This window comes from Rhodovulum sp. YNF3179, assembly GCF_050586465.1.
GTDB lineage: Bacteria > Pseudomonadota > Alphaproteobacteria > Rhodobacterales > Rhodobacteraceae > CAJXYS01.
In genome coordinates this window covers 104,356-160,814 of the sequence record NZ_JBOCEG010000004.1, presented here as the reverse complement: position 1 = coordinate 160,814, position 56,459 = coordinate 104,356, and the positions used below count along the sequence as shown (strand labels likewise).

Genomic DNA, 56,459 nt, shown 5'->3' with positions numbered 1-56,459 from the left:
GCCCGGAGAGCCCGGCAGCGTCTCCGACGCGGTCACGGGGAACTGGGTCGACCGGCACGCCCCGGCCTGGACGCGGCCCTATCTGCGGCTTTCCCGCGCCGACCGGCCGATCGGCAGCTGGCTTCTGCTGCTGCCCTGCTGGTGGGGCGTGCTGCTGGCCGCGAATGCCGACCCGGCCGGCCCCCGCTGGGAGGATGCCTGGATCTTCGCCGGCTGCTGGGCAGGCGCGTTCCTGATGCGGGCGGCGGGCTGCACCTGGAACGACATCACCGACCGCGACATCGACGCCGGCGTGGCGCGGACGCGGTCGCGGCCATTGCCGTCGGGGCAGGTCACGGTCAGGCAGGCGCTGGCCTGGATGGCGATCCAGTCGTTGATCGCGCTCGGCATCCTGCTGACCTTCCATCCCGTGGCGATCCTGCTGGGCGTGATCTCGCTGGCGCCGGTCGCGGTCTATCCCTTCGCCAAGCGCTTCACCTGGTGGCCGCAGATCTTCCTCGGCATCGCGTTCAACTGGGGCGCGCTGCTGGCCTGGGCGGCCCATGCCGGATCGCTGTCGCTGCCCCCGGTGCTGCTCTATTTCGCGGGCATGGCCTGGACGCTGTTCTACGACACGATCTACGCCCACCAGGACAAGGAGGACGACGCGCTGATCGGCGTCAAATCCACCGCGCGACTCTTCGGCGACCGGACCGGAACCTGGCTGAGGCTCTTCATGGTGGCCTCGGTGGTGCTGATGACGGCGGCCGTGATCACCGCGATGGTGCCGGCCGGGGCGAATGTGCTGGCGCTGACCCTGGCGCTCGCGGGGTGCTGGGCGTTCGGCTGGCACATGGTCTGGCAGTTGCGCCGGCTGGATATCGACGACCCCGACATCTGCCTTCGGCTCTTTCGTTCGAACCGCGATGCGGGGCTGATTCCTGCGCTGTTTCTTGCCGCCGCGCTGATCGCCTGATTGCACGCCCCGGCGCACGACCGTAGAGATGTTCTGCCGGGGACCGGAGCCTTCTTGAGCCTATGAAAAGAACCCATCTCTTCACGATCATCGCCTTCGCCCTGGCAGCGGCCGTCAGTCTCGGGGTGGCGGTGACCGCGGTGAACGCCATCGAAACCCGCTCCGCAGAGGCGGTCGAACGGGCGCTCTCGCTCAAGGGTCACGACTGGGCCAGCGTCGCGACCGACGGCCTGCAGGTGCGCATCGCCGGCACCGCGCCGACCGAGGCCGGGCGCTTCGAGGCGCTCAGCGTGGCGGGCGAGACGGTGAACCCCGACCGGATCGTGGACATGACCGATGTCCGCCCGTCCGAAGACCTGGCACCGCCGCGCTTCAGCATAGAGATCCTGCGCAACGGCGACCGGATTTCGCTGATCGGACTCGTGCCCGGCCAGGAGAGCCGCGCATACGTGCTCTCGGGCGCGGAGGCCCTGTCCGAGGCGGCCTGGGTCACCGACATGCTGGAGACCGCGGACCATCCCGCACCCGACGGCTGGCGTGGTGCCGTCGAGTTCGCGCTGACGGCGCTCCGGACCCTGCCGCAGTCGAAGATATCGGTCAGCGCCGGCGCGGTGACCGTTGCGGCCATTTCCGACAGCCCGGACGAGAAGCGGCGGCTCGAGTCGACGCTGCGGCGCGCGGCCCCCGAAGAGCTGGTCCTGGCGCTGGAGATCAGCGCCCCCCGGCCGGTCATCACCCCCTTCACGCTGCGCTTCATTCTCGACGGGGACGGCGCCCGCTTCGACAGTTGTTCGGCCGATACCACGGAGGCCCGCGACCGCATCCTCAGGGCCGCCCACGCGGCCGGGCTCGACGGCAAGGCGGACTGTCCGATCGGGCTGGGCGCGCCGACGCCGCGCTGGGCCGGCGCCGTCGCGGCCGCGATCGAGACCGTCGCGGCGCTTGGCGGCGGCAGCGTCACCTTCGCCGATGCCGATATCAGCCTCGTGGCGCCGCAGGGGCTGAACCAGGAGCGTTTCGACACCGTGGTGCACGCCTTCGAAAAGGATCTCCCCGAGGTTTTCTCGCTCGATGCGATCCTGCCCCCGGCCCCGGCCGAGGAGGACGGCGAGGGCGGCGAGATCGCGCGGGAATTCATCGCGACGCGCAGCCCCGAGGGGCTCGTGCAACTGCGCGGGCGTCTCGGAACCGCGCGCGTCAAGGCCGCCGTCCAGAGCGTGGCGCATGCCCGCTTCGGCGCCGGCAATGTCGACGATGCGACCCGCATCGCCGAGAACCTGCCCGAAGGCTGGGCCAACCGCGTGCTGGCCGGGATCGAAGGGCTGGGACAGCTCAACCACGGCAGCCTGCGGGTAACGCCGGACCGCGTCACGCTGCGCGGCGTGACCGGCAAGACCGAAACCCGCGCGCGGGTGACCCAGCTTTTCTCGGAACGGCTGGGCGACGGCGGCGGCTTCCAGATCGACATTCGCTACGACGAATCGCTCGATCCCCTGGCAAACCTGCCGACACCCGAGGAATGCGTCGCCGACATCCAGTCGGTGCTTGAGGAGCAGCAGATCACCTTTGCCCCCGGATCGGGCAATATCGACGCCGAGGCGCAGCAGGTGGTGGACGAGATCGCCGGCATCCTTCAGGCCTGCGAAGACGTCGAGATGGAAATCGAGATCGGCGGCCACACCGACAGCCAGGGGCGCGAAAGCATGAACCTGGCCCTCAGCCAGGCCCGTGCCGAGGCCGTGCTCGACGGGCTGCTACAGCGTGGCGTCCTGACCGCGAACCTCACCGCCCAGGGCTATGGCGAGGCCGAGCCTATCGCCGACAACGATACCGAGGAAGGCCGCGAGGCCAACCGCAGGATCGCGTTCAAGCTGATCGTCCCGGCCCTCGAAGAGGTGGAATCCGACGCCGATACGGCGCAGAGTGACGCGGCCCCGGAGGCCCCGGCCGATCCGCCAGCGGCGCCGGCCGATCCGCCGAGGGTCATCGACGCCGACACGGCGACGGACGTGCCGGAACCGGCGCCGCGGCCGGCGCCGGAGGACAGGGAAGAGACGGAGACGGGCGATGGACAGGACTGAGTTCATACTGGTGACGGCGATCATCCTGTTCGTCGCCTTCGGCCTCGGCTGGCTCGGCTCCTGGCTCTTTCACCGGCTGACACGGGTGACCGGCGCCGACATGGCCGAGCTGGACCGCATGGCCTCGGCCCTGCACGAGGCCGAGGAAGCCCGCGACGAGGCGATCACCTATCTGCAGCAACGCGAAGCCGAACTGACCAGCCAGCTCGGCCAGACCGAGGCCGAGTTGCGCGCGACGATGGACGGGCTGCGCGAGGCTCGCCACGAGGCCGAGGAGCTGCGCGGCTATATCGAGAAGCTGAACGCGGGCTGACCCTGCGTCACCAGCGCGAAAGCGCGTCCTCGTCCTCGTCCCTGGCCGCGACCCAGGCGGCGCCGTCGGCGGTGACTTCCTTTTTCCAGAAGGGCGCGCGGGATTTCAGGTAGTCCATCAGGAACTCGGCCGCCTGGAAGGCATCCGCGCGGTGCGGCGCGGCGGTGGCCACCATCATGATCGTCTCGCCCGCGGCCAGCGCGCCGTAGCGATGGATCACCAGGCTGTCGGCCAGGCGCCAGCGGCGGACGGCCTCGGTCTCGATCTTGGCAATCGCGGACTCGGTCATGCCGGGGTAATGCTCGATCTCCATCCGATCGAGCCCGCCCGTATCGAGATCGCGCACCACGCCCGTGAAACTGACGATCGCCCCGGCGCCCGCGGCGGCCGCGGTGAACGCGTTCAGTTCGCCCCCCGGGTCGAAGCCCGCTTCCTGCACGCGCACCGCCATCTCAGCCCCCCGTCATCGGCGGGAAGAAGGCGACCTCGCGCGCGCCGTCGAGCGGCGCGTCGAAACCGGTCAGTTCCTGGTCGACCGCGACCCGCAATGCCGAGAGATCGGCGAAAGCGGCGGCGTAGCGATCCTCGCGCGCGCGCAGCTCCTCGACCAGCTCAGCCACCGTTTCCGCACCGGTTTCGACCCGCTCCCTGGGCAGACCGATCCGCTCGCGCACCCACGCGAAGTAGAGAACGTCTATCATCGGGGCTCCTCGTTCTCTTTCAGGTAAGGCAAGGATTTCACGAAATACTCGTAGCCGGTCACCAGCGTCAGCGCCGCCGCGACCCAGAGCAGCACGATGCCGCCGTAATGTGTCGCCATGGCCCCGTTGTATTTCCAGCCGAGGCCGACGGCATCCTCTTCCTCGCCGGCGAGGATGCGGCCGACAAGCTCGGCATCCATGCCGATGGTCTGCATACCGAAATAATGCTCGAAGAGCCCGCGCGCAAACAGCACCGCGATCGCGACCATCTGCACCGTGGTCTTCCACTTGGCCAGCTGCGTGACCTGCAAGAGCCCGGCCTTGGCGCCCAGGAACTCGCGCAGGCCCGACACGAAAACCTCGCGGAACAGGATGGCGGTGGCCGGCAGCAGGATCCACGGGTTCATCCCGGAAAGCCCGGTTACGATCAGCAGCGCGATCACCACCATGGCCTTGTCCGCGATCGGGTCCAGCATGCGGCCGAACTTCGTTTCCTGTTTCCAGGCGCGGGCAAGGTAGCCGTCCACGAAATCCGTCACCGAGGCGCCGACGAAAAGCATCAGCGCGAACCAGTCCGCCCAGGGCCGCGCGAAATACAGGAACATGACGGCCACCGCCGGGGCGGCCAGCAGGCGCAGCACTGTCAGGATGTTGGGCAGCGTCCAGATCATGGCCCCGTTCCTACCGCGTCAGCCGCGGTCATGGAAGAAGTCATAGATGGTCTGGGCCAGCGATTCCGATATCCCGTCGACCGCCTTCAGATCGGCGAGCCCGGCGCGGCTGACGGCCTTGGCCGATCCGAAATGCGCCAGCAGCGCACGCTTGCGCGTCGCCCCCACGCCCGGCACCTCGTCGAGCGGCGTGGCGCCGACGGCCTTGGCGCGTTTCTGGCGGTGCGCGCCGATCGCGAAGCGGTGCGCCTCGTCGCGCAGGCGCTGAACGAAGTAGAGCACCGGATCGTTGTGGCGGAGCGCGAAAGGCCGCTGGCCGGGGCGGTGGAATTCCTCCTTGCCGGCGTCGCGGTCCACGCCCTTGGCGACCCCGACCATCGCGATGTCGTCCACGCCGAGATCGGCCATGATCCCGGCCACCGCGCTGACCTGTCCCTGCCCGCCATCGATCAGCAGAAGATCCGGCCAGGCGTCGCTCTCGCGGTCGGGATCCTCCTTGAGCAGGCGCTTGAAACGGCGCGTCAGCACCTCTTTCATCATCCCGAAATCGTCGCCCGGGGTCAGGGCGTCGCCGCGGATGTTGAACTTGCGGTACTGGTTCTTGAGATAGCCCTCGGGGCCCGCGACGATCATCGCGCCCACCGCGTTCGCGCCCTGGATATGCGAGTTGTCGTAGACCTCGATCCGCTGCGGCGGCGTCTCCAGCCCGAAGGCCTCGGCCAGGCCCTTCAGCAGCCTGCCCTGGGTGGCGGTCTCGGCCATCCGGCGGCCGAGGCTCTCGCGCGCGTTGCGGGTGGCGTGGGCGATCAGTTCCGCCTTCTCGCCACGGCGGGGCACGGCGATCTCGACCTTGTGGCCGGCGCGTTCGGCCAGGAGGTCCGCCATCAGGTCCGCGTCCTCGATCGGATGCGACAGGAGCAGCAGCCGCGGCGGCGCCTTGTCGGCATAGAACTGGCCGAGGAACGCCTCGAGCACTTCGGGAGCCTCGGCGCCCGCGCCGGTGCGGGGATAGAAATCGCGGTTGCCCCAGTTCTGGTTCGCCCGGACGAAAAAGACCTGGACGCAGGCCTGCCCGCCTTCCATGTGGACGGCGATGACGTCCGCCTCGGCCACGCCGCGGGGGTTGATGCCCTGGGCCGACTGCACCTGGGTCAGCGCCCGAATGCGGTCGCGCAGCGCCGCCGCGCGCTCGAACTCGAGCCCTTGCGAAGCCGCGTCCATTTCGGCGGCGAGTTTTTCCTGGATACGGGTGGATTTGCCCGACAGGAACCGCTCGGCATCCGCCACCAGGGCGGCATACGCTTCTTCGCCGATATAGCCGACGCAGGGGGCGCTGCAGCGCTTGATCTGGTAGAGCAGGCAGGGCCGGGTCCGCGAGTCGAAGGTGGAGTCGGTGCAGTTGCGCAGCAGGAACGCCTTTTGCAGCTGGTTGAGCGTCCGGTTCACCGCGCCGGCACTGGCGAAGGGGCCGTAATAGTGCCCCTTCTCGGCCTTTCGTCCGCGATGCTTGCGGATCTGTGGATAGGCGTGGTCGGTGACGAGGATGTTCGGGAAGCTCTTGTCGTCGCGCAGAAGCACGTTGAAGCGCGGCTTCAGCTGCTTGATCAGGTTCTGCTCAAGCAGCAGCGCCTCGGTCTCGGTCTCGGTCGTGAGAAACATCATCGACGCGGTTTCCGAGATCATCCGCGCGATGCGGGCGCTGTGCCCGCCGGGCTTGGCATAATTCGCGACGCGCTTCTTCAGGTTCCGCGCCTTGCCGACGTAAAGCACCTGGCCCCGCGCATCGAGCATCCGGTAGACGCCCGGGCTGCCCGGCAGCGTCCGCAGATAGGCCTGGATGCAGGCATGCCCGCGCACCGCATCGCCGGACAGGACGGTGTCATCGGGGGGCAGGTTCGAGGGCGCGTGCGGGTCTGTCATGGGCGTCGGTCTGATTCCTCACTCGGCTGCATCTTCATGCAAGTGTTTTCAAGGGAAAAGCTTTCCACGGAAACTGTGGATAAACCTGCGGATAACAATCCGCCTCTCGGAAAATCGTGTTGAATCCAAAGCGGTTCATCGGAATGCCCAATTTTTGGGCACAAAAACAACCCCTTGATATTACGTCAAAATTTTATGCGACCCGGGCAAACGACTGAAAACACTGCAAAAATCGTAACGGATTTGTGACGTCTTCGGTGCGGGTGGACAAGTGCCCGGTCGAAAGCCCGTCCCGACGCCGGCGCGCGGTTTATTCGGCGCCCAGCACATCCGGGGTCTGCCACGCCAGGTGCTGCCCCCCGTCGATGCAGAGAAGCTGGCCGGTCAGGGACTTCGATTCGAGGATGTAGCCCATCGCGGCGACGATATCCTCAGGGTCCGCGCCACGGCCCAGGACCGTGGCCGCGCGCTGGCGCGCGAAATGCTCGGTGGTCTGACGCGCACCCTGCATGGTCGGGCCGGGGCCGATCGCGTTGACGCGGATCCCGGGGGCCAGCGCCTGCGCCGCTGTCTGGGTAAAGGCCCAGAGCCCGGCCTTGGCGATCGTGTAGGTCATGAATTCGGGCGTCAGCTTGCGCACCCGCTGGTCGATCAGGTTGATCACCGCCGCCTGCGCGACCGGTTCGCCCGCAGCGTCCGTCGCGGCCGGGGGCGCCTGGTGCGCGAAATCCTGGGTCAGCCGGAACGGCGCCCGAAGGTTGGATTCCAGGTGGCGGTCCCAGCTTTCACGGGTTGCGGTCTCGATGTTGTCGTACTCGAAAATCGAGGCGTTGTTCACGAGGATCGACAGCGGTCCGCCCAGCGCCTCGGCCGCGCGGCCGACCAGCGTGGCGGCCTGCGACTCGTCCAGCAGATCGGCCTGCAGGACAGCGACCTCGACGCCGAGCGCCTCGATCTCGCGGGCGGTCTCGCGGGCACCGGTATCCGAACTCGCGTAGTGTATCGCCACCGGGCAGCCGCGCTGCGCCAGGCCCAGCGCCATCGCGCGGCCCAGCCGCTTGCCCGCCCCCGTCACGAGTGCCTTGCCCTGGATCATCGTCTCACACTCCCGTCAGCAGAACGTAGACATAGGCCAAGTAGAGCCCGGTCAAGACGACACCCCAGATCCGCGTGATGTCCCGGCGCATCAGCACGAAGGGGAAGATCAGCAGCGATGCGCCCGCCATGACCCAGAGATCGAAGCGCAGGAATTCGGGATCGACGGGAATGTCGCCGAACAGCGACGCGACGCCCACGATGGCGATCAGGTTGAAGATGTTGGAGCCGATCACGTTGCCGAGCGCCACGTCGGCCTGGCGCCGGATGGCCGCCATGACGGTGGTCGCCAGCTCCGGCAGAGACGTGCCGAGCGCGATCAGCGTCAGGCCGATCACCGTGTCGCTGACCCCGAAATCCTCGGCGAGGTTCACGGCGGCGTCGACCAACAGGTCGGCGCCCAGCGGCAGGCCGATCAGCCCCAGCAGGATGAAGATGCCGATCCGCCACCACGGCATTTCCGGGTCGGCCTCTTCCAGCACCTCGACGTCTTCCATCGCGGCCGCCTGGCCGTTGTCGCGAAACCGCTTGGCGGTGATGAAGGCATCGGCCAGCACCAGGGACAGCACCGCCAGCAGGATGAGCCCGTGCCACCACAGGATCGGCCCGACGAAGCACAACCCGATGAAGAGCGCGGTGACCGCCAGCATGATCAGATAGGTCCGGCTGGAGTCGCAGCGGCTGGTATGCAGGCCGGACACCATCGCCGGCACCCCGAGCACGAGCAGGATATTGGCCGTGTTCGACCCCACGACATTGCCAAGCGCGATGCCCGGCGCATCCTCGAGCACCGCCTTGACACCGATCAGCAGCTCGGGCGCCGAGGTGCCGAAGGCCACGATCGTCAGGCTGACGATCAGCGCCGGAATGCCAAGCCGGAGGCTCAGGTTGACCGTGCCCCGCACGAGCGAGTCGCCGGCCAGCAGCAGGATCACGAGCCCGAGAACGAGATAGAGTAAATCCATGACGGTATCGGGGCCTCGCCTTTGCTGCCGTCAGGTCTTGTCTTCGCAGATGCAACGTCCGCCGCCCGGGATCGGGCTGCCGCATCTGCGGCATTTCTTGACCCGCGAGAGGCGGAGTTTCTCCGCCGTTCGGCGGATCGACCTGGGCGCGCGAAGCTTGCCGAACATGGCCAGCACGAGGACGCCGATCAGGAAAAGGGTGACGATCTTGACCAAGGTTACAGCCCGTATTGCGCCCAGAGGGCGCGTTCCTCGACGAGGCCCGCCGCATCCTCCATCGCGCGCATGCCCAGCCGCGCGAAGAATGACCGGCGCCGGCCATGGGTGGTGAAGCGGGTCTTGGGGCCGAAGCGTTCCTTCATGCGCGGCACCAGGTGCCCCAGCCCATCGGCGAGGCCCAGCGCGACCGCCTCTTCGCCAACCCAGACGTCACCGCTGAAGAGATCCGCCGCCGTGTCGAGCTTGTCGCCCCGCCGGGCCTTGACCTGTGCGATGAAGCCGTCATGCACCTTGGCCTGGAGCCGCTTCAGCCGCTCGACGTCTTCTTCGCGCTCGGGGCGGAAAGGGTCGAGCAGGCTCTTGTCCTTGCCCGCGGTGTGGACGCGGCGCTCGATTCCGTAGCGCTTCATCAGGCTGTTGAACCCGAAGCCGGCATAGATCACGCCGATCGAGCCGACGATCGAGGCGCGGTCGACATAGATCTCGTCCGCGGCGCTTGCCAGCCAGTACCCGCCGGAGGCCGCGAGATCCTCGACGAAGGCGAAGACCGGCACCTCCTTCTCCTCTGACAGGCGGCGGATCCGCGCCGCGATCAGCGACGATTGCACGGGCGACCCGCCGGGCGAATTGATGGCCAGGGCCACCGCCGCGGGCTTGCCCTTGGAAAACGCCTTCTCGATGAGGGGTTCGAGGGCCGCGTCGTTCAGCCCGCCGGAGCCGAAGCGCCCGCCCGATCCGATCATGCCGTTGAGCGGCAGGATGGCGACCAGCGGGGGGCGTTTGATGAAGGGCAGAGAAAGGTTCATGGGCGTGGATGTAGAGGCTGGCCGCGTTCAGAACAAGGCACGCCGCGCCGATTGCCCCGCGTTTTGCCCGCAAACCGCCTCGGGACCGAAAACGGGGCGGCCGAGGCCGCCCCAGGGATGTGCACTGCGCCGGGCGCAGCCGTGTCAGTTGCTGACGCTCTCCAGGTAGGCGAAGAGGTCTTCGGGGTTCTGCACCCGCTGCGCGGCCATCTTGGCCTGCGCGGATCCGCCGAGATATTCGGCCAGGAATCCGCGCGGGTCCTGGATATAGGCCGAGAAACTCTCGACGTCCCAGGTGAGCCCCTGCGCGCCGGCCTCGACGATGCTGTCGCCGTAGTTGAAGCCCTCGACCGCGCCCGCCTGGGCCCCGGGAATGCCATAGAGGTTCGGGCCGACCTTGCCGCCGCGAACGATGGCGTTGCCGTCGTTATCCACGATCTCGTGGCAGGCACGGCATTTGCGGAATTCCTTTTCACCGGCGGCGGGGTCCCCCTCGGCCAGGGCCGGGCCGCTGACGATCATTGCTGCGGCAAGTGCGAAAAACGGTTTCATTCTTTCCTCTCCTCACGGCGCGTTGCGCTTTTGGTCCTACGACAGGCGGAACCTGGCCGGCAGGCAAACCCACGCCGTCCGGGCAAACCAAGGCTCTGCCTTGGGGGAATTCTCGGCATCCAGCCGCGATGCGCAACGATGAATCCGCCGGGGCGGCAGAATGCAGCGGTTCGCCCCTTCGTTCGGGGCACCGCCCCCCGGTCAAGCCCTCCGAAAGGCGTGGTCACCCTGTCAGTTCGCGCGTTTGCCGCGCGGTGTTCTGGCCTGTTGACAATCCCCGGCGCATCCCCACCGAGGGCCGAGTCACGCGCCACCAGCCGTCTCTCCGCCCGGCAGCCGGCCCGGCGGCATCTCTTTTCACATCCCGGCGGCGCCGCAGCCGGCAGCGCCGCCCCGGCCAAGCCAGAGCGGCGTTTGGCGAGGGTGGCAAAGCGCCCGAAGCTCCCCCGAAAGACCGGTTTCCCGTGCGTTTACCGTCCGTTCCGGCCCCCTGGCCGCCGTCGCCGACGGGTCGGTCCTGCGCGACGCCATGTGGATAACACTGTGGGCGAAAGCGCAGGACCCCGGCCGCCGCGCACCGCGCGCCTGCAACCGGCGGAGCGCGGGTATCACATGGATAGCCCGGAAAGGATTTTTATCGGCTAGCCGATTCGCGTTAGCTTAATCAGGTTTAAGCATTGATATATGTCATGCCGCCCACGGGTGACTGGCGTAGAGTGCAATCACGTATCAAAGCCAATAATCGAACGGAGGTAGTTACATGTCGCGGAAGTTTCTGACCATTGCTCTCGGAATCGCCCTTTCGGCCGGCGCGGCCAGCGCCCAGGACGCCGATGTCGGTGAGCGGTCCTACATGCAGTTTTGCGCGACCTGTCACGGCGCCGACGGGGCTGGCGAAGGGCCGCTGACCCAGATCATCTCCGACAAGGTGCCCGATCTGACCCAGCTGTCGGCGAATAACGACGGCGAATTCCCGATGCTGGACGTGATCCACGTGATCGACGGGCGCACCGGCCTGCGCGGCCATGGCGGGCCGATGCCGGTCTATGGCGCGCTCTTCGACGAGGAGGTCGAGAACCCCGGCCCCTTCGGCGCCGTGCTCTATACCCGCGGGCGGATCCTGTCGCTCGCCTATTACCTCGAGTCGCTGCAGCAGTAACCGCCTACACCCTGCCCGGGCGCGTCCGGGCAGGCGTTCCGCCAACGCATCATGCGCCCGCGGCCAGGCCGGGCCGGCCGGCCTGGCCCGCGCGCAGCCCTTCGGCCGCGTCGCGGACGACCTCCGAGATCTGTGCGAGCTGCCCCGCGAGCGGGCTGGACTTTCGCCAGATCATGCCGACGGTGCGCGTCGGCTGCGGGTCCGCGAAGCGGGCAACGGAAACAGGCGCGGAACGCGTTTCGACCGGCACCGCCATGTCCGGGATCAGCGTCACGCCGATTCCCGCACCGACCATCTGCACCAGCGTCGAGAGCGAGCTGCCCTCGAGCCCCTCGCGGGGCAGGGACGACTGGATATTGCAGAACGACAGCGCCTGGTCGCGGAAACAGTGCCCCTCTTCGAGCAGCAGAAGCCGCATCTCGCGCAGGGTCTCGCGGCAGGGCACGGGGGTGCCCGCCTCGGCCTCGGGCCTGACCAGCACGAAGGATTCGGTGAACAGGGCGGCCTCTTCCAGCGACGGCTCCGACACCGGCAGCGCGACGATCGCCGCGTCGAGCCGCCCCTCCGTCAACTCGCGGATCAGCGTCGGGGTCAGCGTCTCGCGCACGTGAACGTCGAGCCCGGCATTCATCCGCGTGAGGCTGCGGATGACCGCGGGAAGCAGGTAGGGCGCGATGGTCGGGATCACCCCGATCCGCAGCCGTCCGGCCAGGTGATCCTGCGCCGCCCGCGCCAGGTCCCCGAGTTCGTCCACCGACCGCAGGATCCCGCGGACCCGGGCCGCGAAGGCCTCGCCGAAACCGGTCAGCCGCACCTGCCGGGTGCTCCGCTCGAACAGCGCCGTTCCGAGCGACGCCTCGAGTTCCCGGATCTGCATGGACAGCGCCGGCTGCGAGATCGCGCAGGCATCGGCCGCGCGCCCGAAATGGCCGTGTCGCGCCAGGGCATCGACATAGCGAAGCTGCTTGAGGGTCAGGTTCATCATAAGCGTGTCTTATATCTGAAATCAGAAATTTCAACTTATTCTAATGAAGGGTTTTTGGTAGGACTCACCCCGGAAGCGGGTTCGGCGGCAGGTCCCCTGCAGCCGGCGCCCGCCGGGAACGCATTTCATACCTAACCAGGATCGGAGAGAATTATGGACGGAAACGACATGGGCAAAGTCGGCAAGTGCCCCGTGATGCACGGTGGCATGACCTCGACCGCCAGCTCGGTGACCGATTGGTGGCCGAACTCGCTGAACCTCGACATCCTGCACCAGCACGACACCAAGACGGACCCGATGGGCAAGGATTTCGACTATCGCGAAGAGCTGAAGAAGCTCGACGTCGCCGCGCTGAAGAAAGATCTCACCGACCTGATGACCGACAGCCAGGAGTGGTGGCCGGCCGACTGGGGTCACTATGGCGGCCTGATGATCCGCATGGCCTGGCATGCCGCGGGCTCTTACCGTCTGGCCGACGGCCGCGGCGGCGGCGGCACCGGCAACCAGCGTTTCGCGCCGCTGAACTCCTGGCCGGACAACACCAATCTCGACAAGGCGCGGCGCCTGCTGTGGCCGGTCAAGAAGAAGTACGGCAACAAGGTCAGCTGGGCCGACCTGTTCATCCTCGCCGGCAACATCGCCTACGAGTCGATGGGGTTCAAAACCTTCGGCTTCTCCTTCGGCCGCGCGGATATCTGGCACCCCGAGAAAGACACCTACTGGGGCGCCGAGAAGGAATGGCTGGCGCCGTCCGACAGCCGCTATGACGACGTCGCGAACCCGTCGACGATGGAAAACCCGCTGGCCGCCGTGCAGATGGGTCTGATCTACGTGAACCCCGAGGGCGTGAACGGCACCCCCGATCCCCTGAAGACTGCCGGCCAGGTGCGCGAGACCTTCGCCCGGATGGCCATGAACGACGAGGAAACCGTCGCGCTGACCGCCGGCGGCCACACCGTCGGCAAGACCCACGGCAACGGCGACGCGGCCAATCTCGGCCCGGACCCGGAAGCCGCCGACGTCCACGAACAGGGTCTTGGCTGGAACAACCACGTCACCCGCGGCGTGGGCCGCGACACCGTGACCAGCGGCATCGAGGGCGCCTGGACCACCAATCCGACCAAGTGGGACAACGGCTACTTCCACCTTCTGCTGAACTACGAGTGGGAGCTGAAAAAGAGCCCCGCCGGCGCCTGGCAGTGGGAACCCGTCGACATCAAGGAAGAGGACATGCCGGTCGACGTCGAGGATCCCTCGATCAAGGTCAAGCCGATCATGACCGACGCCGACATGGCAATGAAGATGGATCCGGACTACCGCAAGATCTCCGAGCGGTTCTACAACAACCCCGAGCAGCTGGACGACGCCTTCGCCCGCGCCTGGTTCAAGCTGACCCATCGCGACATGGGGCCCAAGGCACGCTATTTCGGTCCGGAAGTGCCCGAGGAGGACCTGATCTGGCAGGATCCGGTGCCCGCGGGCGCGACCGACTACGACGTCGAGGCGGTCAAGGCCAGGATCGCCGATAGCGGCCTGTCGGTCGCCGAGATGGTCGCCACCGCCTGGGACAGCGCGCGGACCTTCCGCGGCTCTGACATGCGCGGCGGTGCGAACGGTGCGCGCATCCGGCTCGCCCCGCAGAAGGACTGGGAGGGCAACGAGCCCGACCGCCTGCAGAAGGTTCTCTCCGTGCTCGAGCCGATCGCGGCCGAGACCGGTGCCAGCATCGCCGACGTGATCGTGCTGGCCGGCAATGTCGGCATCGAGAAAGCCGCCAAGGCCGCGGGACACGACATCACCGTGCCCTTCGCGCCGGGACGTGGCGACGCCACCGACGAGATGACCGACGCCGAGTCCTTCGAGCCGCTGGAGCCGATCGCGGACGGCTACCGCAACTGGCTCAAGAAGGACTACGCCGTGAGCGCCGAGGAGCTGATGCTCGACCGGACCCAGCTCATGGGGCTGACCGCGCCCGAGATGACCGCCCTCGTCGGCGGCATGCGCGTGCTCGGCACCAACCACGGCGGCACCAGCCACGGGGTCTTCACCGATCGCGAGGGCGCGCTGACGAACGACTTCTTCGTCAACCTGACCGACATGGCCTACAGCTGGGAACCCGCGGGCAACGGCATCTACGAGGTGCGCGACCGAAAGTCCGGCGACACCAAGTGGACGGCCACCCGCATCGACCTGGTCTTCGGGTCGAACTCCATCCTGCGGGCCTATGCCGAGCTCTACGCCCAGGACGATTCGGAAGAGAAGTTCGTCGATGACTTCGTTGCGGCCTGGACCAAGGTGATGAACGCCGACCGCTTCGACATCGCCTGATCACGGGCATCGGCCCCGGGCCTGCCCCGGGGCCGCGATAAGTCCCAGAGGCGGCGTGCCTATCGCGGCACGCCGCGCCCCCTGACGCGGTATCGGGCATCGCGCTGCGATCGGTCAGGGCAAAACGAATTGTGGCATGTGGCGACTGACGCAGCCCGTGGCGATCTCGCTTTCGGGCGCCGAGACGAAGGCGACCCCGATATCCCGGGCGCAATCGGAAAAGCCGATCACGCCGTGACCGACATCCGGGAACCGGATCAACCTTGCGCCCGAGAGGTATCCTGCAGCGTCGACGCCCCAGGACGGCGCGGTTTGGGTGTCGTTCAGGCCGACAAGCACGAGGGTCGGAATATCGCTGCGGACCGGCGCATGGTAGCCGGCGCGCGGCGCGGGCGGCACCAGGTCGCACAGATCGAACAGGCGATCGGATGCGAGCGAAGAGCGCCGCAGGAAATCGAAGCGCAGGCCGGCATTGAATGCGGCCATGCCTTCGCGGCTGTTGAAGGGCACGTGTTCCTGGCAGGCGACGAGGGCATGATCGAGCGTCCGAAGCACCGGGTGCACCAGCCCGTCCACCTTCGACCGGAGGTCGCCGTAGAAGCCCCGCACCTCCCGTGGCGTCATCAGGTCGACGATCTCCAGCGCCCGGATCCGGCTGCGCGCCGTGAGATGTGTTTCCGCGAACCTGCGGAGCGTCCCTTTCGACGGGTCGGCCGTGGCGAGGCCGGCATAGGCGGACAGCAGGCGCATTGCCGCCTCGGGCTGTGATCTCAGGGCGAGGTTCCCGGTGATCTGCCGGTCAAGCAGATGCACAAGGTCGGATCGCCCGGCGGCCACGCGATCAAGCGACATCTCCAGATCCTGCAGGACATCGGCGAGGGCGGCACGATCCCGTTCGCCGATCTCCGCCATGCCGAGCGCGGCACGTGCCAGCGCCGCCTGCTCGGGCGTGATCTGATCGCGATGGGCGCCAAGCGCCCCGTCAGAAAATGTCCGTGGCACGGTTCCGCCCGCGCTCAACATGTCCCAGGTGTCGGTGATGCCCAGGTCCCATTCGGTCAGGATGATCGGAATATGGGCCGTCGCCTCTGGCCAGTAGCTGCGGTCGTTCCGCCCCTCGAAAAGATCGAGGAGCGTATCGATCGTGATCGGCGGGCGCCCCCGCGCCGATGGAATGGGGTCCGCCGCGAGCTTGCCGGCCACGCGGTGCAGAAGCGCCTCGAGATCCGGGTAGGCCGCGCGGCACGCGCCGTCGCCCGCACAGAGATCGAGCACCGCCTGCGTCGCTTCGGCCAGTGGTTCGACATTGCGCTGGTAGCCCGGAACATGCGGTGGCAACACGCTGTCGAGAACGACGCTCCGCAAGCCGACCGGCGCGGTGCGCATGATCTCGAGCGCAAGTTGCGTGCCGTAGGAGATGCCGTAGATATTGTAGTCGCTGTATCCGAGGGTGGAGACGATCGCGCGCACGTCCCGGGCACTCTGGGTTGTATTGAAGAGCGTGAGATCGACGCCGTTCTCCCGGATCTCTGCCAGGCAGTCGGCCAGGAACTCCAGCCCTATCCCGCGGCCGGTAATGGTCGGGTCGACGAAATCCGCCATCCGCTCCGCCGCGTTGCGCGAGCAGGTCACCACCTCGGCGGATCGCCCGGCCGCCCTCTGATCGAAGAGCACCACGTCCCGATGCTCGCGGAAGCCGGAAAAGAGCGGCAGGATTTCACCCGCCAGGTCGTCCAGCGCGCCTGCCCCGGGGCCGCCATGCAGGTAGACCAGAGGATCGGGCGCGGGCGAGAGGGTCCGCGCGCGCAGCACCGCGAAGGCCAGGTCCAGCGTCTTGCCCTGTGGCAGCTCGTGGTCGCGCGGCACCTTGGTCCGCCCGCAGATCACCGTTTTGCCCTCGACCTCGAAGGCGGGAAGCGGGCGCGGACAAGGGTCGACCACGACCTCGTAGCGAATGTCCGCCCCGCCGGCCTTGATGTGGAAAAAGGCATCGGGGTCCGGCTCGCCGGAGAGAAGAGCGGCCACCACCGCGGCGACTTCGGACGCGTTCATGGGCGGTCAGACCGTAGCCGTGCCATCGTCGCAATGCGTCCGGATCATTCGACGACCGTGAAGGTCACGATGGCGGTGGTCGTGCCCTGCGCCGCGTCCGCAACGGTCACCCGAAGAGCGTGATTGCCGGCTGGCAGGTCTGCATTCTTCGCGATGAGCCGGTTGCCGATGATCCTGGCTTCGCGGGTCAGCCGGCGCGTGACGTTGGTCCAGATCGGGCCGAGTTTGTATTCAATCTTGAGCGAGCCCATGTCCACGCCCGCCTCTCCGCGCGGCTGCAGGGCGACGTCAAAATCGATCGGCGACTTCAACTCGAACCCGACCGGGGAATTCACCGCGATCGTCGGGCCGTCATTCCTTTTGAGCGAAATCGAGTCTTCTTGCATCAACGTCGTGAAATCCAATTCCCCGGATTCCGAGATATGCGCATTCCGGGTCGCCACTTCTTCGGTCGTCAGAAAGGAAAACGTATCTTCCATCGCGGATGCCGGGGATATCACCAACAACTGCAATGTGACGGCCAGCAGCAACACAGCTGAGTGACGGGACAACTTGCGCATGGAATGTCTCCATATTCCGGGCCCGAATAGAAAAGCTTGGAAAAAGACCACCGTCCGTTCCGCGCTCTTTCAACGCGTGCGGCCAGTCAGCTTTTCACCGCACATTCCTGTCCCGGATGGTGCCGTCCGAAACGGGCCTTGGCAACGTTTTTGACTCGGCGCGCATTATTTCCACCCCGCGATCGGCGCTATTGCCCGCGGCGTTTCACCGACAGCAGGCAATGGCCGGCCCGGGGATGACGCGCCGGGATATCGCGGGCCATGGCGTCTACCATTCCGATATGCGCGAGCGATCCGTTATGGCCCGCGTTACCGGCGCCGGCCGCCTGTCGACGTCCGAAACCGCTGGCCACGCATTCCCACCCGGCCGGTGCCGTCCGTTCGTCGAAACGGGCCGGGGCGTGCAGCGGCTGCCGCCCCGGACGCGCCGTTACAAGCTGTCGCCCGACGGGCGGGGTGCCGCTGGAGGCCGTCGCTGTAAGCTGGGCCGGGCGCGTCTTCCGGGACGGGATCGTTTTCCCGGAACGCGGCTTGGGACGCGGCACGACGATCGCATGGCTCGGTGTCAGAGTTTGCGCCTGGGGCGCGCCGGTATTGGCCCCGGTTCCTGCATTTGCCGGCATTTGACCGGGCACTGGAACGATCACGCCCGCGCCACCAGCCGGATATGCGACTTGGGGCACCATCGGCGGCGTCGCCCCGGGCGTGGCCGAAGGCACCTGCCGGGGCACCATCGGCGGGGTCGCGATGGGAGTGGGGGTCGGGGCTTGCGGCGTCACCAGAAGCAGGGTCTGACCCGGGATCGCCGGCCCCTGCGGCCCCGCCGGGGCCAGGATCGGCGTCGGCACGGGCGTGGCCGGAGGCACCCGCCGGGGGACCATCGGCGGGGTCGCCATCGGGGTGGGCGTTGGGGCCTGCGGCGTCACCAGAAGCAGGGTCTGACCCGGGACCGCCGGCCCCTGCGGCCCCGCCGGGGCCAGGATCGGCGTCGCCACGGGCGTGGCCGGAGGCACCCGCCGGGGGACCATCGGCGGGGTCGCTATCGGGGTGGGCGTCGGGGCTTGCGGCGTCACCGGAAGCAGGGTCTGGCCCGGGATCGCCGGCCCCTGCGCCCGCGCCGGGGCAGAGGTCGGCGTCGCCCCTGGCGTCGCCGAAGGCACCTGCCGGGGCACCCGCTGCGGGGTTGCGGTGGGGGTGGGGGTCGGGGTCGCGCGCACGCCGAACGCGACCTGAGGCAAGGTCGGCCTGGTCGCGGCCTGAGGTATCTTCTGATTGGATTGCGGCGGGTTGGGCGTCGCTTGCTGGGTGGCCGCCGGCACGGGCCGTTGCCGCGGGTTTGCAGGGCTGCTGGCCGGGCAGTTGCCGCTGTTTCCATGCCCATTGCAGGATCCATGGGTATGACCATGACTGCCACGCGAATGACCGTTGTTCCCGGCCTCGAGGGGTGCGGCCGGCAAGAAGGCAGCGAGACACGCGGCCGAGAGCAGGGACCCTGCAAGTTTTCTTGTCATATCGATCACCATGAACGTGTGTATCTCAGGTAGACGGCCGGGTCCCCGGCAGCGGTGACAGGCCCATCGGCAAGGGGCACGCCAACATACATGTCGACCTCGTTGACGCGGCCGAAAACGGCCTCGAGCCCCAATCCGACCGAGGCGAGAGACGTGCTGTCCTGTTCGAAAGCGCCCGGATCATTGTTCTCGATGTACCCGAAATCGACGAAGCCGTAGGGGGTAAGCCGATCGATGCCTCCCGACGCGGGGTAAATCGTCTGCGAAACCTCGACGGATCCGCCCAGGCCGCTGTCGCCGTCAGCCTCGTCGAACCTGTAGCCCCTGAGGCTGTCCGCCGAGCCGAGATAGAACTCCTCGACCCCCGGCAGGCGGCTGGTCGTGTATTGAGCGATAAGCTCGGCGCGAAGGGCTGCATTCTCGACCCAGCGGTCCAGGGGCGCCTCGTAGCCGATACCCGCCCGCAGATGCCAGAAGTCCGCGTCACCGTCATCGATGCCGGGCGTCAGCGCCCGGTGCTGGCCGAAAGACAGGTTCACCGCCGCCTCGAGAGAGCCGCCGCGGTCAAAGGAATGCCCATGGACATAGGTTGCGCCGACGACGTCCACGGCGCTTTCGATTTCCTCGCCCGGCACGCGCGAGACGCTGGAGGAGCGGCGTATGTCCAGGATGCCGTAGCCATAGCCATGAATGTTGCGGATGAAGGGATACCCGAACGCCAGCGCGTAGGTTTCGCCGTCGATCTCGGTCTCGGCAAAGCTGCCGGAGGCCCCGCGCCGCGCGGTCAGGTTGCTCGCGTATCCCTCTGCATAGGCCCCGCCGGCGCCGACAGGGGCGCGATACCGCAACGATCCGAAAAGCGTGAAATCGTCTTCGAGCTCGAAATCGGAATTCGCAAAGGCATCGAGCCCGAGGAAGTCACCCGCGACCGCCGAAGAGTAGAACTCCTGGCTCAGATGCAGATCGAGCGTCTTTCCGATACGACGGGGAGAGTGATCGACACTCAGGCTGCCGGACTGCGAGGCGGTCTCGGTCACCACGAGGCGCAGGCGCGCATCCGCGTCCGGTGCCGGATAGTCGATCTCTGCCTCGACACCAGCGCCGGAGAGATCGTCGGACAGCATGAGCGCGCGTTCGAACGTGTCGAGCCGCGCAACGGGTTCGCGGGCAAGCGGCGCGATGTAGCGGCGCACGGCCGCCGCCATCCGTGGTTCCGCGCCTTCTATCGAGATTTCACCGATACGCCCCTCATAGACCGAGAGCCGGACGCCGCCGCCCGGTGCCGGCCGCGCCGTGACCTCCGCCAGGAAATAGCCATCCTCGCGGTAGACTTGCTCCACGATGTCGGCAACCCCGCGGGGCGTCACGCTCGCCCCGCTGGCGATCAACGATCCGGTTGCAAACGACAGCAGCGCAGCCTCGTCGTAAAGCGTCACGCCCTCGAAGCGGTACCCCTCAAGAGTGATCGCGACGGGTTCCTGCGCCGTGGCGGAAAAGGAACCCGGGCCCAAAACCGAAATAGCCAGTGCCGCGGCGGAAATCGAGCGGGTGAGCATTCTGAAATCGGTCCTCGCAATAAATCGGGCGCTGATCCTGTCACGGCCCGGAAAACCATCGATCAGCCAGGGCCGAAGACCTTGGAGTAACACATATTCGGCAATTCAGGAGGAGGGCGAAAATATGCGGTTTCCGGGTATTGGCGCCCCATGTCCAGGGAAAATGCGCGGCAGCCCAATTCTGCGCGGCCTCGTTATTGGACGGGCCGTCCGCGCGACGATGGCACCGAATTCCCGGCTTTTGCCGGGACGTCCAGATCACCCAGTCGGCTGCCTCAATCGATGCCGTAGACGAAGAAACGCGAGTCCTTTCCATCGTCGCTGACGACGAAAAGCCGGTCGCCCGCCGCGTTCAATGTCACACCCTCGGCGTTGTCGATCCGACGGATGTCTTCGCCGTCTTGCCAGAGCAGATCGAACCGATGCGCGGGCCCGCCGCGTCGCGGCCAGAAGAACAGGCACTTCCCGGTATCGCTGGACATCCAGATGCCGCCGCGCCGGCGGTCATGCGCCAGCCCCGAGACATCGAGCCGGGCATCGGCGACATCGCGCGACACGAAACCGAGTTCCGATGTCAAAGCCGTGACCGCGCGTATCTCGTCCAGGCCCGGTGACAGTTCGACGAGCAGCCGCGGCGCGCGTTCGTTGACCACCCAGACGGTCCCGGTCACGGGATCGACCGTGATGCCCTCGGGGCCCAGCCTGCCGGGATCTCCCCCCAGCGCATCACGCAGCATGTCCGAGCCCGGGATTTCGAGCAGGGCGCGGCGCTGTACCGTGTATGGCGGCGCGGCATCCACCGCGAAGATGGCGGCGTCCTCTTCCGCGAGGATCAGCCGGCGTCCCGTCCCGGGCGCGAGCGCGATGCCTTCCGGGTCGGACAACCCGTCGATCTTGGGGAGGACCCCGGTTACCTTCCCCGCGTCATCCGTGCGGAAGACATGCCGGGAATCGTCACTGACGGTCAGGAAACCGCCGGACACGGGATCAAGCGTCAGCCCGGACGGCTCCTTGAGCCCGGCCTTGCCCTGGTGGAACGGATAGCTGCCGATATATGTCAGCTGGCGCGGTGGGTCCGCGCGGCCCGCATCGGTCCGGCCGGGCAAGGGCCAGAGCGTCAAGGTCGCGCCAACCAATCCGGCGAAAGCGCCAATCATCCGGCTCAGCATTCGCATGCTAGTCGATATGCCAGTCCGCAATGTCACTGTCCGGCAGGGCATGAAGCCCCGACATCTCGCGCACGAGAAGATCCTGCGCCTGCGCGCCCCGGCGCGACAGAACAAGATTCACGGTCGGCTTGAACTTCGCTTTCGAAACCGACACGACGGTAAAGCCCTTGTCCACCAGATGCGCCTGCAGGCGCTGCATCGCGTCGGGGTCGACGGTCTTGCCCGCGAACTTCACCTCCAGGACCAGGCGTCTTGATGTTCCGACCGTGTAGATCACGATCCAGGCCGCCAGCGTCGCGATCAGGGCCATCACGGGCAGATCCAACCCGGCGGCGAGCCCGACGAGCGAGACCAGGACCAACTGCCCCGTATCGGAAATGGAGCTCGACTCCATCCGGAACCGGAACAGACCGCCGATTCCGAAGATCACGAAGCCGATGAGGTATCCGTGATGGACCACGAGGAAGCCCGTCAGCATGCCGATCAGCGCGAAGATGAACATGCCCTTGCGCAACTCGACGGCGTCGGGTTGCGCCCGGAACCCGATGTTGACCGGGTGGAAGGCCAGGACAGCGGCCAGCACCGCCGTCTCGATCAGGGCAACCCCGAAATCCAGCATCTCGTCGATGTTCGCGATCTGGCTCCATCCGCGGCCGCGCACGTCGATCCCACCGGGGATGATGAGGGAGCCGTCGGACGTCTGCGCCAGCGCGGCTGAGCCCCAGCCGAACGCGAGCGCGCCCGCCAGGACCGGCAGGGCGCGGAAGCCTCGATCAAGCCTCGTCCAGCGCATCGCGTATCCTTTCCCTCGGTCGCCTAGTTCCCGTCTGCCCGCCGCCAGTGGGCATCGGGCAGGGGCGCGATGTCCAGTCTTTCGATGACCGGGCCGGATGTCCGGAGCCGTTCCGGCAGCGCCCTCAGGTCCAGCGGGTCCGCGAAGCGGGGGCCGGTCCGCGCGGAAACCGCGATCTCGCCATCCGCCGAGATATCGAGGACGGTAATCGCGGCCGGGCTCCTCCGGTCGTCGCCCAGAAGGCGGCGCGCGCCGGATCCGAGACAGGCCTGCGAGATCACGCCAAGCCCGTCGATCACGCCCGGGTAGAAGCCATGGTGATGGCCGGAGAGATGGATGTCGATCTCGAGGGCTGCGAACTGGTCCTGGAGTGCCGGATCACCGATCACGTCGGTCTCGCGCCCCTCGGTAAAGGGCCAGATCGGCAGGTGACTGAAGACGATCCGCGCCGGTCCGGCCCCGTCCATGGATGTTGCCAGCCAGTCCTGCTGTGCGCTGTCCAGCGCCCCGACGGTCGTCGCATCGAGCGACGCGAACCGGGCCGCGCCAAGGTCGAAGGCATAGTGAAACGGCCAGTCGCCGGCGCCGGTAAAGTCCAGATTTGGCCGGCGCGCCGTCCACTCTTCCGCGAAGATGCGGCGCTCGTGGGCGAACCCGGGATAGGCCGAGGCGTCGTGGTTGCCCGGCGTGACGACCAGGGGGATTCCCGCTGCGGCCAGTGGATCGGAGACCTCGGCGTGAAAGGCGTCCCACATCGCGCGGATGGTCTTTTCCGGCAGATGCGGGCGGCGCTGACCGGCCACCATGTCCCCCGTCGAGATCACCAGATCCGGGGCAAGCGCGACGATCGCCGAGACCGCCCGCCCCACGCGCGGGGCATAATCGACCGACCCGTAGGATCCGTTGAGATCCGATATCACCACCACCCTCAGCGGCTCCGCCGGGGCGGACCCGGCGGCCAAGGTGAACAGGGCGGCAAGCAGACTCCTAAGCATCATCGCAGGCCACTTTCTCGGGCTGCACGCTGCCGGTTTCGAAGAAGCGTTTTGGATTGAGATCGAAGATCAGGTCGCCCCGCCGGCAACTCTCGCGCAGGATGCCGGCGGCAAGCGCGGTGTTCTTCACGACCTGGGACACCTGCCCCGCGTCGAGCCCGACGCTCGTCGCCGTCCACTGGTAGATCGGGCCCTGCGCCTGAAGATCCGCGTCGAGCGCCATGAGCTTGCGATACACGTCCGCGTCGAAATGGCGGAGCTTTTCCAGCATCTCGGTGGATTTCGCGAAATTGGCGTATTGGACACGCCCGCCCGCGTCATTGTCGTTGAGGTTGGTGCGCCTGATCAGGATGGCGCCCGGCGGCACGTCGCCGTCGCCGGGCTCGTGATGCTTGGCTTTCTTGTGCTTCGCGTCACCGCCTTCCAGCCAGTAGTAGTAGGGGGTGAAATCGATGTTCCCGATGCGATCTTGCTGGCTGAAAATGTAATCCAGCAGCACGATCTCCGACACTTCCCGCATCCAGTAGGCCATTTGCACCGGCGGCACGTCACCGCCGAGATCCCGGTTGATCTGGCTGTCCTTGCGGGCTTCGCGCAGCCCGTGGGCGATCGCCTGGTCGAGCGGCAGCGACGCGCGCAACGCGAGGAAGGCCGGCGTTTCCTGGAAATCGTAGTTCTGCCCCTTGCCCCAGCCCGAGCGCCGGGTGCCATTGACCTCGGACCCGTAGCGGTGGCCCGGGCTGGACAGCAGCACCCCGTAGATCTGGGTGCGATCCGCGGTGAATATGTCATCCGTCGGGGAATAGGAGGCCGGGTTGCGCTCCGCATCGACGAGATGGCGCCAGCCCGCGTGGTTCATGCGGCCGGTCCGCCCCGAGATCGCCAGCCCGGGGCGGGCCACCTCGCTTGCGTGCATCCCGACGTCCATCGACCGCCAGACCGCCACCGGCACCTTCACCGTCATGTCGAAATACCGCGAGAAATGGTAGTAGAGCAGCGAGGACGGCGCGAAGGTTCCGCTGGTTCCCTTCGCGTTCATCGTGACCTTGAACTTGGCGAGATCATCCTCGGCGAGGTCCTTGGCGGACTTGCCTTCCTTGCAGGCGTTCCGCTCGAATGCGGCACGATCCCGGGCATAGGGCCCCGTGCTGATGTCGTAGACCATCATGCCGGGGCTCGTGCTCCAGGTCTTGGGGCAGACCGCGACGTCCGGCGCGTAGAAGTCGATGGCACAGTAGGCCTTTTCGTCCTCGACATCGCCCTTGTCGTAGGCACCTTCCGGGATCGCGGCGATGCGCACGCAGCGTTCGACCACGCCGTTCGGACTGGTGAAGGTCGTCTCCGATCCGCGCACCGCGTCCGACGCGCGGGCGCCCGGGGCGGTCAGCGCGACTGCCGCGAACAGGAGTGCAACTCGTGAGATCATGGGGCTTCCTTTCATTGCGGGCAGATCGCCGCCTTGTCGGCCTCGGAAATCACCAGGGCCGGATCCTTCGTGAAACGCTCGAACTTGCGGTCGATCCAGGCGTCGCAGCCGCCGCCGCAGGGGGCGCCGTTGCGGGCGTCCTGCCAGTAGGCCTTGGCCCGCGCCTCGGACCAGTCGCAGAACTGCACCAGCGCCATCGCCGACAAGGCCCCCGACGCGTGGACGCCCCACATGCAATGTACCAGAACGGGGCCGCTGTCCGGGGTGGTGATGGCCGAATGGATGGCCTCCATCACGGGTGCCGGACGCGACGAGCGCGCGGCGTCGTAGCCCAGCGCCTGGCTGCCGCACCGGGTCGTTCCGTAATCGGTGTTCTTGCCGAAATCCGCGTAGAAGGCTTGCGAGAACCCCATCTCGCAAAGGCTCTGGCGCTGGGCGGAACTCAGTCCCGTGCGCGCGTCGTCGCCACCCTTGAAACCCGCGCGGTACAGTACGCCGCTCAGCACCGGGCGGAAAAAGGCGAGCCCGTCCGGTGCCCCGTCCATGGTTCTCGCCAGCATGGCGCTTTCCGACGGTCCACCGGAGCGGGCCTTGAAATCCGCCGCGGCGGCCGGACCGAACGCGGCGAGGCAGAACAGGATGGCGAGCGGCAGTTTCATCTTTCTTCTCCGGTCATGGGGCGGCAACGGCCCCCTATGCGAATTGGGCGACACCCCAGAGCAGTCCGATCAGGATCGGCTGATGCACGAGGTAGATCGCCAGGCTGTGCCGGCCGAACCAGGCGGCCCGGCGCGCGAGAGGGCGGGCCGGGCCGGGCCGGCGCAGGGCGCGCCAGAGACCGGCCCGCCCGGCCAGCCGGGCGAAGGCCACGCCCAGGAGACACGGCCCCAACCACGGAAAGAGAGGTTCGAAATCGACACTGCGCGGCGTGCGCTCCGCGAGGCCGGTCCAGACCAGCCACGGCGCGTCGAACACAGGCGAGCTGTAAATCATCGGCAAGGCTAAGACGATCGCGGCCGCGACCAGTGTCAGCATGACGGGTATGCGCAGGAACGCCATGCTGACAAGGCTCGCGACCGCGATCGAATGCAGGATCCCGAAAAAGACGAAGGCGTCCGGTATCGCGATCCAGGTAGCCACGCTGACCGCCGCGGCAGCCAGAGCGATCACGGAAAGGCGGCGGAGAGCCGCGCGCCAGCGGATCTCTTCCGCGTGGGCCAGGGCGAGGCTCACGCCGGCGATGAACAGGAAGCTTCCCGCCACCACCTTGGCGAAGACCGGCCATATACCGCTCGACACGGTGCCTGCCGGCAAATGACCGAAGAACTCCAAGTCCCAGACCAGGTGAAAGAGGATCATCCCGCAGAGCGCCAGCGCGCGGGCGATGTCCAGTTCGATGATGCGGTGCGATGAGGTCACTGCGTTTTCCACGCCGACGCATGCCGGCTGCACGGGGTGCAGCGGCGGGGCCGCGTCCGGGCTGTCTGCCACCGCGCCCATCTCTGGATCACTCGCCGGCTTCGGATCGGAGCCTTTGCATCACGGCATCACATTCGGCGGCACTGCCGACCATCTCCGACCCGTCGGCCACGACCTCGCTGCCCCCCATGTCCTGAGCGGCCCGAAGCAGAACCTGATCGACCTGCTCGGCGGTCAACAGCCCCTCTTCCTGCGCGGCTTGAACGGTCGAGCAGATACCGGCGCTGAGGCCGGTGGCAATGCCGACCCCCGTGGCCGCGCCGCCGATCAGCGCCCCGCCGAAAATCGCGCCGCCCACAAGACCGACCACGAGGCCGAGCAATCCGATAACAAGCTTTCCCATGCGTTCTTACCTTTCTTTCACGCGTTTCCAGAAGAACCTCGGTCGCGGCCCGGCCGGCCCGCGCCCCCGCGGCGCCAGCAGATCAGCGCGAGGATGGCGAGGTTCAGACCCGGCATGGCGGCCGCCACCCATGGCAGCAGCCCCTCCGGGACCCAGTCGATGAACCTGTTCCACGGCAGGCCCAGGGGCATCAGGAACAGGCCGGCGAGCGGGTCGCGCGCCTGGCCGAAGAGTCCGTAGTTGCCGATCAGGAAGAGCCCCAGCGCCAGCAGATAGGCCACGCCAAAGCCCAGTGTAAGGATCCGGCAAATCTTGATCACCACGGCCCGTTCCCTGCCTCGGCCAACACCCATATCAACCCGCCACCTCACCGAAGACCGTCACGCCACCGCAGTCTGCGACATGCCAGCGACAAGGCACCCCATAAGCCGAGAGGGCCAGGACGGTGGTTCGACGCCCGCCACTAGTCGTAGTCCGGCATTACGGTCAGCATCTCGCCAAAGCTCCAGACAACGGCTTCGAAACAAATCTGTGCGCCCGCGCCGCCGCACCATCCGCCATCGCGGGCGACCAGCAGGATCGGTCGCCCGTCCCAGTCGATCATGCGCCAGCCTTCGGCCTGGAAGGTCCATGTCCTGTCCCCGACGACGGCATGGAGCCCGCAGCCACCGGTCCCGCAATACATCGAAGCGGCGGACGAACAGGTGAAGGCGCGCGAGTCGACGAGCCGGTCCATCTCGCCGTCGCCGGTGAGGTCGACGTCGATGACGGCATCGTTCGCGGCGAAGTCCCCGTTCTCGAACCCCTCGCATAACGCCCGCGCCTCGGTAAGCACCGCCGTGACCGGATCGCCGTTCTGCGCGGCAGCCGGCTGCATGCCGAACGTCGCGATGGCAAAGACCATCGGAAGGATCACCGCCACCCACCGTCCGGATGAGTTCCTTCGCATCATCGGGTGCGCCTGTTCCAAACCCCAATCCTGTCGCCGCGGCATGACCTTCTGGTCATGAAATGCAGCGCTGCTCCCCCGCATTTGATGGCATCCCCGCACGGGATGGGAGGGCGTTAATATGCGTTTGACCCAAAATGACGACGTGCCGCGCGGGGCGTGACCGGGGCACGGCCGCGAAGCCTGGTTCAGCCCGCGCGCTGCAGCACCATGTCCCAGCGTTTCGGATCCTCGGGATCTTCCACCTCCAGGAAGAAGTAGTGGGTTTGATTCCAGAGCTGAATCTTGTTCGTAAGGTTGTCGAGCACGAAGTCCCCCGCATGTGTGCGGACAACCAGAACCGCGTGACCCTCGTCATGGGTGTCGAGCACCACGGCCATGAGAAGATGCTCGGACGAAATCCCATGCTCGATCAGCTCCTTCTTCTTCAGAAGGGCTATGTCCTCGCAATCACCCATGGCGTGGGTGGGCAGCGCCCATTTTTCACTGACGTGATATTGGCGTTGGTCGGAGACCTGCCGGATGGTCTTGTTGACCCTGGTGTTAATCTCCTTGACCTTTTGCCAGTCAGCCTCGGTAAGGGCATGCGGTTTCGGGGTCCGGGTGCAGATGACCGGGTGCTTGGCACAGACCGCCTGGAAACCATCCGGGGCTTTCCATGGCTTGCCGAGCCGCAAGAACTCTGCGCTGGCATGAACGCCCCCCGCGAGCGACATGGTCGCGAGCAGAGCGGACAAGGCCGAGAATAGAATCTGTCTCATCTTGGTGATGCCCCCTGCATGACGTTGCGGGATGCCCGAGACCGCGGCCGCGCCGGTCGCGTCTGCCGGTTCATCCTGCGCGACGGCGGCGACCGCGGCAAAAAACAGACTGCCGCCTTTCAAACAAACAGTGGAGAGCGGAAAAATGCGTTTCTTCGTTCATTCCCGCGCCTATTCGGAAATGCTTTTCGAAATTCACATCCAGTGCGGCCTGTTTTCAAATGTCGCCATACGGGGCCCACGATGCAGCTGGGTCACCTCCGAGGGATCCTCGCCCGGCACGAAATCGACCAGCTCAATCGTGAATTCGTCATTGGCCGGAAACGAAAACATCGCGGCGACATAATTGAGAACGCAGACCAATCGGCCGTCCTCGAACACAGGTTCCCACACGGTCGCATTGCCCTTTCCATAGGCATTCACGACAAATCGGAAGAACAGCGCGTCCCCGCGCAGCAAGCCCGACTCGCGCACATGCGCCATCAGGGTCGGGACCCCCATGCGATCGGCGTAGCTTTCGAAGCTGACCCCCATGAGTTGCGACAGCTTCTGGCCGCGATCTCGAAACAGTCTTTCCGCGGATGCAGAGGCCTCGATCAGGCGCAAGTTCTCGTCCAGCAGGGTCGCCGGCAGAAAATCATGACGAACGACGGCGATGCTTTTCTTGACCTGGCGTCGTTCCTCGTCGCGCAACAGAAGCGTATGAAGCTTCGCCATCCTGGCAGGGCGCGGGCGCTCGACACCGCGCTCCCAGCGGCTCACCGTGCCTTGGTCCACGTCGATCCTGCATGCAAGTTCCTGCTGGGTAACACCCAGCCGCCGACGCAGTTCCCGGATCCGTGATCCTTCCAAAGGCCCCTCCTTCGAGGTGATGGCCACGCCGGCCGCGCATGGTCACGGGGCCTGCGGTCGGCGTAACGACGATTGTCACTTGAAACCGATTTTACCAACTTTGGGATAGGGAATCTTTGTTCCTACGTCTCAACATGAACAGGTGCGGCGCCGGGATCGCGGTTTTTTCGGGGTTCGGTTCGGCGCCACGGGTGTGAGGCCCGCGATCAGGACCCCGGCAGCGCCGCGTGACCGGCCCGCACGGCCCGCATCGCGGGTTGCGCGCGCCCGACAAAGTCCTGTTCTTCCCCGGGACCGGTTTCTTGCCTAGAATGATCGCAACACGCCAGTGGAGCTTCGAATCCGTGCCAGACGTGAACCAGAGCGAACCGGCCTTGATCTCGACAATGGATCTCGGCAACGAGGCGTCCTTCGATTTCTGGCGCGAAGCGACCCGCGGAACGTATCGGCTCGGCGTGCCACCGAAGCCCGCCCGGAAATTCCGGATGATCTCCAGAATGTGGGCAGGCGACGGCTGTATCCTGTCGGATTTCAAATGCACAGATAACGTCAAGTTCCGCGAACCCGCGCACGTGGCCAACGACAAACAGGCTTACCTCAAGCTGCGCTACTACTTTTCCGGAGGCAGCCGCGTCATTGCCGGAAATGAAACCTATACCCTGCTGCCCGGCTCGGTTTACCTGATCGACCAATCCCGACCCATCGCGGAAATCTCCAAGGCAAATCACCAAATCAACCTATTCGTGTCCCATGCCGAGATCGGATTCGATCCCGAACGCTGCGGACCCTGCCTGGATTTCTCGGGTGACAGCCTGGAGGGACGCATTCTCAGCACGGCGCTGATACGCAGCGTCGCGGTCGGTACGGATAACGGCGCCCCGCAGGGACCGGCCGGCCTGGACGATCTGATCCACAGGCTCCGGATCATTCTCGAGGGATCGGTTCGGTGCTCCACCGACCGCAGCATGCAAGAGGCCCGGCGACAGGCCATTGGCGAGTGGGTCGAAAACGCGATGGCCGATCCCGAGCTGGACGTCGCACGAATTGTTGCGAAATCCGGGTGTTCCCGGGCAACGCTGTATCGCGATTTCGAAGACTATGGCGGCCTGGCCCGCTTCATCTATCAACGCAGGCTCAATGCCGCATTCCGGCTGTTGATCAGCGAGAAACCCGGTTGGGGGCGGGTCGGCGCGGTCGCGGAGGCGACAGGCTTCTCGTCGATCCACACGTTCAGCAAGATGTTCAGGCGGGAATTCGGATACAACCCGAGCGACGTCCTCGGCATGGGGGCGCCCGCTGACCCGAACGCCGAACAGGTCTCCGCGGTTGAACAGGCCGATCACTGCGACTTGCAGAAAGCCCGGAAGTTTTTCGAGGTTCTTCGCTAGGGTCGACAGCCTCCGGTCCTCGGAGGATCTCGCCTCCGGCGCTGCCGGACGCGCGGCGACGCGGCCCCTCGCCAGCCGGTTTGCCAGCACAAAAGGCTTCTCTCCACCCGATCGCGACGACTGCAACCGGCGGCCGCGGTGCGTGCCCCTGCAGAGAACGCAGAGGCCGCGCTGCGGAAGCTTCGCGCCGGGGTCCGCAGGCGGTCTGCAACGCTCCGGACGATTTTTCGGGGGACCGGCAACTTAAGCCGCCAAACGCATGTTTCCGCCCTTTTGTGGCAAGGCAACGCACGCGAATGTGGAGTGGAGACATAGTTCCAGAGCCATTCTCTGATCTGACTGAAAGCCGCGCGGCGCCTCACCCAATGAAAGTGAGCTACGGACCAGTGAGCATTCCGACAAAGGCCGACGGGATAACGATGGCCAGGGCGACCCCAGACACCGGGTACCGCGCCACCGGGGTCATCGTCGGCGGTTGCGCTGCATTGCTGTCCGCAAAGGCCCACGCCGCCGGGTTGCAGTCTGTTCGACCGAACGATCCAGCGCCGCGCGCCGCCGCCTCGGTGCAGGTCCCAGCCGATGATGCAGTCGCGGGCACGACCGGCTGCAGCCGCTTTCGGGGCAGCGCGCGGGTGCATGGCGGTGATCCCGTGATCGATGGTCTCGTGGCAACGGCGCGGGTGGCGTGCCCCGGTGACGGCCCGGAGTCTCAGGGCGAAGGGATCATCGGGGTCCTCCGCGAAAGCCGCGCGACGAGACTCCAGATCCGGTCAGACCCGCCGGCTGGGCTGCAACATTTATTCAACCCAAAGAGGACGTCCAGACATGAATAGAAAGATCATCCTGTCAGCCGCCTGGGGTGCGGCGATGTCGGTCGCAACCGGCGCCCTGGCGGACATGCCTGTCTTTACCGCGCAATGCCCCACGGGCATCACCATCGGCTCTGACCCCGCCGGGAACGTACGGGTCAACGGGACCCCGGCCAGCGTCGTCATGTTCAACCAGCATTACTTCGAAGCCACGGCGGGCGGCATCACGTTCCCGATCAGCACGGAAGAAGACGGAAGCGGCCTGCACGTCAGGTTCGAACCGCCGGGGAGCGCAGGTGGTTTCTGCACCATTTTGTTCCATGACTCAGGTCCCGCACCGTTCGACAGCATGGCAGGGGCCGGCGGCCCCGACCATTTCGAGGTCAGCGTGACCGGCCGTCTGAACGTGCGGTCTGCGCCGTCGACCGCGGCGGTGATCGTGGGCAAGCTGCCGAGCGGCACCGTCGTTGAAAACCTCGGCTGCCAGCAGAGCGAGGGGCGCACCTGGTGTCACATCGCCGATGGCGATGCTTCCGGATGGGCGGCCAGCGACTTCCTGACCGAGGCGAGCGGCCCGGTCCGCGCCGCGCGCGCGACGCCGGTGGTCGAAAGCGGCATGGCCAGCCATACCGTCGAACGGGTGCAGTTTCCGCGGGGGGAAACGGGGACGGAATTCACCGACAGCCTCGAGGCAGGCGGGTCGCGGCGTTACGTGCTGGGCGCGCGGAGCGGACAGGATCTCTATTTCCGGCTCGCGGCCAACGGTTCGGGCATGACCTACGTGGTCTACAACCCCGATGGGTCGGTCATGCAGGACGAAATCGGGGCCGACACCGAGTTTCGGACCCAGCTCTGGCAATCCGGCGATCACACGATCGAGGTCTACAACACGTCCAACAGCGCCCAGTCCTACAACGTGATCTTCGGGATCAACTGAACGATGCAAGGCTGATCAGAGACGGTAAGTCGTTGAAACCATAGGAAAAGGTACCATGAATTCACTGAAGATAGCCATTGGCCTAGGCGCGCTTGCGTCCTTGGCGGCCTGTGTCGAAACCTCGGGCACGTCATCGGGCGGACAAATGGACGTCGCGGCCGGCGCGCCACCATTCATCGAAGGCGTCTTCGACGCCAGCGACGCGGCAGTGAATGCCTGCCGCAACCTGCTTGCATCGCAAACCACCGGCGGCGTGCGGGTCGTGGGCTCCGAATTCTCGCAGGCCAACAGCGCGGTCTACATGCGGGTCGGGGCGAACGGCGCGCCCTGGCGCTGCCTTGTCTCGGACGACGGCAGAAACCCGTCCGTCATGTTCATGGGCAGCGAGGGCACCCTTTGACGAAACCTTGACCTGCGCCGGGGCCGACAGAGCCTCGGCGCAGGCATCACAGACGGATTTCGATCCAAGGCCACTGGCGGCCAGACCACCGAAAAGGAACAAAGAATGCTTCACCGTTCTGCATATCTCTTGCCCGCGCTCCTGGTTCCGGCCAGCGCGGCCTTCGCACAAGACGAATCGGCACAAGCCGTCGGCGCCGCTGTCGGCGGCATCATCGGCCTGCTTCTCTTGATCATCATCGGTGCAATCGTGGGCTGGCTCGCGGGCCTCATCGTCGCGGGGCACGGGTCGGGACTGCTGGGCAACATCGCCGCCGGGATCGGCGGCTCGATCCTCGCCGGCTATGTCCTGCCGCTCCTCGGCATTTCGATCGGTGGCACGTTCGGCGGCTTCATCGCGGCCCTGATCGGCGCTGTCGCCTTGATCCTGATCGTCCGTCTGATCCGCAAGGCGGCGAACTGAGGGGGCTCGACCGTGGGTGATTTCAGCTTCCTTCGGAAGGTCCTGGTCGTGATCGCGTTTGCCGGCGGCATGCAGGGCGGCATTGCGACCGCACAATCGCAGGAGTTCATGCTGAACGAGTGCTCGAGCACCGGGCAGAGCTACTTCCGCGATTTCAACGCGCGCACGGACATGCAGTACAACGGCCAGCGCGTCGATGGCACGCATGCGATCAACGGCCGGATTTTCCTCGAAACGCGCTTCGAGGATTTCGCCTGTTCTTACGCGCCGGATGGGCGTCGCATGATCCAGTTCTTCGCGGAGGGCCGTGTCCAGAACGCCTACCTGCCGGGCAGCGGGAACCCGGGCCAGGGCAGCATCGTCCAGGTTACCGGCCTGCGCGGCGGCGATACGCTCAACGTCCGCAGCGGACCCGGCACCGGCAACGCGATCGTGGGCGCGCTGACCAACGGCACATCCGTCCGCAATCTCGGATGCCAGATGCAGGGCAACACCCGCTGGTGTCAAATCGAGATGATGACGGACATGCGCGAACGCGGCTGGGTGGCAGGCCGTTACCTGACGCTCGCCGGATCGACCCCGCCGCCCGCGTCCGGCCCGCTGGAAACGGTCATCGGGGTGCCCGAAAACGATGTGCTGAATGTGCGCGCAGGACCCGGCACCAATCATCGCATTGTCGGTGTCCTCGGTAACGGTGCCCAGGTCCGCAACCTCGGCTGCGAGACGCGGGGCAGCGCGCGCTGGTGCCAGATCGAGATGCAGACCGACATGCGCGAACGCGGCTGGGTCAATGCCCGGTTCCTGACGGGCCAGTCCGGACAGGCGACGCAACTGCCCAGCGCATCGCGGATGCAGCGCGTCTCGTTTCCATCCGGAAGCACCGGCACCGAGCTGACCGACCAGCTCGCGGCCGGGACATCGGTGACCTACGTGCTCAACGCGCGCAGCGGCCAGACCCTCTACTTCCGTCTTGCCGCAAGCGGCCCGAACATGTCCTGGCGGATGTACACTCCGACCGGGTCGCTGCTCGATCGCGGCGGGCCGTCCAAGGAATATCGCGGACAACTGTTCCGGTCGGGCGATCACAGGGTCGAAGTGGCAAATGGGAGCAGCCGCCCCGAGGCTTTTGACGTCATTTTCGGTATCGAGTGAGCAGGGATTGTAGCCAGCCAGCCGAGGCAGCAGGGGGCGGGACAGGATGAAGCAGCTGATGAAACCGGCGTTTGGTGCGGCGCCCACGGGGCCGTGGCGGGGTGTGTCGAAACGCGTGGAACCGGAAGCAGCGATGGCCTCGGCGAGACGGACGCATGCCGTGCAGTCGCGGATCGACGGCGCGCCGCGCATTGACCCGGAGGCCTGAGGTGGACGCCGCAAAGGGAACCGCAAGTCGCGAAGGTGCCATCGCACGCTGCCGCGCGGAGCGCCGCGGCCGGTGCCAGGGCCCGAGATCCACGGCCCGGGCTCGAAGCGGAACATTCAAGGGTGGCGCGGTCATGATCACCTCGAAAAAGCCCCAAGAGGTAACTCCATGCTGACACGTCGAACCATGCTCGCAGGTGCCGCCGCGAGCATTTCGAGCATAGCCCTGGCCGATGAGGCGATGATCGATATCGAAAACATGCTGCCGGGCGATTTCACCTGGCATCCGGAACGGTCACCGCAAGGTGCCGTGGCGGTCATCGCCTCGATCCCGGAGCAGCGGGTGCATGTTTACAGGAACGGCGTGCGGATCGCGGTCTCGACCTGTTCCACCGGCAAACCCGGGCACGAGACGCCGACAGGTGTCTTCACGGTTCTGCAAAAGGACGCCGACCACAGATCGTCGACCTATGGCGGTGCCCCGATGCCGAACATGAACCGGCTCACATGGGATGGGATCGCTCTGCATGCCGGAAACCTGCCGGGCTATCCGGCTTCCCACGGCTGCGTTCGTCTCCCGCTCGAGTTTTCGCGTCGACTGTTTACCGTGACCCATGTCGGAACGCCCGTTATCCTGTCCGGTGCCCATAACGATCCGTGGGACCTCATCCATCCCGGTCTCGTCCTGCATGCCTTCGCGGAACAGGAGCTGGAGATCGCCGTTTCGGGTCTTGAAACGCGATCCCACCCCGCCGACTGGACGAACGAACAGCCATATCCCGTCACCACCGTTCTGGCCACGGCAGCGGACCGCCGCATCGTCGTGATGGAGGATGGGCGCGAGGTCATGGAGGACGAGATCGGACTCGTCGAAGATGGCCCGCTCGGCGAACACGTGCTCGTGCTGCAAAGGCGACGGGGCAAAGGGCTGGGATGGATGGGCGTCACACACCATGCGGACCCGCTGCACCCGCTCTGGCCCGAAGAACAGGTTCTCAACCGTCTCCGCCTTTCCAGTGCTGCCAACCGCCATCTTGCCGAACGACTGCACCCCGGTATGACCTTCGTTGTCTCGGATCTTGCGGCCACGCCAGACAGGCGCTCGGGCCACGACTTCGTTATCATGACCGGTGACGACCTCGTTTCTCCCCGTCCGAGGGCGCGGCCATGAGATACGCAGTGCTTGCGACGCTCCTGGCTTCGGCTGCGCCGCTATGGGGGCAGGACACGCCGATATTTCCCGAAACGGATTTCGTGTCGGTGGCAATTGACGGGTCTCTGAACCTCAGAGCGGGGCCCACGACCGGGTCCGAACGGCTCACCCGGCTCAAGGACGGGACCGTGCTCCGCCGCATCGATTGCATGCGCGCGCCTGACGAGGACTGGTGCGAGGTCGAGGCCCTCGATGGATCGATCGAAGGCTGGGCTGCCGCGCGTTTCCTGCGCCCGTGGTACGGTGCCGATCCGGTCGCCTTGGAAAGCCCCGGTTTCGCGGCGAACGAGCGCCTGTCCGTCGCGGCGCCGGGGCGGTTCGCCGGCACCCTTTCGCGCGGTCAGGTCCTTGACCTGATAGTGGATGTGCCCGCCGACCGCGAAATCGCGATGTCCTTCGAGACGGCCGAAAGCATCGGGTTCGCGGTCTTCGCGACGGACGGAAGCGTGATTGACACCGGGCGCGGCACGGCGGAGCTGTCCGTGGTGACGTTGTCCGACGATGACCTCATGATCCGGTTTGCCGACGTGGCCGGGGCAACAGGCGACTGGAGCCTCGATGTCAAAAGCGAATGAACAGATGTCCGGTGCCTGCGCCGTGATCTCCGCCGGGGCTTGTCACGGCTCGCGCCTGCCCTGGCCGGATGTGCCGCGCGACCTGCCGCCCGGCCGGCAAGGATCCCGTACCACCTCGTCCGGGGTCTTGAACCCTGCGGAGCCATCCCGGTCGCCACGACGGCGGCGCGGGTATCTCTCGCGGCCATCCTGCGTCCTGCGCTTTTGGGCAAGCCTCTGCTGCGCAGCAAAACATCCAAACCGTAAGGCCCGGGGAAAAATCGGAGGTCGACCAGGCATGAACAGCAATATTTCCAGAAGTCTTTCAGCTCTCTTCGCCTGCGCGTTGCTGCATCCCATGTCAGCGAGCGCACAGGATGCGACACCGGCCTGCGCCATTCCCGTTCCAGAAGGCGAAATCCTTGGCGAGACCTTCTCCTGCGGCCAGATCGAGGTGCCGGAGAACTGGGACGTACCGGGCGGGCGAACGATCCCGATCTCCTACATCGTCATGAAGAGCGACAGCCTCGCGCCCTTCGAGGACCCTGTCATCTACTTCCAGGGCGGGCCGGGCGGATCGGCTTTGAATTCCCTCGGCCAGATCGCCGGTGGCACGGCGGGCCTGCGCCGGAACCGCGACATCATCGTGTTCGACCAGCGCGGCACGGCCCACAGCAACGAGTTGCTCTGTCCCATCAATGTGCGGATCGCGTCGCCCGACACCTACGAGGAGGATTCCGCGGCCATCGAGGAACGGTTCGAGGCCATGGACATCGGCGCCGACAGTGCCCCCGAGGCGGTCTATGACATCATGGCCGCCGTCGCGGAGGTCACGGATTACCGTAGCTGCGTGCCGTATCTGGAAGCCCAGGGAAACGATATCACGCAATACAGCACGCAAAACACGGTCCGGGACACGATCGCGCTGATGCGGCACCTGGGCTATCCGGCCTACAACCTGTTCGGCGGATCCTACGGAAGCTCGGTGACGCTCGCCATCATGGATCATTACGAGACGACCGCCGGGACCGACCTGCCGCCCCTGCGCACCGCGGTCATCGACGGCGTGGCCCCGCGCAACACCGAATTTTACGAGATGGGGGTCCTGAACGCCTATGTGATCCTGCGTGTCTTCGCCGATTGCGAGGCCGATGCGGACTGTGCCGCGCGCTATCCCGATATCCGCCAGCGCACGGTTGACCTGCTGGCCCGTCTCGAGGCGGAGCCCCTGGTGCGCGAGGACGGGACGCGGGTGACCGCGGACGATCTGGCCGGCATCCTGTTGTCTTCGATTTCGCTTCGGAAGAACATGCTCCCCTTCCTGCCGCGCCTGATCGCCGAGCTGGAACAGGGAGAGTTCGCCGTGTTCGATCTGGCCGGGGCCGCCTCTCGCGGGGACGTGCGCTTGCCGAATGCGCAGATGCAGCCGACGCCGCCGGCGCCGGAAGGCGCCATGGCGGAGGCGCATGCGCGTTTCGAAAGCATCTCCGAGAAATTCGATGCGATCGAGGATGACCTTACCTTCATCCTCGCCGGCGCGGCCATCATCCGCGAGGCCCTTCTGGAGGCCACCAATCGCAGCGAGCTTTTCGTGGCGCTGCTCGAAGGCTATCTGGAAGCGACGGGCGGGTCGACCGCCAATCGCACCATGTCCGAACTCGAACCGCTGCTGATCCATCGCGACCAGCGCACCGCTGACGGCCTGGCAAGCTTCGTGCAGCAAGCGATCGTCATTCCGTCCCTGCAGACCGAGATGTTGGCACTCATCGACATTCTGGCGGAGGACGAACTCGCGGCCGTCTTCAGCCAGCTGACCCGCGACTCGTTTCTGCGCGGCCGGACGATGGTCGATTCGATCACGCACCGTATCGTTCGATGCAACGACATCTCCTACAGCTTCTTCAACGACGTGGCCTTCGACGCCTATGCGGAGTTCGAGGCGCCGCAGCTGATCGGCGAGTCGGCGAAGTGGGTGCCCAGCTATCAGATCAGCTGCGAACAGCTCGGCTTGGCAGCCGAGGCCTACGCGCCGGCGCCCCCTGGTGTCGAAAGCGATCTTCCCACGCTGGTCGTCAACGGCGCCCTCGATACCGCGACGCCGCCGGAATGGGGACTGCGCGCCGCCGAGACGCTGAGCAACGCCAGGGTCGTGACGGTGCCGATGTCGGGGCATGTGTCGGGGCTGTTCAACGCTTGCGGAAAAGCACTTGTGCAGTCCTTCATTCTCGCCCCGGAGACCCCGTTGAACACGGCATGCCTCGACGCGGCGCGCTACCGGTTTGTGCAGCCGGACGAGTCATTGCCGCAGTAGCGCCTTATGCAAGCAGCCATGCGCGCAGGCGCAACTCGGGCACATACCGGCTGCGTTCGCTGTAGGATCCGGCCAGTTCGGCAGCTGCGCCGGCAGCCGGGTTCCGCGGCGACCCACTGAACGGGGCCATTCACGATGTCGGCCCGCCCGGGTTCATGAACACCGGCCGGGGATCTCGGGTCGCGTGTTTCCCCGGCAAGGATCCCTCGGCGCATTCATCCCCGTACGCATATTTTCGCCCTTCGCAGAATCGTTCAGCCGGCTCAACTTGTTCGTGTGTTGGCCCTGTTTCCCCAGACAGCGCACCTGGCCCGCGCGGTCGAACCCCGGCCGCGCGGGCCTTTTCACCGGCAGCGTCCGGGGTCAGGGCCAGGAACACGCATTGGGATTGGCACAATCCACGGGACACATTGGGAGGCGATGATGAGGTTCCTTATCTCGGGTCTGGTTGCAGGCTCTCTTGTTTTCGGCTCGGCGCATCCTAGCGCCGCGATGACTGACGAACAGAAAGCCGGCTTGGCTGCCGCGGCAATCCTGGGGATTGCGGCTCTCGCCCACCATAACAAGCACTATCAGGGTGAATACCGCCCTCAGGGTGCTCAAGAGAAAGCCATGTTCGAAGCGGGATACCGTGACGGTCTGCACGATGTACGATTTGACACCGGCTACGGCTCGCGGGCTTACAGCGAAGGCTATGCCGCCGGCCACAAGGAGCGCGAAAACCGGCTCGCGCACAAGCAGGGCCATGCGCAAAAGGTCAGGGTGCCGAGCGCGGCAATCGCGGCCTGTCGGGACGAGGCGGTTTCGAGCCTTGGCGTCCGGATGCGGGACGTTCACATCGTCAATGCCGGCCAGGAAGGTTCCGACAACTACTACATCGAGCTCGCGGCCGGTCATCACCACGTCGTCTGCGGAACGAGCGGGAACGGCCAGGTCTTCAATCTGCGTGACGGGCGTCTTTGACCGGATATCTGCCGGTGATGGACGCGCCCGCCCTTCAGACGATCCGATCATATTGACAGACCCGACTGAATCTCGGTGAATAGAAACCGCGCGCAAGGGCTCGAGCGGTCAATAATCTTGGGTCGTGCCGATTTTCTGTCCGGGTCGCTGCCGCCGTCTCGCATGGCAATGAACTTTCCCGGGAAAGGTAGCCTGGGGCTCAGAAGCCGGCTTTCCCGGCCTGGCGGGCCTCGGCACAGATCGAATTGGAGACAGCAAAATGACCGAGATGGCGACCCCTCTGAAATACCTGGACAATGCAATGAACCGGCTTCAGGACCTCGGTCTGCTGCCGTCGACCGATACCAAGACCAGCGAAGCCCCCATCGTTGCCCTTCTCAACCAGATCTCGGACCTCGACGAAATGCGCGTGGCGGCAATCGCCCGAACCCTGAGCGAGGCCTCGGTCTTCAACGATATCGTCCGCCAGCAAGTCCAGACGATGGATGTGGGCGAGCGCTACAACGCCATTACCGACGCCTTCAACAGTATCCGCGATGACGCCCGGTCGATGGTCGAGCAGGTCGAAGACGGCAGGATCGACACCTTCGAGCGGCTTGGAAATGTCTGGATGAAAGTGACGCGCGGCGATATCGCCTCTCGGTTCGACAAGATCAAGGACACCTACCTGGATGTCACGGCCGCCACGCAGGACCAGATCGTACGTGAGCAGGACATCCTCGAGGCCTACCGGGACTTCCGTGGTGCTTTGAAGGAATCGGAGGTGCTGGCCTTCGAGGTGCTCGAAAAGGCAGGCCAGCGCCTGGAGTCGGCCAAGGACGCGTTGGGAGAGGCGATGTCCGCGCTCGAAGCCTATCATGGAGACGATCTTGCCGAGCGTGCCCGCCTCGAATTGAAGCGCGACGAACAGGTTCGCGCCCTTCAGAACGAGGAAAAGCGCTACCAGGTCGCCAAGGATCTCTCGGACAACCTGACGGTCAGCTACAACACCTCCGAAGTGATCATGGCACGCCTGCTGCAGACCACGAACGCCAAGGAACGGGTCTATTCCCAGGCGATTTCCTTCTTCTCCACGAACGAGGTGGTCCTGACTGCCCTGACGGCGTCCTTCACCGGGCTCTTCGGCCTCCACGAAAGCACGCAGACCGTCGAGGCGATGAAGGAAGGCGTCAGCAAGTCGCTCGAGGATCTGGCCGAAATCGGCGGCAAGGTTCAGGACGCGGCGCTGAAGGCCGGGTACGGGCCGACGATACGGGCTGACGCCGTGAAGAAGCTGGTCGAGTCGGTCGTGACCTGGCAGGAGCGATCGCACGAGATCATAGAGGAAATGCGTCGGCAAAGCACGGCCAACGCCGAGGAGATCCGCCAGGCGGTCGAGGACGGCAAGCGCCGGCTCGCCCGCCTCGCCGAGGAGGGCAAGGGGCTGGCCGCCGGATGACGGGCGCGGACGCGGGAACCGCTGCCACCCGCCAGCCTCTCGACGAGGTCATGATGGCGATGGATGTCGTTGACACGCTTCGGCGACGTGAGCGGCTCGTGCGCGGTGAGCTGGACGATGCAAGCCGGCGCGCGGACCTCAAGGCACGGCTGAAGGACATCTACGAAGCCCAGGGCATCGACGTTCCCGACCGGATACTCGAGGATGGCGTCGCGGCGCTGGCGGCCAATCGCTTCGTCTTCGATCCGCCGGAAGACAGCCTCGCGATACGGCTCGCCCGGATCTACGTGACCCGGGACCGGTGGGGAAAATGGGTTCTGGGCGCCGTGGCCTTGGTCTTGGTCATTCTTGCCGTCAACTACGTCACGGTCACACGGCCGAATGCCATGCTCGGCCCGAGGCTCGCCGAGCTCCACGACCAGGTGATCGCGGTATCGACGGTGCCGGACGCCACGATCATGGCCGATACCATGCTCGAGACGGGCCGCGCCGCCCTCGACCGGGAAGATCCCGCGACGGCGCGCGCGGCGCTGGAAGACCTCGGGAACCTGCGCGACCGTCTGGACCAGGATTACCGCCTGCGCATCGTCAACGAGCCGGGACGCCTCACCGGCGTCTGGCGGGTGCCCGAGGTCAATTCCGCCGCGCAAAACTACTACATCATCGTCGACGCCCTTGATCCGCGCGGCCAGGCCGTGTCCGTGCCCGTCGAAAACGAGGAGACGGGGTCGGTCGAGCGGGTCTCGACCTGGGGGCTGCGCGTCGACAAGGCGATCTTCGAACGGATCGCCGCGGACAAGCAGGATGACGGCATCATCCAGAACGACATCTTCGGCGCAAAGCCGCGTGGGACCCTGGAGCCTGCCTACGCCTTTCCGACCACGGGCGCCGCGATTACGCGTTGGTAGGAGATGCGCCATGATATCGGGACGCAAGGCGCTGGAGACCATAGAAAGAACGCTTGCTGACGAGGCCTCGGCCGTCAGCGCGCTCGAGGATCGGCTGGAGGCGCTTCAAAAACAGACGGAAGAGGCGCGCGCGGCAGAGCTGTCGGGCTACCGCGACCTCGCGGGGCTTCGTCTCGAGGCAATCGACAGGGATAGCCTCACCGGCGGCCTGGACCGGGCCGACAAGGATGCGCTGGCCCTTCTGGCGCAGCGTGACGCCGCGAGGCAAGCGGCACAGACGCGGCGCGCGGAGCTTGTTCAGCGGCTCGAGGACCTCGACGCACGGCGCGCCAGTCAGGAGGCTGACGTCGCCGCGGCACGCGCGGCAGTCGAAAGGGCGGAGACCGAGACGCGCGCGCGGCTTGAAAAAGATCCCGCCTTTAGCGCGCAGGAAGACCGCGCGCACAAGATCGACATCCAGGCGACCAACGCAGGCGAGAAGGCAAACCAGAGCGAAACCGAGCTGGCCGAGAAGCGCGCCGCCTACGAGCAGAGCCCGTTATTCATGTATCTCTGGACCCGCGGGTTCGGCTTACCCGGCTATGCGGCGATGCCGCTGATACGCACCCTGGACGGCTGGGTCGCAGGGCTGATCGGCTATGACGCGGCACGGCGCGATTTCGGGCGTCTCCAGGAGATCCCGAAACGCCTGCGCGGCCATGCAGATCGGCTGGCGGAAGAGGCGGCGGCCGAGGAAGAGGCCCTGTCGGAGTTGTGGCAGAAAGCGCGTGCCGAAGACGGCCTGACGCCCCTTGACGATGCGCTGGAGGCGGCAGAAGCCGCGTTGGAGCAGACGGAGGATGCGCGAGACGCCTTGGCGCAGCAGCACGAGGATCTTCTCGCCGAGTTGGCATCCTTCGCCTCCGGCGCGGACGAATGGTCATTGCAGGCCGTCGATTTGATCGCAGGAGAGCTTCGCCGGCAAAACGTGGAGGCCCTGTTCCAGGATGCGCAGGAAACCCTCGGCGCGGAAGACGACCGGATCGTCGGACGCCTCATGGAGTCCCAGGGCGAGATCGCGGCACTGCACGCGGCACGGGTCGAATTGAAAGAACGGCTCGACCAGAGGCTTGCCCGGCTGAAAGAGCTCGGAGAGATCGCGCGCGACTTCAAGCGCCGGCGCTACGCCCGGTCAAACTCCACCTTTCGCGATGGCGACCTGATAGCTGTTTTGCTGCAGAACCTTCTCGAGGGGACCCTGTCGCGGAACGGGTTCTGGGATCACCTCTCTCGCCAGCATCGTGTTCTACGCTCGACGATGCGCACGCACCGCGCCAGGCGGAGCCGGTCTGCCGGTGGCGGGTTCAGGACCGGCGGCGGCTTCGGCGGCGGGCGATCTGCGGGCGGCGGTTTCAGCACCGGTGGTGGCTTCTAGGACCAACGCAGACAGGATCCCTGCGCGGGATACCCCGGAGAGACCCCGCCCTTGCGGTTTTTTTGGTTGTTGGGTCTTTGGGGTGCTGAACACAAAAAGCCTCCCGTTTGGGAGGCTTTTTTTGCGGCTTTATTATTGGTGGGTATTGGTTGCGGGGAAGGGATTTGGACTCACGCGAAGACGAATCTTTTGTATCTCGCCGCGCCGCGGATACGCGGCGGCCAGGCCCTGATGCGCGTTGAAGACCTCCACAGCGCAAGTTACCGTCAGCCTCGGGGCGGTCGCCGGCCTAAACGCGGGGGCGATACCTTCCGAGGCATCCATCCGCGCTGCCGGGGCCGCCTCAAGGCCTTCGGCGTCGTCACGAGGCCTCTTCGGACGAAGCCTGAGAGCCCGAGGCGCTGGCCTTGGTGCCGTCTTCTGTGGTTCGAGTGGCCTCGCGGTCGAGGCGGGACAGCTCCCGCTCCACGCGCTCATCGACCCCATCCGGACGAAGAGCGTGCTTCTGGATGCGACGCCTGTTGGTCGCCGAAGCGAGGATCTCAAGCTCAACATAGAAATCCTCGGCGGCCTGCGGGTCTTGTTCGGCGAGCCAGTCGAGCCAGTCTTCGACGGTGTCAGCAATTGCGAGGCGCGCGTTGCGCTGCGCGACCTCATCTTTTCGACCGACGGTGCTGGCAACGCGGGCGACGCGGTCCATGGCGCGCTCAAGCTGCTTGCTCTGGGACGGGCTGATGCTGCGTGCCTTGCGGCTGCGTTTCTGGCTGTTGGTCGGAAGCTTCTTGGGCATGTCCTGCTCCTGCATAAGTCTGTTTCCATCGTGTCCGGCGGCGTCGCTACGTCGCCGGTGTTCTGGAAATGTTCCGACCTGGATGAGCGCAAAAGCGAAATTCAAACCGACTGTTGTAATTGCCTGACAAGGCTCGAAACTTTCTACTCTTCACCGTCCGACGCCGGGCCAGACCGTTCCCGCCGATGGTCTCTCTTCCGGCGTTCTGACTTACGCTCAAGACCGACAATCCTCTTGCTCAGGCTACGCCTCGCAGAAGCGAGCTTCGCACGCATATCGTTGGGCAAGAGCTCAGCGAGACTGACGATAATATCGTCCGCCTTACGGATCTCGGCGAGATCTTCGGCTACCTGCCGTTCGGCCTCGGCGCGGGCATCAGCCTCCAGGCGCGTTCGCAGACGCCTCAGGGCTGATCGGAATGCCCTGCGAGCAAGCCCGAACCCTCTTGACGCCTTCAAGGCGGGACTCCTGGGAAGCCGCGACGGATTATCCGCGCGGACTTCGACCGACCCAGATTTCACTTCGCGACCGCTTTCATCGAGCTCTCCGGAAGCAATGCCTTCGGTAAAGGCCAGAACCGCATCGGCCTCTCGCTCGCGGGCCTCTACCTCGCGCCGGCGCACCTCAAGATGAGCCTCTTTCTCCGCCAGTTCCTTCTCCTGCCGCCGCCGCCATTCAGCGGGGCGGACATGGCGACGCTTCTTCGGTGACTCCCTGCCATTCTCAAGCGCATCACGGATGGCCTGCGCCCTGCGCTCACCGCGCGTCAGTCCGAGAGGCGCGAACCATTCGCCGACGCTGTCTTGCGCCAGTTCATAGTCGCGGATTACATCGAACTTCGACGGCTGGAGCATCTTCCGTCTGGCGATAACCTTCTTCTCGCCAGTAGCCTTGTCGGTTCGCTTCATCTCGACGGTCTCGCGCGGCATGATGACCGCATGGATATGGTAGGCTTCCTCGTCCAGATCCGCACGGGCATGGATCACGTCCTCGCCGAAGGTCTCCCTGAGCCAGTCGACTGCGAGACGCTCGAACTCTGCGACACGCTGGTTCGTGGTTGCTTCACCGAAGAAGACGGACAAGTCTTCCTCGAACCACTCCTTGTTGGCCGTCAGGATGAGCTCCCTCATGGGACCATGCCGTGTAGGGCGCCAAGGGTCATGCGGCCCTTCAGCAAGACGCCGCTGGATATCCTTGCGCCTCTTTCGGCTCTCAAGGGCCTCAAGCTCCGCGGCGAAGTTCTCCGCCTTGATCGTCTCGACTTCTTCCAAGGCTCTCTCAGCCCAGTCGGCGGGACCGATCAGGCGCCGATTCTGATCAGAGCGAGTCTCGTCAACATGTCCGAGATCGCCGCCCCGGCGGCATCGATGTGCTTCGTAGCCTGCAAGGTCCGACGGGCTCAGGCCCTCGAAACGCAGGACTACAGGGTGAAATTGTTCCGACACGGCTCCGTCCATCTTCGGACCTCCTTGGATTGTGGAGGTCAGGAGATGGGGTCAAACGAGATGGCCGATAGCCGAGCAGAACGAACATTCTTCTTGCACAACCCAACAACGCTGCCATCCCAACGGCGCCAATCTAAGGTTGCAGCAACAGCTTCCCCTTGGTTTAGTTCCTTTTACTTGAAACAGCAGTCGATAAGAAAAAGTGGAAGTCCGTCCAGATCTACGCAGTCCTACACTGGGTAAGCTAACCCAAGGTACGGTCTTCTGCTGTGCAGCCGCCGCTCGCTACAACGAGTGCCCGGTTCATGGCCTTACTATTACCGCGCGTTGTGACGTCGCACAGGACAAATACCCTATTCTCAGTTACCTTCCAGTTGTACGCTTGAACGATTGGCTGCGGCGAGACGGATTAGACATACTGACGACCAAGGTTCAAAATGACCTTAATGGAAAGCTTAAACAACAACTCAAGCAGGCCGCTTTATCTGAAAACCTCCTCAGGACTATTTCATTAAAGGAAATTGCACGCGTAAACTTCCCGAAAGACGAGGGTAGCAAAAATCAAAAAAAACAGGCAGATCGATTCCACAAAACCATTTCGATGAAAGAGCAACTTGATGAACTAGCCGAGACTGGGAGCGCAGAGGCGCTCTTCGCTTGGATTTGCGAAGAATACGAGAACGAAATAAAATTATTGATTGAGCGTCTCAGTCGTCATGACGTATTGGGACACTACCTACTGGAGCGACTTGAGAAAGGTGAAAAGGAGGCACCGGGATATGTCTGCCTCCTTCGTGAGATGACATCTCTTCCAAAAAGAACTGCGGAAAAAGTGGCAAAAGGACTTTCAAAACAAGAGTACAATGCCATAAGACCCAAAACTGACGCAGGCGGTCTTAATTTTTCTCATAGTGATTTTGCAATGCCGATTTCAGAAATCGCCTCGCCGACAATCGAACATCTATTACAGTCTTTTTCGAACCTATTTGGAAGAATTGGTGTAGCAGATCCATTTGAAGATGATATCGCAGCCATTACTCAACTGAGCATTCAGAAGGGTGGAAAACAATGAAATATGTTTGCATCGACGATGGAGCTGTTTCTGAACTTATATCGGGCAGACACTATCAATCCATCGACTTCAAGGCCGGCGAAGAACTCATCAAGGCTCTAAGCGGGACAGTCTCTTTTGTACACAAGCTTGGCAAAGTGACCACATTTCAAGACGAAGATGGCGTATTCATGACGACCAAGGGGAACTGGAAAAAAAAGAAGTACTTGGTCATTGATTGCGAAGAATCCCTCCTGTTTACGCAGCTTCGGGAAAGTGAGACGCTGACGTCATTTCAAAAACTTCTCCGTTTTTGCGCAAAGTATTGGAATAATGGGATTTATAACAATTCAGAGAAAATAATTACCGGAACAAGCAAAGCTGTCGTCTTCCCACTTCCCTACTCTCCGGTCCCTTTCCGAATTACCCTTGAACGAGAACCTCTCAAGGAGCGGCTAAAGAAGCGAGAACTCGGTGGTCACTTTCTCCTTGCCTACAAGTCCGGCTGGGAGGGCGCCAGCTCGCCAAACGAGAGCCCAGACACCGCAAATTTTAGGAAAGTCATTGGCAGACTTTCAGAGATCTATTCCTCTTTGGAGAGGACCGCGGAAAGGCTTGAAGCGGACCAGCCGTCAGGAAGCCTAACCTCAACGAAACTTGAAGCTCCAGACGCGGCGAGACCCGCGCATATGCCTTTTGAGGAATGGCTGCCACTTCTCACTGACAAACAGAGGGCATTCGTTTTCGCCACACCGGAGGTTCCGCATAGACTTCAAGGCCCAGCTGGCACCGGGAAAACACTTTCACTTTTGCTTCGAACTATTTACATCCTCCGCGAAGCAGAGCGCAAAGGGAGAGAATGCCGTGGGCTCTTGGTAACACACAGCGAAGCGACCAAGGATACCATCAACGAGATACTATCTGTTGTTGACACTAAAGACTTCAAGGATAGAGACCCCGAAAGTGCGAGTGTAAGCCTTTCTGTTGAAACACTCGCGTCCCTTTGCGCTAAGCTATTAAATACAACCATTAAAGAATCGGAATTTGTAGACCGAGATGCGCAGGATTCTAAAATCCTGCAACAACTGTATGTAGAGAGCGCTATTTCAGAGGCTCTCCAGAAAGAGTTTCCGTCATTCAAACCCCATCTTAGCGATCAGTTTAGAGAATTCATCCAAGGCCAAGCTAAGGAAATACAGTCACAGATTTTCCAACATGAAATTAGTGTTCAAATCAAGGGTCGATCAGGTGAGAGATTTGATATCTACAAGAACTGCCCGCCACTGAAGTACGGCCTACCAGTAAATAACGAAGCGGATAGAGGTTATGCGTTCTCAGTGTACCGCCTTTATCAGGATCAGCTCGAAAATGCAGGTCAATTCGATACCGATGATGTAGTAATATCCGCCATCGGGCAGCTCGACACTCCAATATGGCGGAGGCGCAGGGAAAGGGAGGGTTTTGACTTTATTGCCATAGATGAAACTCATCTTTTCAATATAAATGAGCTTCACGTTTTTCATCACTTCTCACGGCGAGTATCTAAAAATCCAATTTCCTTCACCGTTGACCAAGCTCAGGCAGTCGGCGATAGAGGCTGGGGTGATGTAAACGCATATGACGAACTTCTTGAGAATGGCGATAAGGAAAATGATATAACTACCGTCAACGCCGTGTTCCGTAATGCACCACACATTCGGGAGTTTTGCCAATCCATTCTTGCGTCCGGCGCAACACTATTTACAAACTTTGAAAATACTCTTCTCGAAAGCAATAGCACATTTACCGCAGAGGAAGAGAGGAGATCATGCCCAACAAAGTACAAAGAATACACAGATGACGACGCGATGGTTCAAGCTGCGTTCCAAGAAGCCGAGAAATTGGCAAAGGAGACTCAGTCTGGGAAGGCCCGCATACTCATTACTACACTTTCGGATGATCTACTCAGTAGTCTGAAAGACTATGCAGAGAAGAATAACAAGCCAACAACCGTTATTGAAAGACGCGGAGACTACGTGCAGCTGCGAAAGGCTGAAAAATCCGGTCACTTCGTCTTGGCCCATTCTGACTTCGTTGGAGGCCTGGAGTTCAATGCGGTAGTAATCGTGGGAGTTGACGAGGGAAGAGTTCCAGTCGCGGGGGCTACGTCAAACGCCGACTCTCGGAGCTTTGCCAATTATGCTGCGCACAATCGGCTATATGTCGCCGCGTCAAGGGCGCGGTTCGCGTTGCTGTTGATGGGGGTAAACGCGCGCGGCTCAAGCAGTCTTCTTAAAGCTGCGGCTGCCAACGGCCTTGTAGAAGGAACCGACTAAGCCTAACGTAATTGAGGCATTGGTTCGGAAGTCCAACGCCTGTCTTCCTGCTTGGCTCATTACTCACTAATCAGCTCGCACTCCGGGGCGTAACCCCTTCGTTCGAGCTGTCGTTCGCCAGGGCTCTGCCCTGGACCCGCTTGGGCGAGGTCGTTCCGCACACCTCCCCCAAGACCCCCTCTTGCTCGCGCTACCCCGCGCGGGCCAAGGGGAGCGTTCGCCACGCCCCTTGGATTCCCCAGGCGCCTCCGGCGGGCAGAGGGGTATGCTCGCCGCTACCCCTCTGCACTTCCCTTAGCGTCTTCCGACGGACCGTAGGGACGCGCCGCCCCCTCCGGATTCCCCAGAGCAGGGACCTGCTCGGCGCAGATCCCTGCACCCTCTCTGGCGGCGTCCGGCGAGCCAAGACCGTTCCGCAGGGCTCTGGATCAATCGGATCGGCTACCTGCTACCTGCTACCTGCTACCTGCTACCTGCTACCTGCTAACTGCTACCTGCTACCTGCTACCTGCTACCTGCTACCTGCTACCTGCTACCTGCTACCTGCTACCTGCTACCGAAAAGGTAAAGCACTTCACCACTACTTATAGTGCCACCCGTCGAACAATGCACAATATGGGGGTTGATTGGCGCGCGAAGGCTGCGACAATTTACACGCTGGACGGGTGATTCTCTATGGGCCGGCCAGCCGGCAGAGCTGCGCCGCCGATCAAAAGTGCGTAGCGCCAAGCGGGCGGACCCAAAATCTTGGCCCGCCTCTTGGGGCCATGAAGAAAGGAAAAGCCATGGCAATAGAAAGACACCCCGTCACCGGGGTTGAACTGAACCCAACCGTCGTAGAGCGGACGGCCTTGGACTTCGACGATGCAGTTACTGCGCACCTCATGCGTCTGAAAGGTGAGAAGTTCCAGACGATCGCTCAGAAGCTCGGCACTAACACTTTCAGGGTCGGTGAGGTGCTGAGAGGCGATGTCCATCCGAAAGCCGCCACAGAAGCGCTTCGGCTTGTGAACTGACGCCGCCAGAAGTCCGACAGGGAGGTAGAAGACCCTCGTTGGACGGCGGCTTCGGTCGCCGTCCTTTTTCCTTCAGTCTACCGTAGAACCCGGCCCAAGCAGATAGATTAAGGCATTCTGACCTGCATGTTTGCAGCCAGACTGCCCGCTCGCAGAAATCAAGCAACATCTGCACGCCGACTTATCAAACCATCGAAAGACCGGACTCAACGTGATCCGCGCAGCTTGCGTGGATGGACGAGGCTATGGAGCGTGCGGTTCCGCGCGCGCCTTGTGACGCGCGGAACCGCAGCCCCCACAAGGGGCAGGTTCCCCAGTTGGCGTCGATCTCTCCCCAACGCAAGGAGCCGACATGTTCGATCAATCTTCCCTCCCACCTCAGGTAGCCGACTGGCAGGCCACCCTGGGTCGCGGCGACATCATTCTCTTCCGGTTTCCCATCGCCGAGCGTTCCGGTGCCGGTAAGGGCCCGAAGTGCCGCCCCTGCCTCGTGCTCGATGTCTACACCTCCAAGGGCCAGCGGTTCGCCAAGCTCGCTTACGGAACCTCAGCAACCACGCGCGCGAACCGCGGCTACGAGGTTCATGTCACCCAGAAGGACGCGCTCGCCGATGCGGGGGTCAATAAGCCGACCCGGTTCGTCTGTGCCCGGACGATCATCGTCAGTCTCGGTAACCCGGGCTTTCCCCGGATCGGAGGCAACGGATCGCCGGTGATCGGACGCCTGAATGGGCCGCTGATCGAGCGGATGAATGCAGTTCGAGCCCGGTTGCAAGCTGAAGCCGACATAGCCGCGGACGCCCGCGAGGAGAGGCGGAAGGAACGCCTCCAATGGCGTCGCGAGGGACGCGGTTTCCGGGAGCGGAACCGCGCCCTGCTCGCTGCCAGGAACTCCGACAAGAAGAAGGGACTCGCACAATGACTTTTGCTCTACCCCTGACCTACGACCACATCGACACCCTCGCGGCTTCGGCCTTCGCCCAGGCCCGGAGTTGCGCTGAGGTGCTGCGCGAGGAGGTCATCCCGCGTATCGGAACTGCCGACGCCGAGACCGCGGAGCGAGTGGTCTCCGCGATCGAACGGCGCCAGGTCTTCGATGAAGCCGTTCTGGCCGACATCGACCTGCTCGTGGATACCCTCACGGGCTATATCGAAGCCGGAACGACCGCCGCCAATCAGGTTATCGCCGACGAGCACCATATCGAAGGCGGAGTGGTTCTCACCCGGACGCGCCGCACCCGGGATGCCGAGGCGCTCGCACGCGCGGTTTCAGGGATCGACGGACTTCGCCAGACCCTGCTCGGCGTGCATGACGCGATGCACGCCGAGCGTGCTTTGGCGGACATGCGCAAGCGTGCCTGATCAGCAAGCCTCGGCGACCGGCGTTTCGCCGAGAATGCCCGCGCGGGTTTCCCCGCGCGGGCACCACCGTTGGCCGTTGTTATCCGAGGCAATTCTGCTCATTCGAGCTGATGGGGCTCAGTGTCCTCAGCCGAAGGAGACTCAGATGCCTCTCACAAAAATCATCGACCTTGTCGCCGAAGTTGCTGCCAAGCGGGTCGCGCGGGAGCGCGAACCGGAGGACGAACCTTCGGACACGGTATGGTTGAACCTACGGATTACGTTCACGCAAGCAATGATTTTTTCCGGGCTGCCTGCATGCTCTCTTCCTTGACTTAGAGCCTGACTTGGCACCGAAACAGATAGGCAAAAATTACTCAAAAAACGACAACCTAAACAAACTTAACTTCAAGAATTTTCACGCATAGGCTGTTGCAATTTCAATCTCAGTGCGGTTTCTTCCGACCTGTATTTTCATTAAGCCGACGACCAAGAGATCACATTTGCAACCGATTTCCAACGCCGCCAAGGCAACCCGAAGCAGTCTCATTTACCGAAGAGGATCATGGCAGCTATCGGCTGGGGAGAAGTCCTATATAGCTTATATAATCGCCTATTTCGCGATAGGTATGGCGTTTGTTTCGCTTGTGCGCGGCAATGGGCCATCAACGCTGTTGCGTGCGATTACAGCGATGCCGGAACTTGCCATATCGATCGTATATGTTCACGGAGCAACACTCGGAATCTTGGTAGTGCCAGCGCTACTACTATCCGGCCGCAGTCTTCTTCCGAGTATTGGAAAAGCAGCGGCCATCGGGTTCGCAACACTGCTATTCCTCCTGACATTTTCTCTTGTAAAGACAACCCTACCAGACGCGGTTCCATTCTACGCAGACCGCGCATTTGCTCGTGTAGATGCCTGGCTACATGGGGGGCGCGACCCTTGGTCATTAACACATGAGTGGATGGTCGACCTTCCTCCCGTCATCTTCTCACGGATCTACATGGAAGGCTGGGTTTTCGTATCGACATTCTTCCCGATGCTTCTGGTTCTACTTGATCCCGATAACGCCCGGCGTTCCCGGTTTCTGATGCTCTATCTGGTCGGGTGGGTGTTCCTTGGTAATGTGCTCGCGCTTGCAGGAATGTCGGCTGGTCCAATCTATCATGACCGTCTCACTGGGCTTGAGTATTTCGCAGGTCTTGATGAGGCGCTCACGAGCTCCGGTATTGCCGCATCACGCGTGGGCTTGATGCATGATCACCTTTGGGCTGTATATGAAGGCGGACGCCTTTTCGCGGGCTCTGGCATTTCAGCGTTTCCGAGTGTCCACGTCGGATTCGTAGCACTGCTGGCCTTGTATCTCTTCGAACGCCTCCCGAGGTTAGCTCCAGTTTGGATCGCGACGGTATTGATCTTCCAGTTCCTCTCGGTACATCTCGGCTGGCATTATGCAATCGATGGCTACGTTTCCATCGCACTCATCGTAGGTCTCTGGTGGTGGATGAAACGCAAAGCGCGCCGTCGCAGCCATGGTGAAATAACTGAAAGCCCCTCAATTTAAAACGCGGGCAGCGTTAGCACCCATACACCAGCATTGCCCGTCGATCGGCCTGCAATAACTTTCACCCTCGAAGTCCATCGCGCGCACCAAGATCGAGGTCTATCCCAGCTCATCTTGCGCTCGCCTTGGGCGCGATTACCGGAGGTCCCATGCACCAGTCGACCCGTGCCATTCTCTACGCCCGCTGTTCTTCAGATCTGCAGAGCCCGGCCTCGATCGAAGACCAGCTGCGCAAGTGCCGCGCATTCGCCAAGGACAAAGGCTGGCAGGTCGTCGCCGAGCATACGGACCGGGAGACAAGCGGCTCTGTTCGTGCGCGGCCGGGCTTCCAAGCACTTCTGGAAGACATGCGTAACGGTGCCTGCGATGTGGTGGTCGCGGAGAGCCTCGACCGGATTTCCCGCGACCAGGAACATACCGCGGCGTTCTACAAGGATGCGCGCTTTCACGATGTCGAGATCTACAGCACTGCTCATGGGAAGGTGAGCGGGATCACGCTGGCCTTCGGCTCGGCGATGGCATCGCACCAGCTCGAAGACCTCGCCGGCAAAACACGGCGCGGGCTTGAGGGCCGTGTCGTGGCCGGCAAGAGCGGCGGCGGGCTCAGCTACGGCTACCGCGTCAAACCCGTCGAGAATGGCGTTGTGCTGAAAGGAGAGATCGAGATCGACGAGGAGCAGGCGGCTATCGTTCAGCGGATTTTCCGGGAGTATGTCGATGGCCGTTCGCCTATGAATATCGCGGCCGACCTCAATGCAGAAGAGATCCCCTCGCCGCGCGGACGCGGTGCCGGTTCAGGGCATTGGAAGCAGAACACGATCAACGGCAACCGGTCCCGCGGCACGGGCATTCTCAACAATGAGCTCTACGTCGGCCGCCGAGTCTGGAACCGCCATCGGTATGTGAAGAATCCGGTGACGGACCGCCGGGTTGCCCGCCTCAATGATCCGTCCGAGTGGGTGGTCAGCGAGGTGCCACATCTTCGGATCATCGACCAGGAGCTATGGGACGCCGTGAAGGCCCGGCAGGAGAAGGCCCAGAAGGTCCGCTCAGCGGTCACGGCCACCGACCGCAATGGCCTGTCATCCAGCCGGATGCTCAGGCGGCGCCATTACCCTCTCTCCGGGCTTCTGGAATGCGAACTCTGCGGCGGCCGGATGACCATCGCCGGGAGCGGAAAGTATAAGGCCTACTACTGCGCCAACGCCAAGGAGAAGGGTTCGAGTGTCTGCAAAGGGCAACCGGGCCTCAACGAACGCCTTGCGGCCGAGACGGTGGTCTCATGTATGAAGGACGGCCTGATGACCGAGGAAGCCTACGAGGAGTTTCGCGGCCGCGTGGAAGAGCATCTTCGCTCCAGCCAGGGCGAAGCCGAGGAAGCGCTCCGGCTCCACGACAAACAGGTGCGCAAGCTCGAGAAGAACCGGGCGAACCTGCTGAATGCAATCGAAGAGGGGCAGTATTCTGCGTCCGTCATCGAGCGCCTGAACGCCGTGGACGCGGAGTTGAAGGAATTGCGCGGACAGCGTGACGCGCTCGTCCCCCAGGCCGTCGAACTGCCCGACGATCTTCCTGAGCGCTACCGCGCGTTTGTAGACGATCTCTTGAACACGCTCTCGGACGAGAGGATCGCAGCGCGGGCGAGCGATGAGCTACAGGACATGCTCGACCGCATCGTCGTCTCCTGGGACGATGCAGCCGGTGCTCACCTCCTGGATATCCGCGGGGATCTTGTTGAGATGCTCAAACGAGCGAAGCCCGCCGAGGGGGCGGGCTTCGATGCAAATGCGTGTTCGCTCGAGTTGGTTGCGGGGAGAGGATTTGAACCTCTGACCTTCAGGTTATGAGCCTGACGAGCTACCGGACTGCTCCACCCCGCGCCATTTGTTTTGGTTTTGGCATCGTTTAGAGAGAATTTCTGTTCCTTTCTAGGTTTGGCGGTGACCTACTCTCCCACGTCTTGAGACGCAGTACCATCGGCGCTACGGCACTTAACGACCGAGTTCGGGATGGGATCGGGTGTTTTGCTCGCGCTATGACCACCAAACCGAGGAAGGAACAGGGACGAGACGCTTTCCATGTCTTTTGTTTGCTTTTGAGTTTTTGAAGCAAGCCTTGCTTCTACTGGATCAAATCAAGCCTATCGGGCCATTAGTACCGGTCAACTGAACGCATTGCTGCGCTTACATCTCCGGCCTATCGACGTGGTGGTCTTCCACGGCCCTCAAGGGAGACCTTGTTTCGAGGGGGGCTTCCCGCTTAGATGCCTTCAGCGGTTATCCTTTCCGATCATAGCTACCCTGCACTGCGGCTGGCGCCACAACAGGTCCACCAGTGGATCGTCCACCCCGGTCCTCTCGTACTAGGGGCAGCTCCTCTCAAGTCTCCTACACCCACGGCAGATAGGGACCGAACTGTCTCACGACGTTCTAAACCCAGCTCACGTACCTCTTTAAACGGCGAACAGCCGTACCCTTGGGACCTGCTCCAGCCCCAGGATGAGATGAGCCGACATCGAGGTGCCAAACACTGCCGTCGATATGGACTCTTGGGCAGTATCAGCCTGTTATCCCCGGCGTACCTTTTATCCGTTGAGCGATGGCCCTTCCACGCGGGACCACCGGATCACTATGGCCGTCTTTCGACTCTGCTCGACTTGTCAGTCTCGCAGTCAGGCTGGCTTCTGCCATTGCACTCAACGAGCGATTTCCGACCGCTCTGAGCCAACCTTCGCGCGCCTCCGTTACTCTTTGGGAGGCGACCGCCCCAGTCAAACTACCCGCCACACAGGGTCCCGGATCCGGGTTCACGGACCGCGGTTAGACATCAAGCGAACGAAGAGTGGTATCTCAAGGATGGCTCCGCAGGAGCTGGCGCCCCTGTTTCAAAGCCTACCACCTATCCTGCACATCGTTGGCCTGATGCCAGTGTGAAGCTGTAGTAAAGGTGCACGGGGTCTTTCCGTCTAACCGCGGGAAGCCTGCATCTTGACAGGCAATTCAATTTCGCTGAGTCGACGTTGGAGACAGCGGGGAAGTCGTTACGCCATTCGTGCAGGTCGGAACTTACCCGACAAGGAATTTCGCTACCTTAGGACCGTTATAGTTACGGCCGCCGTTTACCGGGGCTTCAATTCGGAGCTTGCACCCCTCCTTTTAACCTTCCGGCACCGGGCAGGCGTCAGACCCTATACGTCGTCTTGCGACTTCGCAGAGCCCTGTGTTTTTAGTAAACAGTCGCCACCCCCTGGTTTGTGCCCCCGGACACTGGTTGCCCAGCACCCGGGCCTCCTTCTCGCGAACTTACGGAGGTATTTTGCCGAGTTCCTTCAACGTCGTTCTCTCAAGCGCCTTGGTATGCTCTACCAGTCCACCTGTGTCGGTTTGGGGTACGGTCTGATGGAGGGCTATTTCCAGGGACTGCCTGGCTGCCGAACCAATCCGATAAGGTCCGACAACGTCCGCAATCCGTCACGTCCTCCTGGCCCAGGAATATTTACCTGGTTCCCATCGACTACGCCTTTCGGCCTCGCCTTAGGGGCCGGCTCACCCTGCTCAGATTAGCTTTAAGCAGGAACCCTTGGA

The 56,459-nt window shown here is 64.0% G+C and carries 53 protein-coding genes, 1 tRNA gene and 2 rRNA genes (2 of these 56 only partly in view); 27 read left to right on the top strand and 29 right to left on the bottom strand.

The features are described 5' to 3' along the window. The 3 genes from ubiA to ACQ5SP_RS08465 all read left to right on the top strand — a co-directional run. On the top strand, positions 1-955 hold the 3' portion of the coding sequence (gene ubiA, locus ACQ5SP_RS08475; protein WP_430937922.1) for a 4-hydroxybenzoate octaprenyltransferase. 26 nt of this gene lie to the left of the window's left edge; the window shows 955 of its 981 coding nt (coding positions 27-981); the start codon falls outside the window, past its left edge; it ends in the stop codon at positions 953-955. Positions 956-1,017: 62 nt separating this feature from the next. Then, complete coding sequence (locus ACQ5SP_RS08470) at positions 1,018-3,036, top strand: OmpA family protein (protein ID WP_430937921.1); 2,019 nt, start codon at positions 1,018-1,020, stop codon at positions 3,034-3,036. Next, complete coding sequence (locus ACQ5SP_RS08465; protein ID WP_430937920.1) at positions 3,023-3,349, top strand: hypothetical protein; 327 nt, start codon at positions 3,023-3,025, stop codon at positions 3,347-3,349. The genes ACQ5SP_RS08470 and ACQ5SP_RS08465 overlap by 14 nt, the downstream gene beginning before the upstream one ends. 7 nt (positions 3,350-3,356) lie before the next feature. Here the strand turns inward: ACQ5SP_RS08465 and ACQ5SP_RS08460 are convergent, their stop codons facing one another. From ACQ5SP_RS08460 to ACQ5SP_RS08420, 9 genes are all read right to left on the bottom strand, one after another. Then, positions 3,357-3,800 (bottom strand): molybdenum cofactor biosynthesis protein MoaE, encoded by a 444-nt coding sequence (locus ACQ5SP_RS08460; RefSeq protein WP_430937919.1) that lies wholly within the window; start codon positions 3,798-3,800, stop codon positions 3,357-3,359. A 1-nt stretch (position 3,801) separates the two neighbouring features. Beyond that, entirely contained in the window at positions 3,802-4,050 is a 249-nt protein-coding gene (gene moaD / locus ACQ5SP_RS08455; protein ID WP_430937918.1) for a molybdopterin converting factor subunit 1, read from the bottom strand. Further along, complete coding sequence (gene pgsA / locus ACQ5SP_RS08450) at positions 4,047-4,721, bottom strand: CDP-diacylglycerol--glycerol-3-phosphate 3-phosphatidyltransferase (protein WP_430937917.1); 675 nt, start codon at positions 4,719-4,721, stop codon at positions 4,047-4,049. Before pgsA ends, moaD begins: the two co-directional genes overlap by 4 nt. Positions 4,722-4,739: 18 nt before the next feature. Continuing rightward, positions 4,740-6,641, bottom strand: coding sequence for an excinuclease ABC subunit UvrC (uvrC, locus tag ACQ5SP_RS08445; RefSeq protein WP_430937916.1), 1,902 nt, complete (start codon positions 6,639-6,641; stop codon positions 4,740-4,742). Positions 6,642-6,951: 310 nt separating this feature from the next. Further along, positions 6,952-7,737 (bottom strand): SDR family oxidoreductase, encoded by a 786-nt coding sequence (locus tag ACQ5SP_RS08440; protein WP_430937915.1) that lies wholly within the window; start codon positions 7,735-7,737, stop codon positions 6,952-6,954. Between the two features lie 4 nt (positions 7,738-7,741). Then, the gene (locus ACQ5SP_RS08435; RefSeq protein ID WP_430937914.1) at positions 7,742-8,701 is read right to left on the bottom strand and encodes a calcium/sodium antiporter; all 960 of its coding nucleotides are present in this window, start codon (positions 8,699-8,701) and stop codon (positions 7,742-7,744) included. A 30-nt stretch (positions 8,702-8,731) separates the two neighbouring features. After that, on the bottom strand, positions 8,732-8,917 hold the full coding sequence (locus tag ACQ5SP_RS08430) for a hypothetical protein (RefSeq protein ID WP_430937913.1): 186 nt from the start codon (positions 8,915-8,917) through the stop codon (positions 8,732-8,734). A gap of 2 nt (positions 8,918-8,919) precedes the next feature. Continuing rightward, positions 8,920-9,726 carry a S49 family peptidase gene (locus ACQ5SP_RS08425; RefSeq protein ID WP_430937912.1) on the bottom strand — a complete coding sequence of 269 codons (807 nt, stop codon included), beginning with the start codon at positions 9,724-9,726 and terminating at the stop codon, positions 8,920-8,922. 144 nt (positions 9,727-9,870) lie between these two features. Then, the gene (locus tag ACQ5SP_RS08420) at positions 9,871-10,278 is read right to left on the bottom strand and encodes a c-type cytochrome (protein ID WP_430937911.1); all 408 of its coding nucleotides are present in this window, start codon (positions 10,276-10,278) and stop codon (positions 9,871-9,873) included. Between the two features lie 760 nt (positions 10,279-11,038). On the opposite strand from ACQ5SP_RS08420, the gene ACQ5SP_RS08415 reads away from it, so the two are divergent. Further along, positions 11,039-11,437, top strand: a complete 399-nt coding sequence (locus ACQ5SP_RS08415; protein WP_430937910.1) for a c-type cytochrome — start codon at positions 11,039-11,041, stop codon at positions 11,435-11,437. 49 nt (positions 11,438-11,486) lie between these two features. Here ACQ5SP_RS08415 and ACQ5SP_RS08410 read toward each other — a convergent pair whose 3' ends face one another. Further along, the gene (locus ACQ5SP_RS08410) at positions 11,487-12,422 is read right to left on the bottom strand and encodes a hydrogen peroxide-inducible genes activator (protein ID WP_430937909.1); all 936 of its coding nucleotides are present in this window, start codon (positions 12,420-12,422) and stop codon (positions 11,487-11,489) included. A 153-nt stretch (positions 12,423-12,575) separates the two neighbouring features. Between ACQ5SP_RS08410 and katG the strand changes: the two genes are divergently transcribed. After that, complete coding sequence (gene katG / locus ACQ5SP_RS08405; protein ID WP_430937908.1) at positions 12,576-14,750, top strand: catalase/peroxidase HPI; 2,175 nt, start codon at positions 12,576-12,578, stop codon at positions 14,748-14,750. A gap of 114 nt (positions 14,751-14,864) precedes the next feature. Here katG and ACQ5SP_RS08400 read toward each other — a convergent pair whose 3' ends face one another. The 14 genes from ACQ5SP_RS08400 to ACQ5SP_RS08335 form a co-directional block, all read right to left on the bottom strand. After that, on the bottom strand, positions 14,865-16,802 hold the full coding sequence (locus ACQ5SP_RS08400; protein ID WP_430937907.1) for an alpha/beta hydrolase: 1,938 nt from the start codon (positions 16,800-16,802) through the stop codon (positions 14,865-14,867). Between the two features lie 44 nt (positions 16,803-16,846). Further along, the gene (locus tag ACQ5SP_RS08395) at positions 16,847-17,362 is read right to left on the bottom strand and encodes a hypothetical protein (protein ID WP_430937906.1); all 516 of its coding nucleotides are present in this window, start codon (positions 17,360-17,362) and stop codon (positions 16,847-16,849) included. 1,516 nt (positions 17,363-18,878) lie between these two features. Beyond that, the gene (locus ACQ5SP_RS08390) at positions 18,879-20,429 is read right to left on the bottom strand and encodes a ShlB/FhaC/HecB family hemolysin secretion/activation protein (RefSeq protein WP_430937905.1); all 1,551 of its coding nucleotides are present in this window, start codon (positions 20,427-20,429) and stop codon (positions 18,879-18,881) included. Between the two features lie 275 nt (positions 20,430-20,704). After that, on the bottom strand, positions 20,705-21,586 hold the full coding sequence (locus tag ACQ5SP_RS08385; protein WP_430937904.1) for an SdiA-regulated domain-containing protein: 882 nt from the start codon (positions 21,584-21,586) through the stop codon (positions 20,705-20,707). A 19-nt stretch (positions 21,587-21,605) separates the two neighbouring features. Next, the gene (locus tag ACQ5SP_RS08380) at positions 21,606-22,391 is read right to left on the bottom strand and encodes a hypothetical protein (RefSeq protein WP_430937903.1); all 786 of its coding nucleotides are present in this window, start codon (positions 22,389-22,391) and stop codon (positions 21,606-21,608) included. 23 nt (positions 22,392-22,414) lie between these two features. Continuing rightward, positions 22,415-23,386: a metallophosphoesterase family protein gene (locus ACQ5SP_RS08375; protein WP_430937902.1), complete on the bottom strand. Its 972-nt coding sequence runs from the start codon at positions 23,384-23,386 to the stop codon at positions 22,415-22,417. After that, positions 23,379-24,812, bottom strand: a complete 1,434-nt coding sequence (locus ACQ5SP_RS08370) for a hypothetical protein (RefSeq protein ID WP_430937901.1) — start codon at positions 24,810-24,812, stop codon at positions 23,379-23,381. The genes ACQ5SP_RS08375 and ACQ5SP_RS08370 overlap by 8 nt, the downstream gene beginning before the upstream one ends. Before the next feature lie 11 nt (positions 24,813-24,823). Next, positions 24,824-25,471, bottom strand: a complete 648-nt coding sequence (locus ACQ5SP_RS08365) for a hypothetical protein (RefSeq protein WP_430937900.1) — start codon at positions 25,469-25,471, stop codon at positions 24,824-24,826. Positions 25,472-25,505: 34 nt separating this feature from the next. Then, positions 25,506-26,312, bottom strand: a complete 807-nt coding sequence (locus tag ACQ5SP_RS08360; RefSeq protein WP_430937899.1) for a heparan-alpha-glucosaminide N-acetyltransferase — start codon at positions 26,310-26,312, stop codon at positions 25,506-25,508. 7 nt (positions 26,313-26,319) lie between these two features. Continuing rightward, positions 26,320-26,634: a hypothetical protein gene (locus ACQ5SP_RS08355; protein WP_430937898.1), complete on the bottom strand. Its 315-nt coding sequence runs from the start codon at positions 26,632-26,634 to the stop codon at positions 26,320-26,322. A gap of 17 nt (positions 26,635-26,651) precedes the next feature. After that, on the bottom strand, positions 26,652-26,957 hold the full coding sequence (locus ACQ5SP_RS08350; RefSeq protein ID WP_430937897.1) for a hypothetical protein: 306 nt from the start codon (positions 26,955-26,957) through the stop codon (positions 26,652-26,654). Positions 26,958-27,097: 140 nt separating this feature from the next. After that, complete coding sequence (locus ACQ5SP_RS08345) at positions 27,098-27,556, bottom strand: hypothetical protein (RefSeq protein ID WP_430937896.1); 459 nt, start codon at positions 27,554-27,556, stop codon at positions 27,098-27,100. A 215-nt stretch (positions 27,557-27,771) separates the two neighbouring features. Continuing rightward, on the bottom strand, positions 27,772-28,467 hold the full coding sequence (locus ACQ5SP_RS08340; protein WP_430937895.1) for a transglutaminase-like cysteine peptidase: 696 nt from the start codon (positions 28,465-28,467) through the stop codon (positions 27,772-27,774). A gap of 72 nt (positions 28,468-28,539) precedes the next feature. Then, a complete protein-coding gene (locus tag ACQ5SP_RS08335; protein ID WP_430937894.1) occupies positions 28,540-29,223 on the bottom strand; it encodes a helix-turn-helix domain-containing protein in 684 nt (227 codons plus the stop codon). A gap of 284 nt (positions 29,224-29,507) precedes the next feature. Here ACQ5SP_RS08335 and ACQ5SP_RS08330 point away from each other — a divergent pair, with 284 nt between their 5' ends. From ACQ5SP_RS08330 to ACQ5SP_RS08265, 14 genes are all read left to right on the top strand, one after another. Beyond that, the gene (locus ACQ5SP_RS08330) at positions 29,508-30,584 is read left to right on the top strand and encodes a helix-turn-helix transcriptional regulator (protein ID WP_430937893.1); all 1,077 of its coding nucleotides are present in this window, start codon (positions 29,508-29,510) and stop codon (positions 30,582-30,584) included. A 296-nt stretch (positions 30,585-30,880) separates the two neighbouring features. Beyond that, positions 30,881-31,417, top strand: coding sequence for an META domain-containing protein (locus tag ACQ5SP_RS08325; RefSeq protein ID WP_430937892.1), 537 nt, complete (start codon positions 30,881-30,883; stop codon positions 31,415-31,417). Then, positions 31,410-32,330, top strand: coding sequence for an SH3 domain-containing protein (locus tag ACQ5SP_RS08320; RefSeq protein WP_430937891.1), 921 nt, complete (start codon positions 31,410-31,412; stop codon positions 32,328-32,330). Before ACQ5SP_RS08325 ends, ACQ5SP_RS08320 begins: the two co-directional genes overlap by 8 nt. Positions 32,331-32,385: 55 nt before the next feature. Next, positions 32,386-32,730, top strand: a complete 345-nt coding sequence (locus ACQ5SP_RS08315) for a hypothetical protein (protein ID WP_430937890.1) — start codon at positions 32,386-32,388, stop codon at positions 32,728-32,730. A 129-nt stretch (positions 32,731-32,859) separates the two neighbouring features. After that, positions 32,860-33,192: a GlsB/YeaQ/YmgE family stress response membrane protein gene (locus ACQ5SP_RS08310; RefSeq protein WP_430937889.1), complete on the top strand. Its 333-nt coding sequence runs from the start codon at positions 32,860-32,862 to the stop codon at positions 33,190-33,192. Between the two features lie 48 nt (positions 33,193-33,240). After that, the gene (locus ACQ5SP_RS08305; RefSeq protein WP_430937888.1) at positions 33,241-34,344 is read left to right on the top strand and encodes an SH3 domain-containing protein; all 1,104 of its coding nucleotides are present in this window, start codon (positions 33,241-33,243) and stop codon (positions 34,342-34,344) included. 46 nt (positions 34,345-34,390) lie between these two features. Next, on the top strand, positions 34,391-34,552 hold the full coding sequence (locus ACQ5SP_RS08300) for a hypothetical protein (protein ID WP_430937887.1): 162 nt from the start codon (positions 34,391-34,393) through the stop codon (positions 34,550-34,552). A 168-nt stretch (positions 34,553-34,720) separates the two neighbouring features. Next, entirely contained in the window at positions 34,721-35,722 is a 1,002-nt protein-coding gene (locus ACQ5SP_RS08295; RefSeq protein WP_430937886.1) for a L,D-transpeptidase, read from the top strand. Positions 35,723-35,730: 8 nt separating this feature from the next. Further along, positions 35,731-36,339, top strand: a complete 609-nt coding sequence (locus ACQ5SP_RS08290; RefSeq protein ID WP_430937885.1) for an SH3 domain-containing protein — start codon at positions 35,731-35,733, stop codon at positions 36,337-36,339. 337 nt (positions 36,340-36,676) lie between these two features. Beyond that, positions 36,677-38,629: an alpha/beta hydrolase gene (locus ACQ5SP_RS08285; protein WP_430937884.1), complete on the top strand. Its 1,953-nt coding sequence runs from the start codon at positions 36,677-36,679 to the stop codon at positions 38,627-38,629. A gap of 423 nt (positions 38,630-39,052) precedes the next feature. After that, complete coding sequence (locus ACQ5SP_RS08280; RefSeq protein ID WP_430937883.1) at positions 39,053-39,592, top strand: hypothetical protein; 540 nt, start codon at positions 39,053-39,055, stop codon at positions 39,590-39,592. Between the two features lie 259 nt (positions 39,593-39,851). Then, positions 39,852-41,030: a cell surface protein gene (locus ACQ5SP_RS08275; protein WP_430937882.1), complete on the top strand. Its 1,179-nt coding sequence runs from the start codon at positions 39,852-39,854 to the stop codon at positions 41,028-41,030. Continuing rightward, a complete protein-coding gene (locus ACQ5SP_RS08270) occupies positions 41,027-41,938 on the top strand; it encodes a DUF6384 family protein (RefSeq protein WP_430937881.1) in 912 nt (303 codons plus the stop codon). The genes ACQ5SP_RS08275 and ACQ5SP_RS08270 overlap by 4 nt, the downstream gene beginning before the upstream one ends. A 10-nt stretch (positions 41,939-41,948) precedes the next feature. After that, positions 41,949-43,352, top strand: a complete 1,404-nt coding sequence (locus tag ACQ5SP_RS08265; RefSeq protein WP_430937880.1) for a hypothetical protein — start codon at positions 41,949-41,951, stop codon at positions 43,350-43,352. A 361-nt stretch (positions 43,353-43,713) separates the two neighbouring features. On the opposite strand, the gene ACQ5SP_RS08260 is transcribed toward ACQ5SP_RS08265, so the two are convergent. Beyond that, on the bottom strand, positions 43,714-44,142 hold the full coding sequence (locus ACQ5SP_RS08260) for a hypothetical protein (RefSeq protein ID WP_430937879.1): 429 nt from the start codon (positions 44,140-44,142) through the stop codon (positions 43,714-43,716). 143 nt (positions 44,143-44,285) lie between these two features. After that, positions 44,286-45,599 (bottom strand): plasmid recombination protein, encoded by a 1,314-nt coding sequence (locus tag ACQ5SP_RS08255; protein ID WP_430937878.1) that lies wholly within the window; start codon positions 45,597-45,599, stop codon positions 44,286-44,288. A gap of 370 nt (positions 45,600-45,969) precedes the next feature. Here ACQ5SP_RS08255 and ACQ5SP_RS08250 point away from each other — a divergent pair, with 370 nt between their 5' ends. From ACQ5SP_RS08250 to ACQ5SP_RS08215, 8 genes are all read left to right on the top strand, one after another. After that, positions 45,970-46,659, top strand: a complete 690-nt coding sequence (locus tag ACQ5SP_RS08250) for a hypothetical protein (RefSeq protein ID WP_430937877.1) — start codon at positions 45,970-45,972, stop codon at positions 46,657-46,659. Beyond that, positions 46,656-48,953 carry a UvrD-helicase domain-containing protein gene (locus ACQ5SP_RS08245; RefSeq protein WP_430937876.1) on the top strand — a complete coding sequence of 766 codons (2,298 nt, stop codon included), beginning with the start codon at positions 46,656-46,658 and terminating at the stop codon, positions 48,951-48,953. The genes ACQ5SP_RS08250 and ACQ5SP_RS08245 overlap by 4 nt, the downstream gene beginning before the upstream one ends. A gap of 767 nt (positions 48,954-49,720) precedes the next feature. Then, positions 49,721-49,969 (top strand): hypothetical protein, encoded by a 249-nt coding sequence (locus tag ACQ5SP_RS08240; protein WP_430937875.1) that lies wholly within the window; start codon positions 49,721-49,723, stop codon positions 49,967-49,969. A 352-nt stretch (positions 49,970-50,321) separates the two neighbouring features. Then, positions 50,322-50,891 (top strand): hypothetical protein, encoded by a 570-nt coding sequence (locus ACQ5SP_RS08235; RefSeq protein WP_430937874.1) that lies wholly within the window; start codon positions 50,322-50,324, stop codon positions 50,889-50,891. Continuing rightward, on the top strand, positions 50,888-51,331 hold the full coding sequence (locus tag ACQ5SP_RS08230) for a hypothetical protein (protein WP_430937873.1): 444 nt from the start codon (positions 50,888-50,890) through the stop codon (positions 51,329-51,331). Before ACQ5SP_RS08235 ends, ACQ5SP_RS08230 begins: the two co-directional genes overlap by 4 nt. Before the next feature lie 145 nt (positions 51,332-51,476). After that, entirely contained in the window at positions 51,477-51,644 is a 168-nt protein-coding gene (locus ACQ5SP_RS08225) for a hypothetical protein (protein WP_430937872.1), read from the top strand. Between the two features lie 295 nt (positions 51,645-51,939). Next, positions 51,940-52,875, top strand: coding sequence for a phosphatase PAP2 family protein (locus ACQ5SP_RS08220; protein WP_430937871.1), 936 nt, complete (start codon positions 51,940-51,942; stop codon positions 52,873-52,875). Positions 52,876-53,024: 149 nt separating this feature from the next. Beyond that, positions 53,025-54,722, top strand: coding sequence for a recombinase family protein (locus ACQ5SP_RS08215; protein ID WP_430938163.1), 1,698 nt, complete (start codon positions 53,025-53,027; stop codon positions 54,720-54,722). Here the strand turns inward: ACQ5SP_RS08215 and ACQ5SP_RS08210 are convergent. The 3 genes from ACQ5SP_RS08210 to ACQ5SP_RS08200 all read right to left on the bottom strand — a co-directional run. After that, positions 54,679-54,755 (bottom strand) — tRNA-Met (locus ACQ5SP_RS08210). The genes ACQ5SP_RS08215 and ACQ5SP_RS08210 overlap by 44 nt on opposite strands. Before the next feature lie 52 nt (positions 54,756-54,807). Beyond that, positions 54,808-54,922 (bottom strand): 5S ribosomal RNA (gene rrf, locus ACQ5SP_RS08205). 83 nt (positions 54,923-55,005) lie between these two features. Further along, positions 55,006-56,459 (bottom strand): 23S ribosomal RNA (locus ACQ5SP_RS08200) (it continues 1,491 nt past the right edge of the window).

Coding starts and splice junctions, on each gene's coding strand:
- ACQ5SP_RS08470 (WP_430937921.1), top strand. CDS start 1,018: ATGAAAAGAACCCATCTCTTCACGATCATCGCCTTCGCCCTGGCAGCG.
- ACQ5SP_RS08465 (WP_430937920.1), top strand. CDS start 3,023: ATGGACAGGACTGAGTTCATACTGGTGACGGCGATCATCCTGTTCGTC.
- ACQ5SP_RS08460 (WP_430937919.1), bottom strand. CDS start 3,800: ATGGCGGTGCGCGTGCAGGAAGCGGGCTTCGACCCGGGGGGCGAACTG.
- moaD (WP_430937918.1), bottom strand. CDS start 4,050: ATGATAGACGTTCTCTACTTCGCGTGGGTGCGCGAGCGGATCGGTCTG.
- pgsA (WP_430937917.1), bottom strand. CDS start 4,721: ATGATCTGGACGCTGCCCAACATCCTGACAGTGCTGCGCCTGCTGGCC.
- uvrC (WP_430937916.1), bottom strand. CDS start 6,641: ATGACAGACCCGCACGCGCCCTCGAACCTGCCCCCCGATGACACCGTC.
- ACQ5SP_RS08440 (WP_430937915.1), bottom strand. CDS start 7,737: ATGATCCAGGGCAAGGCACTCGTGACGGGGGCGGGCAAGCGGCTGGGC.
- ACQ5SP_RS08435 (WP_430937914.1), bottom strand. CDS start 8,701: ATGGATTTACTCTATCTCGTTCTCGGGCTCGTGATCCTGCTGCTGGCC.
- ACQ5SP_RS08425 (WP_430937912.1), bottom strand. CDS start 9,726: ATGAACCTTTCTCTGCCCTTCATCAAACGCCCCCCGCTGGTCGCCATC.
- ACQ5SP_RS08420 (WP_430937911.1), bottom strand. CDS start 10,278: ATGAAACCGTTTTTCGCACTTGCCGCAGCAATGATCGTCAGCGGCCCG.
- ACQ5SP_RS08415 (WP_430937910.1), top strand. CDS start 11,039: ATGTCGCGGAAGTTTCTGACCATTGCTCTCGGAATCGCCCTTTCGGCC.
- ACQ5SP_RS08410 (WP_430937909.1), bottom strand. CDS start 12,422: ATGATGAACCTGACCCTCAAGCAGCTTCGCTATGTCGATGCCCTGGCG.
- katG (WP_430937908.1), top strand. CDS start 12,576: ATGGACGGAAACGACATGGGCAAAGTCGGCAAGTGCCCCGTGATGCAC.
- ACQ5SP_RS08400 (WP_430937907.1), bottom strand. CDS start 16,802: ATGAACGCGTCCGAAGTCGCCGCGGTGGTGGCCGCTCTTCTCTCCGGC.
- ACQ5SP_RS08395 (WP_430937906.1), bottom strand. CDS start 17,362: ATGCGCAAGTTGTCCCGTCACTCAGCTGTGTTGCTGCTGGCCGTCACA.
- ACQ5SP_RS08390 (WP_430937905.1), bottom strand. CDS start 20,429: ATGCTCACCCGCTCGATTTCCGCCGCGGCACTGGCTATTTCGGTTTTG.
- ACQ5SP_RS08385 (WP_430937904.1), bottom strand. CDS start 21,586: ATGATTGGCGCTTTCGCCGGATTGGTTGGCGCGACCTTGACGCTCTGG.
- ACQ5SP_RS08380 (WP_430937903.1), bottom strand. CDS start 22,391: ATGCGCTGGACGAGGCTTGATCGAGGCTTCCGCGCCCTGCCGGTCCTG.
- ACQ5SP_RS08375 (WP_430937902.1), bottom strand. CDS start 23,386: ATGCTTAGGAGTCTGCTTGCCGCCCTGTTCACCTTGGCCGCCGGGTCC.
- ACQ5SP_RS08370 (WP_430937901.1), bottom strand. CDS start 24,812: ATGATCTCACGAGTTGCACTCCTGTTCGCGGCAGTCGCGCTGACCGCC.
- ACQ5SP_RS08365 (WP_430937900.1), bottom strand. CDS start 25,471: ATGAAACTGCCGCTCGCCATCCTGTTCTGCCTCGCCGCGTTCGGTCCG.
- ACQ5SP_RS08360 (WP_430937899.1), bottom strand. CDS start 26,312: ATGGGCGCGGTGGCAGACAGCCCGGACGCGGCCCCGCCGCTGCACCCC.
- ACQ5SP_RS08355 (WP_430937898.1), bottom strand. CDS start 26,634: ATGGGAAAGCTTGTTATCGGATTGCTCGGCCTCGTGGTCGGTCTTGTG.
- ACQ5SP_RS08330 (WP_430937893.1), top strand. CDS start 29,508: ATGATCGCAACACGCCAGTGGAGCTTCGAATCCGTGCCAGACGTGAAC.
- ACQ5SP_RS08325 (WP_430937892.1), top strand. CDS start 30,881: ATGTGGAGTGGAGACATAGTTCCAGAGCCATTCTCTGATCTGACTGAA.
- ACQ5SP_RS08320 (WP_430937891.1), top strand. CDS start 31,410: ATGAATAGAAAGATCATCCTGTCAGCCGCCTGGGGTGCGGCGATGTCG.
- ACQ5SP_RS08315 (WP_430937890.1), top strand. CDS start 32,386: ATGAATTCACTGAAGATAGCCATTGGCCTAGGCGCGCTTGCGTCCTTG.
- ACQ5SP_RS08300 (WP_430937887.1), top strand. CDS start 34,391: ATGAAGCAGCTGATGAAACCGGCGTTTGGTGCGGCGCCCACGGGGCCG.
- ACQ5SP_RS08295 (WP_430937886.1), top strand. CDS start 34,721: ATGCTGACACGTCGAACCATGCTCGCAGGTGCCGCCGCGAGCATTTCG.
- ACQ5SP_RS08285 (WP_430937884.1), top strand. CDS start 36,677: ATGTCAGCGAGCGCACAGGATGCGACACCGGCCTGCGCCATTCCCGTT.
- ACQ5SP_RS08280 (WP_430937883.1), top strand. CDS start 39,053: ATGAGGTTCCTTATCTCGGGTCTGGTTGCAGGCTCTCTTGTTTTCGGC.
- ACQ5SP_RS08275 (WP_430937882.1), top strand. CDS start 39,852: ATGACCGAGATGGCGACCCCTCTGAAATACCTGGACAATGCAATGAAC.
- ACQ5SP_RS08270 (WP_430937881.1), top strand. CDS start 41,027: ATGACGGGCGCGGACGCGGGAACCGCTGCCACCCGCCAGCCTCTCGAC.
- ACQ5SP_RS08265 (WP_430937880.1), top strand. CDS start 41,949: ATGATATCGGGACGCAAGGCGCTGGAGACCATAGAAAGAACGCTTGCT.
- ACQ5SP_RS08260 (WP_430937879.1), bottom strand. CDS start 44,142: ATGCCCAAGAAGCTTCCGACCAACAGCCAGAAACGCAGCCGCAAGGCA.
- ACQ5SP_RS08255 (WP_430937878.1), bottom strand. CDS start 45,599: ATGGACGGAGCCGTGTCGGAACAATTTCACCCTGTAGTCCTGCGTTTC.
- ACQ5SP_RS08245 (WP_430937876.1), top strand. CDS start 46,656: ATGAAATATGTTTGCATCGACGATGGAGCTGTTTCTGAACTTATATCG.
- ACQ5SP_RS08240 (WP_430937875.1), top strand. CDS start 49,721: ATGAAGAAAGGAAAAGCCATGGCAATAGAAAGACACCCCGTCACCGGG.
- ACQ5SP_RS08235 (WP_430937874.1), top strand. CDS start 50,322: ATGTTCGATCAATCTTCCCTCCCACCTCAGGTAGCCGACTGGCAGGCC.
- ACQ5SP_RS08230 (WP_430937873.1), top strand. CDS start 50,888: ATGACTTTTGCTCTACCCCTGACCTACGACCACATCGACACCCTCGCG.
- ACQ5SP_RS08225 (WP_430937872.1), top strand. CDS start 51,477: ATGCCTCTCACAAAAATCATCGACCTTGTCGCCGAAGTTGCTGCCAAG.
- ACQ5SP_RS08220 (WP_430937871.1), top strand. CDS start 51,940: ATGGCGTTTGTTTCGCTTGTGCGCGGCAATGGGCCATCAACGCTGTTG.
- ACQ5SP_RS08215 (WP_430938163.1), top strand. CDS start 53,025: ATGCACCAGTCGACCCGTGCCATTCTCTACGCCCGCTGTTCTTCAGAT.